A 55,290-nucleotide genomic window follows, 5' to 3' on the forward strand; every position below is an offset into this window, starting at 1 on the left:
TCAACTTCAAAGCCTGCCATTGTCAGAGTTTCGGCTAATTCTTCCGGCGATATTGCCACATCCACCAATTCCTGCAGCCACTTTAGAGAAATACGCATAATTTAGTCAGTAGTTAGTTGTCAGTGCTCTGTAGTTATTAGTCATTAGTCGGCGCCGACGGGCTACGACTTTTGAGTCCCAGAATTTATTCGGGAAAGCTTTTCATAGCATACTAATTTAATTTTGTCAATACTTTTATGGTACACATCAGCAAAAACGAGGGATCTGCCCAAAGGTAGATGTTTACTGGGGGATGAGTAGAATTCTCATTCAGAGAATGAGGTATGCTAGATACATCTAACAACGCAAAAAGCACTTAAGTTTAGAAAGACTTTACACAAAAAAGCACAACTTTAGCAAGTCTTTAAACTATCTTCAAGGATAATCAACCGAAAAAACTCAAACCAGCGAGATAATCAAAATAGGGAAAAGATATCGGCTTAAAAGACTTAGGTGCAATTCCAATTCGCGATCGAACGCACGGCTTGCCGAAAACTGATAGATTAGTATGTCTACCAGAAGCAGGAACAGGCTATTTGTGCAGTCGAGCGACGCTGACAAGATCAGAACAACATAGGCAAACTCAATCAATATGAGCTACTGCGTAAATCCGGGCTGTCCCCATCCTCAAAACCCTGCTGACTCTATTCTTCAGTGTCAGACTTGCGGTGCGCGGTTATTGCTGCGCGCTCGCTACCGAGTCATTGAACCGTTAGGACAAGGAGGTTTTGGAGCTACATTTCTGGCAAAAGACATCTCATTGCCCGGTCAACCGAGTTGTGTAGTCAAGCAACTGCGACCCAGTAGTTCGTCGCCGCGAGTTTTAGAAATGGCGCGGGAATTATTCAAGCGAGAGGCGAAAACCCTCGGCCAACTGGGCGACCACCCGCAAGTACCGAGGCTGCTAGACTATTTTGAAACGGAACAGCAATTCTACTTAGTTCAAGAGTATGTTAAAGGCTCGACTTTGAAACAAGAAGTCAAGCACTCAGGCCGTTTCAACGAATCGGATGTTAAAAATTTTCTATTAGAAATTCTGCCAGTAGTGCAATATATCCACAGCCAAGGAGTAATTCACCGAGACATCAAACCCGCAAATATTATTCGCCGAATTCAAGACGGTCACTTAGTTCTGATTGACTTCGGAGCGGTAAAAGACCAAGTTAGCCAAACAATATTATTAGACCCCGCCGACCAAAGCGCCAACACGAAATTTTCAGTGGGCACATTTAGTTTTGCCCCCCCGGAACAAATGGCGCTGCGGCCTATATTTGCCAGCGACATCTACGCAGTGGGTATGACTTGCTTGTACTTGCTGACAGGAAAATCGCCCAAGGATTTAGATTTTGATGGAGTAACCGGCGAAATTGTTTGGCAGCCACACGTTCAGGTAAGCCCAAATTTTGCGCGGATTCTCGACAAAATGCTCAAGCCGATGGTTGGGCATCGCTTCCAATCGGCAGCAGATGTCCTCAGAGCTCTCTCGGGCCAATTTGAAGACCCAAGTCTTGTGGATGGCTTGGCAACTCAATTCAACGCCTCTTCTCGTACAGTTGAAGAACCGACAATATTTAATGACGAGGGTTCTTCGTGGTCACCCCCTCAGAGCAAAATTAATCAAGATTTACGATCGAACCACACCCGCACTGGTAGAACTTCCTTCAGCCAATCCGGGAACACGGGAATGCAGCCGAGAGTTTCCCGGACTCTGGCTGAGTCCGGCAGAACTTTCGGAACCGTTGGACCTTCTAGTGGCAATTTAGCAGGGTCAAAGCTATCGAAAGTTGCTCCTAAGTGGGACACCAACAGCGTGCGAGCGGCATATTTTAAAGGCAAGCGCGATTTTGCTGACTGCGAACTGTCTGGCCTGCAACTGCAAAAAGCGCAGTTAGCGGGGGGGAATTTTTATCAGGCTAGGTTGGTGAAGGCAAATTTGCAAGCAGCGGATTTGTCGGGCGCGAATTTGGGTCACGCGAGGTTAATTCAGGCGAATTTGCGAGATGCTAATTTGACTGAGGCTTATTGCAGCACTGCCAATTTTGAAGGCGCGGATTTCCGAGGTGCTGACTTGACGGGGGCTTATTTGACTAAGGCGAATTTGCGGGGAGCAAATTTGTGCGGGGCGAATCTTACGAACGCTACAGTTTCTGAGGAACAACTGGCAATGGCAAAGACCAATTGGCTTACTGTTAAGCCTGATGGTAAGCGGAGTTTTGGATTTTAAGCAGTCAGTAGTCAGTAGGCAGTTGTCATAAGTTAACAGTCAACAGTCAACACTCAACACTCAACACTCAACACTCAACAGTCAACACCCCACTCCCCCAGTCAGGTGAGTCGTCAGGAGGAAGCTCGATCGCCCCAAAGCCGCCTAAATTAAGAACTAGGAATGGAGGATTCGATCGCACCTAAACATGAAACTGCTCAACCGCCGCACTCGAACGCTTTTGTACACCGGCATCCTGGCGCTGGCCTACTTTGTTACCGGAAAACTCGCAGCGTCGATGCTGGGACTGGTGAAAGCCGAACCCTCCCCCGTGTGGCCGCCCGCCGGTATTGCTCTAGCAGCACTGCTACTGCAAGGGCGACGGATGTGGCCGGGAATTGTCCTCGGTTCAGTGCTGTTAAACTCTACCGGCGGTATACCGTCGTCTGTCATTGCCACATCGGCCTTTAGCGTCACCCTGCAAGCGCTGGCTGGAGAGGCTGTGCTGACTTGGAGCGGATTTTCTACCAAACTCGATCGATTGCGAGATGTTCTGGCTTTAGTGGCGGGCGCTGTCATCGGGTCTACTTTGGTCGGTTCTATCCTCGGCAACTTGGGTACGTGCATTTTTGGTTGGGCCCAGTGGAGTAATTTCTCTCGGAACTGGTGGACTACGTGGCTCGGAGACGGCATGGGAATTTTGATTGTGACGCCTGTGCTGTTGACTTTGAACCACGCCGTTAACAGTTTTAAATTTCCACTAAAACTTAGATGTTTCACTATTCTCAATTACTTGTTTAGGAACAGGCAAGATGCCTGTTCCACAAGAGATGAATTTGATTGTGTAACAGGCATCTTGCCTGTTATTGAAAATCGTGTAACAGGTGAGAAAAAATCTCGAATCATTTCAAGTTTAAAAGCATTTTTTAACGGGAACAATAACCAATCAGAAGTTACAAATTATTCTAGCAAATTGTCTGCAAGTGAAAACCGATATAATCTTCTATTTTTAATTATTAATTATTCAGAAATAGCGCTCTGGCTGACTCTATTGCTGAGCGTGAGCTGGCTGTTTTTTTGCTCAAAAACACAAGCGGCGATCGCTCAGTATCCGCTGGAGTATCTGCCTTTTCCTCTGATAGTTTGGGCTGCCCTGCGGTTTCAATCGGCGGGAGCGATTTTTGCTTATTCGATCGTCTCTTACATCGCGATTTGGGGAGCAGTGCAGGGAGGCGGCCCGTTTTTGGCCAAAAGCGATAATCTCAAACAGGCGGTTTTATTTTTACAAGCTTTTACGGGTACGATCGCCCTTGTGGCTCTGATGTTGGCCGCCGCCGTAGCAGAACGCCAGCAAGCACTGGTGGAGGTGCGCCGCACGGCCGCCATGCTGCGAGATCGCGAAGCTAGTTTAGCCAACGCTCAGCGCATCGCTCAGTTGGGAAATTGGGATTTAAATTGCGCCACCCTCACAGCAACTGACAACTCCGAAGAATCCGCAGAACATCATATATCCAATATCGAATTGCGGTGGTCAAACGAACTTTACCGCCTCTTGGGTTTTGCTCCTGGAACTGTCAAACCGACACCAGAAGTTTTTTTGCAGGCTGTACATCCAGAAGACCGAGAATTGGTGGCGAGATCGCAGCGCCAAGCTATGTTTGAGCGCACACCCTATTGCATTAACTACCGAATTGTGCTAGCAGACGGCTCCGAACGCACTGTCTGCGAACAGTCGGCAATTCAGTCAGGGGCGATCGCTGCCACAGTCCAAGACGTTACCGAACGCCACCGCGCGGAAACCGCTTTGCGGGCGTCCTCCGATCGCGATCGCTTGCTTTCAGAAATCGCCCTGCGAATTCGCAACTCCCTCGACCTCGAAGAAATTCTCAACACTACTGTTGCCGAAGTCCGGCAATTTTTCAAGGCAGACCGCGCTTTCATCGGTATTGTGGACGCGGACGGGATAAATCTTCCTACCCCGGTGTACGGTAAGGTTGTGGCCGAGTCTGTGGGTGTCCAATGCCGTTCTCTTTTGGGGTGGGTACTCGCTGACGGGAATCACCTCGAAAGCCAGAAAACTTTTTATGCTAACAACCGTGTCCGAACTATCTCCGATACTGCTAGCATTCAACTGAGCGTTCCAGTTGCCCAATTGTACAGCGACTATCAAATTCGCGCGACGTTAAATGTGCCGATCTTCCTGGGCGATGAATTGTTCGGGATCTTGGCCGTCAACCAGTGTTCGGGGCCCCGCCAGTGGCAGGAATTTGAAATAGATTTGTTGGAAAAACTCGCTACTCAAGTGGCGATCGCTCTACAGCAAGCCCAACTTTTGCAGCAGGTAAAAGCTCTCAATGCCAACTTGGAATCTCAAGTCGAGGAACGCACCCACCAACTACAGCAAAAAATGCACGAGTTGCAAGAAAGCAATCGGTTGAAAGACCTATTTTTACACGCAGTTTCTCACAATCTCCGCACTCCTGTTATGGGAATGTTAATATTGTTGAAAAATTTGCTCAACAAATCGGCATCTGATTCTCTACAAGATGTTCCGGTTTCTCGATCGATTTTGCAGCGGATCGTTCAAGCCAGCGAACACCAGTTGACTATGGTGAATTCCCTGCTCGACGCTCACGCTAGCGAGGTGAAAGGTATTGTTCTCAATACTGTACCGCTAGATTTGCCGTCTTTAGCTTCAGCTATTGTTGCCGATTTAGAACCGACGCTGGCCAAAAATCAAGCAACTTTGACTCAGGAAATCCCGGCGGATTTGCCACAAGTCAATGCCGATCGCCAACACTTGCAGCGGGTGCTAGAAAATCTGTTGACTAATGCTATTAAACACAATCCTCCGGGAGTCAATATAACTTTTAAAGCGGAGGTAATTGCAGTTGAAACACCGCTAAGTTATGAAGAAAATTCACAGGCTTTAAGAGCGCCCAATAATTCGCTTGCCCGCTGTGTCGCTAACGGGATATCTGCTGTGGGCGATCGTCCTAGGATCGGCGAGACCACCCAGAAAAATCAGGAAACCGTGGCCAAATTCAACCTCGACGGCAGTTGCAAAATGCCCCGCTATCAGGGTCAAATTGGCAACAGCGGCAGCAAATTGCCCGGAGTCACCGTAAAAATGGTTCGCTGTAGTGTAACAGATAATGGAGTGGGAATCAGCGCCAAACAGCGGGAATCTTTGTTTGAACTTTACGTTCAAGACCCTAATAGCCGACAATTAACAGGGCTGGGTTTGGGCTTGTACCTCTCCAAGCAAATTATCAAAGCTCACGGTGGCTTCATCGGCGTCGAAACCACTCTCGGAGGTGGATCGACTTTCTGGTTTTCGCTACCTGCTGTCAACTCGGACGATCTTTGTCAATCTAAAATCTAAAATCTAAAATCTAAAATGGTATGAACTATTTGGGCAATGCAAAATCAGTTCAGGCGTTAACGGTTTACGAGGTGTGGCGCGATCGCTTCCTCCGAGATCGACTGCGCCCTGCTGTCGGAATTGCCATCTTTTTTGCCTTCACAATAACGGTCTATTTTCTGGGCGAAAGATTCTTCGCTCGCCAGGAGTTTAAAAGTGTTTATTTGTACACGAGCGCTGCTGTAGAATTGGGTTTGTTGACCTGTTTTGTGTTGCAAAAAACCTCCTTCGGACAGCGCTATCCTGGTTTGCTATTTTTGGGTTTTTCGTGGTCGCTAACGCTGGTTGTGCAGGTTGGGCTAGCTGTCGCACAAGCCGGGGAATTACCAATTTTTACCTGGATTTTAGCGTTTCTGATCCAAGCTACGCTGATGCCCGTCCGCTGGCGTCTGCACCTGATTTCTCAACTCGGCGTTTTGTGTTGCCACGTCGGGATAAATTTGGTTTTAAATCTAAGTTTTGCTAAGTATACTCCTTTTAAGTTGACCGGGTTGTACTTATATTTGTTTTGGATTTGTTTGATTTGCGATTTGTCGGTTTATTGGTACGAATGTCTGCAACGGAAAGAGTTTAGTACCAGGCGTGAGTTGGAATCTGCTTACCAGCAGTTGGAGGTGGCGGAGGCGAAGTACCGCAGCATTTTTGAGAATGCGGGCGAGGGGATTTTTCAAAGCACTCCCGATGGTCGTTATATTACTGCAAATCCAGCTTTGGCGCGGATTTACGGCTGCGATTCCCCGGAAGAAGTGACGGCAAAGTTTACTGATATTGAGCGGCAGTTGTATGTCGATCCGTCTCGCAGAAATGAGTTTTTGCGATCGATCGAGGAAAGCGGCACAGTATCGGATTTTGAATCTAAAATTTACCGCTCAGACGGCAGTATTGTCTGGATTTCCGAGAAGGCGCGGGCGGTACGGGACAGCAGCGGTGCTGTGCTTTATTATGAGGGTTTAATTGAGGATATCACGCAGCGCAAACAGGCACAAGAATCGCTGCGGCTGTTTATCCACGCTCTTTCTCACGACTTGCGAAACCCGGTAGCGGGAATGTTAATGGTGCTGAAAAATTGGCAGACGAAACCTGGGGATTCGATCACAATTCCCCGTTCTATTTTGGAGCGGATGATTCAAGGTAGCGAGCAGCAATTGCGCTTGATAAATTCGCTGTTGGAAGTTCACGCCGGGGAATTGCGTGGTTTGGTTTTGCACTGCGAATCGGTTAATTTGAGAGCGATAGTTGAAGCTGCTGCGACAGATTTAGAGCCTTTAATGAAGGAGGGTAAAGCTACTTTTAAAAATTTGGTGTCGGGTGATTTGCCAGCCGTGAATGCCGACAAAACTCAGTTGTGGCGTGTGTTTTCTAATTTAATAGCTAATGCTTTGAAACACAATTTTCCGGGACTGAATTTAACAGTTTCGGCTCAAGTAATTAATGCGGAAAAATTAACTATAAATCAAAGCACAGCAAAAGAAAAAATCGACAAATTACCGATTACCAATCCACAATCCCCCATTACCCATCCCCAATCACCAATCCCCAATCCCGGAAGTAGGATGATTTACTGTACCGTGGAAGATGACGGGGCGGGAATATTGCCGGAACAGTGCGAACATCTTTTTGACCTTTACGTTAGGGGTGATCAATCTCGACACTCCGTCGGTTTGGGTTTGGGACTATATCTTTGTCGGCAAATTATTGGTGCTCACGGCGGCCAAATAGGGGTAATTAGCACTCCCGGTGCTGGGGCAAGTTTTTGGTTTACTTTGCCGCTAGCTGAGAATTTTAGGTAATTTTTTGGTATTTTTAATTACATTTTATCTAGCAATTGTGCCAGATATTTAGAACGTTATTAATTGCTGAAACCCTTGCGAAATATGCTTTTTCCTTCTTGCTGCGGCTATACTTTTGTTGTGCCGTCGCAGGTGCTTTGTGAGTGGTTCAAGCCAAATCAGTCGATCGGACTATTTCGATCGGACTATTGATATTAATTTAAAACCGTGGTATACTTACCCAAATGTTTTTAAGGGAGAAATAAATTTCAGATCTTCACATTTTCTTTAGAAAGATCATTTAATCTAGAAAATCTCTAAAACTAGATAAAAAATATGCAATTTATGTTTGTCGAGCAAAGCTCAGAAAATACAGCTAAAGACGACTCCGCTAAGTACGACTCCGCTAAGTACGACTCCGCTAAATATAACGAGCGGTCGTTATCAACTTTAATTCGGACGCTGCGTCTTTCCCAAGGTTACTTTTCTTTCGTTTTAGTCAACTGCAACTCGCTGGCTTTGCGGCAGCAAATAGTCGATCGACTGCAAGTAAATTGTCCCGTGAAACCGCGACAACTGTTTTTGCCCCAATCAGCGACAACTCTCTACACGACAATCGCAGCAGAAATAGACGGGGAACAGCCTCCAGCTTTAATGCTCCTCGGTTTGGAATCAGTGGAGGCGATCGATCGATTGCTCGTTTCTACCAACCTATTATGCAGCGAATTCAGCAAAAAATTTTCCTTTCCCCTCGTCTTTTGGGTGACGGATGAACTTCTGAGAAAAATCATTCGCACCGCCCCAGATTTATACAATCGGATGACGACAATTAGATTTATCAGTAATTAGTAATCAGTCGATCGATTTTAGATTTTAGATTTTAGATTTTAGATTTTAGATTTTAGATTTTAGATTTTTAACAGTCAACAGTCAATCGATTTTAGATTTTAGATTTTAGATTTTAGATCTAAGATTTTTAATCCTCAACAGTCAATCGATTTTAGATTTTAGATTTTTAACAGTCAACCGTTAACACTCAACCGTCAACCGTCAACCGTCAACCGTCAACTGTTAAATTCCGCTTCCCAAATCAGGACTAATTCTCGCGCCGCCGCAGTTCCCTCAGCAGGAAAACCTGCCAAAAAGTCTTTATCAGCCCCCACGTCGTAAGGCCCTTCCTTAAACTCCAAAATCACAGTATCCTGTGTCAAGGCTACTAACGTGTGAATAGTCCCCTCTGGCAGTTCGACAGCGCGAGTCGGGCCGGCCGCGCTGACTCGCAAGGATTGCAGGATTTGACCGTTTTCGTTCAAAATAACAATACCAACTTCTCCTTGAATCACCACAAAAAACTCAAAACCGTTAACTGTAGGCGGGCGCAGGTGTTGGTGAGGGCGGACGTAAGTGCCTGGTTGCAGCACGTTGACAAACCGCTGCACTTTTTCAGATAAATCATGGAAATTGTAGTTTTGTCGCTGGCGGGGACTGCGCCGGGAGGAAGTGGCAACTTCGTCTAGCAATTCTTGCGTCAGCAATTTGATAGGAGGGGACTGCACAACAGATATCCTGTATTTAAGAGTTTGTGAACAAATGGGCTAGTCTGGGATCATCGTTATCAGCATCTCTTGACACATGGAAATCGCAACTCAGGTGCGTATCACTAAGGCAATGCGTTTGTCAAGTATCTTTAGAAAAAGTATTAGCCCGATCGCCCTTTTGACTATTCTAGTCTGCGCCAGTAGCGTTTTTGCATCTGAACCGACGGCGGCAATGTTACTTCAGCAGGAATTCCCACAGCAGCAACTTAAAGATGAAATTCGCGATCGAGTTCAAGAAGAAGTTGACATTGCTTTCGGGCGCACGGCGGTACTGCTTAACGGACTGGTAATTGCCCTAACTTTGTTTCCGACAGCAGCCGGAGTCGGGGTTTGGTTTCTATTGAGAAAATTGTCCCAGCAGACAACAATTGCTCGCCAAGAAATTGAAAGTCTCCATTACGATACAATCTCTCAATTAAAACTATTAATTTCCGACGCTGAAACTATCTTAGGTGAAATTCAACACCAAAATCACTCGGCAGAGGCAGAAACAGACCTTTTATTCCCCGATGCCCAAATTCAAGAATTTGCTCCGGTTAACTATGGCAATTACCAACAGCTATTGACGGCAGCCGACTATGCGAAACAGGGAGATGCTTGTTTCTTTGAAAACCGTTATCAAGATGCGATCGCAGCTTACGATCAGGCCCTGCAAATTCAGCCTGATTTAGCCGATACTTGGAATAACCGAGGAGTAGTGCTCACAAGAATGCAGCGGTATCCAGAGGCGATCGCATCTTACGAACAAGCTACTACAATTCGCCCGAATTATCCCGACGCTTGGAACAATCGAGGTGTGGTATTGTTGGAGTTGCAGAAGTACCAGGAGGCGATCGGCTGTTACGAACAAGCAATTCAAGCCAAACCCGATTATGCCGATGCTTGGAACAACCGAGGCGTTGCTTTTTCCAAAATGCAGGAGTACGAACAAGCAGTAATTTCTTACAATCAAGCCCTACAAATAAAAAATGATTATACTGACGCTTGGAACAATCGAGGCGTTGCACTCTCCAAATTGCAAAAATACGAAGCGGCGATCGCTTCCTACGACAATGCTGCTAAAATCCGACCTGACTTTTACAGAATTTGGTACAACAAAGCCCGATGTTATGCCCTACAAGGTAAAATTGAATTAGCAATTGAAAATTTAAAGCGCGCCCTCAATCTCAATCCGAATGTGTGTAAAGAGTTGGCAAAAAGTGAAGCTGATTTAGAAAAAATTCGCGGGCACGACGCATTTAAGCAGTTGATTAATTGAGCGGAACTAAGTAGATGAGTGGGAAAATACATACAGCCTATTCCAGGTTTATGGAATGTAGGGACAAAGGTTTTCGCCGTTTCCCTACGGAGATATGACGCTAGACGGGGGTACTTCATAAACGTGGAATCTGCTTTAAGTAGTCAAAAACGAGTGAAACGAAGCTATTGGCTTTCGGTTCGGGCAGTTGTACATTCGGTTATACAGCAAGGTTTATTAGTGCCTACCTACTTATATCAAATCCGTTAGCATCGGAATAGTAAATTCGAGTTCACTGTTCACGGCGTTGACGGTTGACGGTTGACTGTGAACAGTCAACCGTCAACCGTCAACATCATAAGGAGTGTAACCGGAAATGATATTACTTCTGTTTGATTACTACCAAAGTAATGTCATCAAATACTTTTTGCTCCCCGATGTATCGCCGCACGTCGTCAATAACAGCTTGCTTGATTTCTGCTGCGGACCTTTCCCTGTTAAGGACAACAACTTCAATCAATGGCTCGATCCCGTATTGATTTTTCTTCATATCAAAAGCTTCGGTAATTCCATCGGTGTAGAGTATGACAACATCCCCCGAATTCAACTTTATTTCAGTAGAAGCAATGAAATCGGCAATATCTGCTTCCAAGGCGATGGGAAAGCCTAACTCCATAGTATCAATCCGCTCTACTTCGCCGCAGTCACGCACGACAATCACCTCTTCGTGCTGTCCGCTCAAATGCAGGGTGTTGTCCCGATATTCCAGCAAAGAAAGGCTCATATTTTTACCGGAATCCATGCGCTCTACGTTGTCAAAAAGCGTTTGGTTGACTGTCTGCAATAATTTAACTGGGTCGGTTTCCTTGTGAACCAGCAAAGTGCGAATTGCTGTTTGCGCCATAATCATTAACACGCCGCTTTCTAAACCGTGCCCTGTCACGTCGCCGATGCCAATTGTGGCTTTACCGCCGTGATTTAGTACGTCGTAGTAGTCACCGCCAACTTCATCAGCAGGTTCCATGAATCCAGCTATTTCTAGCCCTTCTATTGACTCTAATTCCTGCTGTTTAGGCAAAATCATTTGTTGCAGGCGGCGGGTTACGTCTAGTTCGGCAATCATGCGAAGGTTTTCTACTTTTAGCCGTTCGTTCAAAACCAATATTTCTCTATTAGCTTGGGCTAATTGTGCGGTGCGTTCTTCTACTTTTTGTTCTAGGGTTTGATAAAGTTGGGCATTTTCTAGGGAAATAGCAGCTTGGGCAGAAATTATGCTCAATACTGCTAATCTGTCTGCTGTAAAAGCGCCAGTTGCGAGATTGTTTTCTAGATACAAAATGCCGATGAGTTTGCCTTGATTGATGATGGGGGCGCACAAGACAGATTTGGGTTGATTAATTGCAATATAAGGCTCGGCGGTAAAGGTTCCTTCGCGGACGGCATCGTTTAAAACTACATCTGACTGAGTTCTTGCGACATAATTGATAATAGATGTCGGGAGATTCAGACTGTTATTAACAGCAAGAGATTGCAGGACTTGGACGGAACCCTCAACGTCTCCTGCAGCTTCTATTCTGAGTTCGCCCCTGCTGTTTAACAAGAGGAGAAAACCTTTTTGAGCTCCGGCATTTTCAATTGTAAGTTTAATTAAGTTTGACAGTAAGGATGCTAATACTACTTCGCCGGATATTGCTTGCGATGCTTTGATTACTGTGGTAAAGTCAAGCATTGATGAGCTGCTGCTGCCTGTCGAGGTTGGCGGAAGGGATTTGGTTATGGCAGAAAGGTTTGTACCTGTTGATGTTTGTCTCAGCAATAGCTGCGGATAGCGGGTATCTAAGTCTTTAACTTTGGCGGATGCACCCCAGCGGAGATAGGAATAGCGGGCATTTTGCAAGTAGGTTTTGGCAATCAGAGTTTTATGTTTAGATAGGTAAAACTTTGCAGCTAGTTCGTAGGAGAGGGCTTCTTCTTGGATATATTCGTTTTCTTGAGCAGTGGCGATCGCGCGATCGTACCAGTCCATTGCTTCAAAGTTTTCCCCTTTAATACGGCACAATTCTGCTTCTATTAGTTCTACTTTCTGCAAGTAATTCATCGGTGCGTGAGTGGCCAATACTTTCAGTTTATCCAGATTGACGGCTACTTGTTCTAAAATTTGTTCGCGATCGCTCTGGCTGACATCAAAGTAAACAGCAAGTCGCACTAGAGAATCGTAGAAATAAAAGAGGGGCGCGACAAGCGAACCAACCACTCCAGCTAAATATTGCACTGCTAAGTCAGCATATTTTACAGCTTCAGCAAATTCTCCAAAGAGATAACAGAGAAGCGTTTTTTGCAAGTAAATAATAAAAACAGCACTGCGATTGTTTTTTTGCAGCATCATAGGCAACTGGGTGTCTTCATTATATGCTTCCCCGATTAGCTTGCAAGGATTCTCCGAGCGATCGATTAAATTGAGAACTACCTGCCGGATTACTTCGTTGCCGGTCAAATCAAATTCTTGCTTGAGTTGGCGTATCATGCCATGGTAGGCAGCTATTTCTCTTTCCAATTCTGTGAGTTCTTTGCCAACAAAATAGCTATGCCAGCAGTACACACTGGCATTGTGGCAGGCATTTCCTATGTCTCCGGTTTCCAAACCGATTGCCCAACCATCATGCGACAGCTTTAAAGTTTTCCTAACCGATACTTTGTAATGTTTGACAAAAGCATTAACGCAGTGAAGCGTGTGTGCTTTAACTGTGCCGGCGTTAATTCGCTCCAGCAAATTTAAAGCCAGTTCGCCAAATCGATAGCCAGATTCTATGTCGTTGAACATCGCGCTAAAAAGCATTCCACAACGGGCATAAGCGGGCAAAGAATCAGGATTATTGCCATATTCCAGGGATAAATTTACCAGTTTAAAAATTAATAAAGGCTGGAGTTTTGGGAAGGAAAAATATGCCACATCAAGAGTGCTGGATATCACCTGCATGGCTGCTATTTTGTCCGGGGCTGTCATCAGTGGTAAATCGATTAAATCTTCGATTTTTCTGCCTGTTAGCGCTGCCTGAGTTGCTTGCAGCGCCGCCTCAATATCTGTCGTATTGGGCTGTTTGGGAAAATGTATATCTAACAGTTCTAGCACTGATAAAGCTGTGTCTAATGCTTGCTGGAACTGGCTTTGTGCTAAATGAGAGCGAAGTTTTACTTGATAGACTTTTACTTTATCGAGCACTGTTTTCGCTTGTTGCAGCACGGAAGTTGCTAATTCCTCCATCTGCTCGAAATCGGTACTGATGTAAGCGGCTTCTGCTGCTTCTTCGTAGAGATTCAGCGTTAAGTCGTATTGGGTTTGCCAACTGTCTGCACTTAATAATTGCCTGCCCGCCGCGAAGTAATCTAGTGCTGATTTATAAGCAGCGGAAACTTTGGCTTTTTTGCCTGCTAAAAGGTTGAGCGCTGCCAGTTCATTGCGCTGTGGCTGCGTGGCAATTAATTCGCTGCCAAAGTTGAGGTGATTGACGATATCAAATATTTTCTGTTGTCGCTGTTCCGGCGCAGTATTTTCCAACAAAAGTTGTCCGACTCGATAGTGGACAACTTGCTTTTCTGGTTCGGGAATTAGAGAATAGGCGGCTTGCTGGACGCGATCGTGCAAAAATTTGTAATAAACAGTTAAATCTTCTGAACTTTGCTCTAATTCTAGAAATCTGTAATCATTCCCCACGGGAATAATTAAAGTTTGCCTAACTGCTTCCAAAAGTTTCTCGTTAGTTGCTTTTACTGAATTTTCACTAACAATCGCCAAGATTTTAAAATCAAATTGATTGCCAATGCAAGCAGCAAATTTTAATACTTGCTGTGTTTCCTGGGACAGCTTTTGAATTTTTCCTGCCATCAGTTCGACTACATTGTCAGTAATTCCCTTGGCTTGAATTTGCTCTAAATCCCACTGCCAGTCTCCGTTTGCCCCCTCAATCTTCGGAGAGGTTGCTCCAAATTTCAACAGTTTCTCAGCATAAAGTGATTTAAGAAACTCGTTAATAAAAAATGGATTGCCTTGAGTTTTTTGCAGGACTAACTCTGCTAAAGACCGGGCTTTTTCTAGGTCGCACTTAAGAGTATCTGCAATTAAATGATTGACATAATTTAACTTTAAAGGTAAGAGGCAAATTGAATTAATTACGCATCCAGTTTTCTGAATCTCATTAATTGTTAACATCAGCGGATGGGCGGCAGTGACTTCGTTATCCCGATAAGCACCAATCAGAAACAGATATTGCATATCTGGGTCGGTGATTATCAATTGAAGCATCTGCAAACTTGGGGAGTCTGCCCACTGCAAATCGTCGAGAAACATGACTAAGGGATGTTCAGGCTTGCAAAATACGCGGATGAAGTTATGCAATACTAAATTAAACCGATTTTGGGATGCAGCGGAAGGAAGTTCGGATAATTCTGGCTGCTTGCCCACTATCAATTCTAATTCGGGAATTACATCAATAACGACTTGAGCGTTAACTCCAACTGCTGTTAATATTTTTTCGCGCCACTGTTGGAGTTTGACTTCTGTTTCTGCGAGCAATTGCTGCACTAATTCTTGAAAAGCTTTAATGACGGCGCTGTAAGGAATATTTCGCTGAAACTGGTCAAATTTCCCGGCGATGAAATAACCTTTTTTTCGGGTAATGGGTTTGTAAATTTCTTGTACTAATGCTGATTTGCCAATGCCGGAATATCCGAATACTAACATCATTTCGGAATGTGGTCGGCTGTTGGGGGATGGCTGAGTTTCTGAGGTTAGACTTTCTGCTTCTTCCTGCAAGCTACCTGCAACTCGCTCAAATGCCGCCAGCAGGCTTTCTATTTCTGTTTCTCGGCCGTAAAGTTTTTGAGAAATTTGAAACTTATCTGAAATATCGTGCTGACCAATAGGAAAGTCTTCTATCTTGCCTTGAGTTTGCAGTTGAGTGAGACATAACTCTAAATCTGCTTGAATTCCCCAAGCGCTTTGATATCGCTCTTCTGCTATTTTTGCTAACAGCTTCATTACGATATCTGAAACAGGTTTAGGAATCTCTGGATTGACTTCTTGGGGCGGAAGGGGTTGTTTAGCGATGTGACAATGTACTAATTCGATCGCGTCATTACCTTCAAAAGGCAGTTGATTGGTTAGCAGTTCGTAAAAAGTTGCACCTAGGGAATAAAAATCAGCGCGGTAATCGATGCCGCGATTCATTCTTCCGGTTTGTTCGGGTGCGATATAAGCTAAAGTTCCCTCTAAAACGTTGGGACTTATTAGGGTAGGATTTTCTATAGACAAGACTGTCGAAATGCCGAAGTCAATAATTTTGACTTCCCCGGTTTTGGGGTTGATAATTATATTAGAGGGGTTAATGTCTTTGTGGATAATATTAGCGCTGTGAATCTCACCCAACATCTCGACAGTTTTGATAGCGATGGGGAGAAATTCCGCTAAGGTTATCTGACGTTGCTGCCGCCATAAACTTAAAGATTCAGCGCCCTCATCCTCGAAGACGATGGCAAGAGAATTATGATATTTTTCTAAGCTGTAAGCTTTAACAAAGCCTGAGAAATTCAGAGTTTGACTGATTTGGTATTCCTGCTGGTATCTCAGCAGTTGTGCTGGCGTTGGCAATTCTTCTTTCAGCAGCTTGAGGATGATCGGTAGGGGTTCGGCGTAGCCGTCACGTAGCGAATCGCGATCGCGAATTCCGCGATAAACGAAGGAATTTTCGCTTTCATAGATTTGGGCGAAAATCTGATATCCAGGAATGCTAAGCATAGTTTAAACTGTCCGTTTTGAGCTTTTGCGCTTTGTGTGCAGCAGTTGCGACCCTATCTTGCCATTATTGCTCATATATCACTGCAGTGGGAGCTCGATCGCTGCCACTGCATAGAAAACGACTGTTTGCAAAATCGGGATGCTTCCGATTTTGACTAACTTAATTAGCAGTCAGCTTCCCCCTTTGGTTCCTTTTTGGTATACACCCATTTATTAAATAAATCCTGAATTTCAGGCGACTGCTGCTGCACGATCTTATTGTAATCTTCCCGCGGGTCAATGCAGTAGCTAGCTGTGCGCTTCTCCACTTTTTGTAGCCAGGTTGCATGGATTGTAAAACCTACATTAAATTTAGGGTGCCAGAGCTTGCAAATAGGCCCGCTTTTCAAGTCAGCAGCATCAAAAATCCAGAATTCATGGCCGTTAGTTTCGTCGCTACCATCCCCGTAGCTAACGACGCAAACTATGTAACCGTCTGTTGAAATTCCACTGTCACTGCGCGGTACAAATTGCGGTGAAGCTACCCAGTAACCGTCTGGAAATTGATAAACATCTGGGATACTCAAACGATTTTCGCCTTCCTTAACGCTTTCTTGGGGGGCGATATGCAGCCGCAATAAATTAGATGGTCTTCCCTTTTTGGTAATGTCATCTATTAATTCTAAACTTAATTCTCGGTACTTGTAGTCTTCGTACAAGCGGGCCATGTGTTGTGTTTTGAGGTCTTCCCAGCATCCCAAACAAATCCAGTAGATGTCTTGCAGGCGATCGGGCAGCGGGTGATTCTGATATGTGTAGATAGCCGGCCCCCAAGTATAATTTTCATCCATGATGACATCTTGATGTTTTCTAATTAACTCTCCCGTTTTGCCGTTGACGACATAACATCCGAGTTTGCTGATGTCCATTGGTCCTGCGATCGCTCCGTAAAGACGCCGCAAATTGTTGGCTTCTAAATTAGGGGTTTTATCATCGTCAAAGTCGAACTCGGACAGCCATTCCGCTGCATCCCATCCACAAACATGAGACAAGTGCAGGGTAATTAAATCGTTAGGGTTTTTATAGTCAGCAAGAAAGTGTGCTGCTTCACCGGGAATAGTCACTTTCTTGGCATTGACATAACTTTTTTCTGGCTTGAGATCGCTGCGGCGGATGATATAGAAAGAGTTGTCGCTTAATTGCGGTTGCACAAGTGAATTCCTCAATAATTGTTCGATCGATTTATAGATTTTTTTATTAACCGAAGGTAGGAGTTCACCCACAGAAACTTTGAAAGCGGTATCCAACAGTACGATATAATTTTCTGTCATTCCCATTTGATGAATACTTTGCTTGATTTTAATGGAAGAGTCATTGTGCAGCACTTTCCATTTTTGCAGACTTCCTGAACCCTCCCAACGCACGATGTCAACAAAGTCATCTGTAAATCTTTCTCTCCGCTTCAGAAACTTTCGCCAAACAATCAATAGTTTGCGATATTTTACAGTTTTTTTTTTAGGAAGAGATTTTTTATGTAAAATCAAAATGACACTTAGCTGTTTTTTATAACTTGTCAAGTTTTGTTTTAAGACTGTTACAAAATCTTTGAATACATAGTCTAGGGGAATAAATTGAGATAAAATATTGGAGAGCGATCGCCCGATATTGACCGTGAACATTTCTTTGGTATAAGGGTCAAAGCATGGATGAGCTGAAGTCTGAATAACTTTAAATGGAGTCGGCGGTTTCCCTGGCATATTGCCAATTTTACTGACTTCTTTCCACTCATCATTGCGACCGACTGGGGTAACAGTTTCCAGGGTTTTCGGATCGATTTCGTAAGGGCGGCCTACATCCCAAGTAGCCAGCAACCGTTCGCTCTCATCTTGAGAAAATTTCAAGGGCACAAATGCTGTATTGAGCTGATTCCTGACACCCAGTGACCCGGATATGCGGGTAATGCCGTAATTTTTAAATTTCAAATCCTGATATTTCTCACACTTGTCGGTGGCTGCATCTGCATAGTAACAAGGGGGTTTTACCTGTCTTACCGCAAGAAATGCTCCCGCTTGCAAGTTGTCAAAATCGAGACGGTAAATCATGCCGTCGCCGTTATAAAGCGGGGTTGTACCGTCTGAAGACGGGTAAACTGTGGAGTTAGTCGGATGACCTTGAGCGTCGGGCGAATCTATCGAGCCGACTGGTGCAACAATGAATACGTGACCTTGCAAATCTAGCGGTAGCTTTCCCTCTTTAACGTTCATCTTTAGCGGTATATCTTTGGCATCTGGGTTGTCTTCTTTGTTGCCAAATTCGTCGCGACTGACTGATAATACTGAACGCGGAAAAGTTGAATATAGTGCTTCTTTCGTGGCGTCTTGCATCTGTTTCTCACTTCTAAATATTTTCATTTTGAGATGACTGCGGGATGACAATCAGTTGCACTCACCCGTCTGTAGGGAAAGTATTGTGCACCTGAACTGACTGCCATTAGTCGCTGCTGAACGACGACCGCAAAAATCATCACAATTCAAAGGATAAATGCTACTTTGTTTTACGATATATTTTCGAGGGTGTCAATATTTTTATTGATATCGACCGCGGCGGAGTTTGGAGGCGATCGCGGAGATATTTAAGATTGTTTAGACAGAGTTGTTTGATATCTTATCATTGATAAATCAACAGCAAACACCGCTTGCAATGCCAGTAATAAAGTAAGATGCACCTTCTCAAATTCACAACTAAAGTAGGTGTTGACGGGATAGTGCAGGTAGGTGCCAATGCCAGCATAATTTAAAAATATGGATATGGAAGTAATAGTGGTGTTTCAGATAGTACAAAAAGGGGTACTCCGATAGAAAAATTAATAACTTAGAAAATAAAAATTATTAACCAGCTAAAATAAACTGAATAAATAAAAGATGATTCAAGGTTTTTTTATAAAAAATAGAAATGAGTAATCTGCGAGAGTCCCTGAAAAAAAAAACAGCACACAAAAAGGGTATTAGGAATGGAATATGAACAATTAATAGAGTTGATTCGAGCGCCTGAGTTATTAGTTTTCCAAAATGCAGGAGTACGAACAAGCAGTAATTTCTTACAATCAAGCCCTACAAATAAAAAATGATTATACTGACGCTTGGAACAATGGAGGCGTTGCACTATCCAAATTGCAAAAATACGAAGCGGCGATCGCCTCCTACGACAATGCTGCTAAAATCCGGCCTGACTTTTACAGAATTTGGTACAACAAAGCCAGATGTTATGCGCTACAAGGTAAAATTGAATTAGCAATTGAAAATTTAAAGCGCACCCTCAATCTCAATCCGAATGTGTGTAAAAAGTTGGCAAAAAGTGAAGCTGATTTGGAGAATATTCGCGAACATGAGGCATTCAAGCAGTTGATAAATTAATGGTTCAGAAATAATCGCCAACTAGAGGATAACAAATAGATCGTAAGATTAAATGAACCGCGAAGACGCTAAGGACGCGAAGGAAGAGAAAGAAGGGATGCAGTTTTTCCTTCGCGCTTTTTGCGTTTTCACGGTTCGTTTTACAAATATTTCTGCAATAGCAAGCCCATTTTCTCCTTAGTTGCCGTCGGCACCTGATCCAGCCGAGTCAGAATTGCATATTTCAACGCAGAATGTGCATCAGATACTGGGGGATTTTCTGTTAGTCTACGGACTGTTTCTTGAATGACTTTTTGAGCATTCTCTGCATTGCGGTGCAAATTTGCTATTACCATTTCTACAGTTACGCTGTCGTGTTCGGTATGCCAGCAGTCGTAGTCTGTGACTAATGCTAAAGTTGCGTAGGCAATTTCAGCTTCTCTGGCTAATTTTGCTTCCGGCAAATTTGTCATCCCAATGACTGTGGCATCCCAACTGCGGTAAAGGTTTGATTCTGCTTTTGTGGAAAATGCGGGACCTTCCATGCAGACGTAAGTGCCGCCCCGGTGGAGGTTAACGTCGGGGAGGTTCAAGGATTCGATCGCACTTGCTAACACTTTAGCCAATTCGCCGCAAACCGGATCGCCGAATGTGATGTGACCGACTATTCCTTCTCCAAAAAAGGTAGAAACTCGATTTTTTGTGCGATCGATAAACTGATCCGGCACTACCATATCTAAAGGTTTCGCCTCTGTTTTTAGGGAACCAACCGCCGACGCTGAGATTAAATACTCAACTCCCAAACTCTTCATTGCATAAATATTTGCGCGATACGGCACTTCTGAGGGCAAAAAAGTGTGGTTGCGGCCGTGTCTAGCCAGAAATGCTACCGGCGTACCGTCCAATGTTCCCACAATTGCGGCATCGGATGGTGATCCAAAAGGTGTATCAATTTTCACCTCTTCAATATCCTTGAGGGCCTCCATTTTATACAAACCGCTGCCGCCGATAATTCCGATTTTTGCTTGTGCCATTTTTACCCTCTGCTTGAGTTTTACCACAGTGATTCTATCGGGCCATCGTTAAGTTGGTGTAAAGATAATTAAAGATTTGGTGATAACAGTCACCCCACATACACTATTTTGTCACTAAAATTATGTGATCTTAATCACAAAGTAGCTTCACAAAATCTTTAAAAATAAAGGTACATAGTTCTGTTACTTATTTTTAGCGTGTTAAGACCATGACAGTCAGCTCTGCTAACCTCCCCAAAATCTCGATCGAGGCGATCGTCGAGCGCATCTTTGCTTTTCGCCAGATTACCCCCCTTGACAGACGGCTGCTGAAATCAGCAATGCTAGCCCAGAAAGGTCTGAACGAAAAAGATCAGTGTCACATCAACCGAGTTTGTCAGGGCATTCAAAACGGCTTGATTTTAGTTGTAGAATAAATTTGCAGCACTATCTCTTGCGAGCTCAACAAGCTGTTTGAAAATTTGTGTCTGAGTTTGTATTTGCTGGAACTGCGTTCGAGCACTGTTTTACTTTTTTTCAGCCAGCGATTTATCAACATCACAAATAATATTATTTACATCTTATCGATCAAAATTTAACAGCCAAAAGCCTGTATAAGTCATGCCACTATCATCGGGCTGGACTAACAAAAAATGTAATCCTTTACTTAATTGCTTACGCTGTTGGTAAACTTGGGCCGCGGCTTTCACCTCGCTATCTTCAAAAGTAGCCACAACCCACCTATCTACTAACCCAGCTTCCAATATCAATCCGTCTGGTTCTCCAGCAATATAATTCAAAGCAAAAGGTTTGGCATCCTGAAGCCATCTAGCCAACCGCATAGACTGGCGTCCACCGTCAATAACAACTCCCGGTACGGGTAATGTTGAGGCCAAGCCTAAATTCAGCGGTAACAGCAATTCTGGCATTTCCAAAATTGGCAGGGGACCCCCTTGGAAAGCCTCTTCAATGTCGCCGGCGGGTAGGGAAGCAAAACGCCAGCCATCGCCCCAGAGGTTTTCGGGTAAGGGTACGGGCGGCGGCGAGTCGAGGGCGATCGTGCTGTAAGTTTCACCTGTATAATTAGGCATACTCAAATATTCTTTTGCGCGTTGTTGCAGCAGCAATTTCAGAGTCGCAGTGCGGCGAGTCGCTTCCACCTTGACGCCCAAAACTTTGCCCGCAGCTTCGATTAAGCCCAGAGACTGAGGCCTAAATACTTGAATTAAATCTGGCAAATTCTGAGTTTGAGCTTGCTGCTGCAACTGCGAGGCTAGCCAATTAGAATTTGCGTCCCCCTGGCTGCAAACAGCGCTAAATTGAAAACTGCCTTCCGATTCGCAAATTAAGAGTTCCCACAGTGGTTTACCAGTTTCGTCTTGGAGAGGGCGGCGGTAAAAATCGGCTTGCCAAATACGCATAAATAATTAAAAAATAAAATCTACAACTCGATAATTTTAATATAGCTTGGTGACAATCCGATACAATACCTAACTTTGAAAAAAAAGTTCGAGCGATATAGCCATCCTCGCATCAGTTGTGAATTTCTTACTCCCTCCCCTTTATAAGGGGAGGGTTGGGGTGGGGTAAAAAAATTACGACTCCTGCAAGCATTGCAATATCTAACAGCCATTAAAAAACTGCAACTATAGGCCAGCGATCCAAACCGTGCTAATAATCAGTAATTCCCCCTTCTAAAATCTAAAATCTAAAATAGAATAACGGCTCGCTTAGCCATCCTCCCTTAGCAATTAGCCATTCCCAAATTTATTTAAGATGGCGAACCAAATACATATCCAATTCGCCCTTGTTTTTAGCATAAATTTTTCCTCTGTATTCGCATTCAAAAAAATCTTTAACTAATTCAAACGTGTCGTGAGAAATATTGATATTTCCAGCTACGCCGGAAGATTCCATCCGAGATGCAGTATTAACTGTATCTCCCCAGACATCATAGGAAAACTTTTTATTGCCAATTACCCCAGCAAGTATTGGGCCTGAATGAATGCCAATGCGGATATCCCAATAAGGGATATTTTGTTGAGATTTCTGTATTTTTCGCAAATCCATGAACTGTCGAATTTCTATCGCAGCAAGTACAGCGTCAAAGGCGTGTGTTGCGCGAGGCGTAGGAATTCCTGCAGCGCACATATAGCTGTCGCCAATAGTCTTCAGTTTCTCCATAGAGTATTTATCCATCACGCGATCGAAATAAGAAAAACAATAGTCTAGTTCGTCAACTAACTCTCGCGGCGTCATTTTTTCAGATAACTGAGTAAAGCCTTTAAAGTCAGTAAATAAAACCGATACGCTATCATAATAAAGTGGTTCCACTTTGCCGTTATTTTTGAGTTCCTCGGCAATTTCAACCGGGAGCACATTCAACAGTAGCTGATCGGATTTGTGCTTTTCGGCATCGAGTTCGGAATACAGCCTATTTATTTCTTTAAAACGTTCAGCATTGCGGATAGCTGAAGATAGTTGCAAAGCCAAAAGATAACCAATTCGTAAATCTTCTTGAGTGTAAGCTCGTGGCTTGGTTGTGGCAAAATTAATTGTGCCTAAAATCTTACCCTCGCTTTCCAAAGGAAGGATAATTTGCGAAGCGTAAGGGGATAAAATAGCAGTAGCACCCGCTTCTTGAATTAATTGAGGTTGACGTGTGTTGAAGGCCTTGTGAATAGGGCCGCCCTCTGGGAGGGCTGCAATATCTACAGGAATATGTGGGCCAAATAAAGTCATGCAAGCATTAGTACTGTGCAGGCAAACGCTACAGTGTTCAAAGTCTAGCAACCATTTGGCTTGCTTGCCTAGTACCCGCAAAATCTGGTTGAGATCGAGGGTGCGGTTAATGGCAGTGGCAACTTCGTTGACAGCGGAAATGCGGATGGAAAGCGCTTGAGCTTCTGCTAACAAACGGCGGGCTGTTAACAGAAGTTCTTCTCGATCTTGATCTTCTAGCCGATCGCCCATAATATGGGTATAAAATATAGATTACAAAGCATCTATTTCGAGGGCTATTGAATCCGTATATCGGTTGACAAAGCTAAACAAGTCTGCTGTCGCAATAATCTCAAATATTTCAGAATCATCAAGTCCTAAATCCCGCAGGTGTTGGTAATCATTTTCTGTCATTTCCAGGGGTTTTGTAGCAGCCAGCAAGCCAAAGGTAATTACGGCTTTATCACGTTTTGGCAAAGGGCAATTGGCAAAGTCAGAAACTAGGGTTCGCAGTAGTTCTTCGCTCATCCCCAAGGCTGACAATCCGTGCAGGTGAACTTGAAGAGCGTACTCGCTATTATTTGATTGGGAAATAGCGACGCCGACCATTTCTTTAAGCGTGCGGGGTAAGTCTCGTTGCAGGATTGTTCCGCGGAATTTTTTCCAATTTGCTTCTAATATGTCAGGGTTGATTGCCATTGACTTGAACAGGTTGGGGACGATGCCAAACCCCAAGTCTGTCAAGATTTCTTCGTACACTGCTTTGGCTTTAGGATCTGTAAGTTGCTCGTATTCTATAAGTGGAAAGTGTGTCATTTTTTTGTTGAAGTTTACGGCAATTAATTGGGTGATAATTTACGTTTTTGTTATGTAATGCCACTCAAAGGTCGATCTTACGACAGATATTGGCTTGAGTCGGATTGATAATAAAATGCACCGCTGTCAGCAAACCGCGAATCATGAAAATGAGCTAGCAACAAATCGGATTTTTGAGGCTGGATTAAACCTGTAATTATAGCAGTAACAGGCTCCCATAAAATTCTGTTGTGATCGGGTTTTACGACTAATTTTAGATGTTTCCAATGGTTGTTGTCAAGGATCGGCAATTCATCGGGCGCGACGGCGTGAAATCTTACCACAACTCTTGAATTAGAGATGGCTGTTCGGTTCGCTAATTTTTAGGTAAAAAACACTGTTAGCTCGAACTCCACAAATGGCCACAATCTTATACTCCGGCGCGCGCACAGGGGAAGAAACAAAACGCTGTGCGATCGAGTTTATTGAATTAATCAGATGCTCGATCGACAACCCATGCCCCAGATCAGCTAGGCTAACGCCTGCGACTGGAGTTATCATGGGTAAACTGTAAACTTCTATCATTGTCGCTGCATTTGCTATGAACCCTGCCCTGACTCAATTTGGCGCTCAGATGTCCCACCTCACGGGAGTTCGGGCAATTATGAAAGATATTATTGAAACTCTTAGAGCCGGCAGCGGGCAGGAGTTTATCAATTTGAGCGCCGGAAATCCGGTGATTTTACCGGAAGTCGAGCAGTTGTGGCGCGACTGCACTGCGGAACTTTTGGCGAGCCCGGAATACGGCGAGGTGGTTTGTCGCTACGGTTCCAGTCAAGGTTATCAGCCGTTAATCAATGCGGTTTTGGCGGATTTTAATCAGCGTTACGGACTGAATTTGACCGATCGCAATATCCTAATTACTCCCGGAAGTCAATCGATTTACTTCTACGCAGCCAACGCTTTCGGCGGCTACACTACCAGCAAACAGCTTAAAAATATTGTTTTACCGCTGAGCCCAGACTACACCGGTTACGGCGGCGTTAGCTTGATTCCCGAAGCGGTAGTCGCCTGCAAACCCACCCTCGATATTGATGCGGTTGCTCACAGGTTCAAATACCGCCCGGATTTCAGCCAATTGTCGATCGACCAAACCACCGGCTGCGTCATTTTTTCCCGTCCCTGCAACCCCACCGGCAACGTTCTCAGCGACGAGGAAGTGAAGAAAATTGCCGATTTAGCGGCCGCTTTCGACGCGCCGGTGTTCGTAGATTCCGCCTACGGCCCTCCCTTCCCGTCCTTGAATTTTACCGAAATGACGCCGATTTTTGGCGGCAATATCGTGCACTGTATGAGTTTGTCGAAAGCCGGATTGCCGGGTGAAAGAATCGGAATTGCGATCGGCGATGAAAAACTCATTCAAGTATTAGAATGTTTTCAGACCAATATGTGCATTCATTCGCCGAGATACGGACAGGCGATCGCAACTCGTGCGATTACGTCCGGCGCTCTTGCCGACATCTCCATCAACGTAATTCGGCCGTACTATCAAGGCAAATTTGCGATCGTAGAAAGCACTCTAGAACAAGCAATGCCGAAAGATTTGCCGTGGTTTTTGCACCGGGGTGAAGGAGCAATTTTCGCATGGTTATGGCTGAAAGATTTGCCAATGACTGATTGGGAACTGTATCAAGAGTTGAAAAAAGTCGGCGTAATTGTGGTGCCAGGAAGTTCCTTCTTCCCCGGTTTGCGGGAAGATTGGCAGCACAAACATGAGTGTTTACGCATTAGTTTGACTGCAACAAATGATGAGATTGAAACTGCTATGAAACGGTTGGCTCAAATGGTAGAAAAGCTTTATCAGTCATGAGTAACGGGTGATTGGTTATTGGTTATTGGTTATTTGTTAGTTGCCACTAATTACCAATAACCCAATTATCAGTTCCCGATGATAATGACCGAAAGCATCCAGGATACAAGCCCCCGGATTCATTCCGAAAGCAGACTCAGGACCCAGAAATAAACAACCTGTATCCGATGAAACTTGCCCCCCGAATTTATCTGTGGAGTCAATTCTAAAATCTAAAATCTAAAATCTAAAATCTAAAATCTAAAATCGATTGACTTCTTCCTTGGCAGAGCGACTACAATTGAAATAATAATTAGCAGCGCGGTGGGTTATGGCAGTGCAATTACTCAAAAGGTTGTTGACCGTAGAAGAATATCATTTAATGGGCAAAGCTGGTATTCTTTCCGAGGGCGATCGGGTAGAACTGATAGAAGGAGAACTGATCCAAATGGCAGCAATTGGAACTCGTCATGCTTCCTGTGTGAGACGATTCATCGGACTATTCAGCGAAATTCCCAGTAACCGGGCTTTTCTGGATGTGCAAAACCCCATCCAGTTGAGCGAGCGCACCGAACCTCAACCTGATGTAGTATTGCTGCAACCCCGGGCTGATTACTATTCAACAGCACATCCACTACCGTCAGAAGTTTTGCTGTTGGTAGAAGTATCCGATAGCACGGTTGATTACGATCGAGATGTGAAAGTTCTTATTTACGCTCGATCGCTCATTCCAGAAGTCTGGCTAGTAGATATAGAGGCACAATGTTTAGAAGTTTACCGCCAGCCAACTCCTAATGGTTACAGTTTAATCCAAAAATTTTGGCGGGGTCAACAAGTTGCGTCGCTCGCCTTTCCTGATTTGGAAGTGAATATCGATTTCGTACTGGGATAGATTCAGATTATAGGTTATAGAAAACATTCCCCAGTCCCCATTTTTCACTTAAACTACCCGATAAACAAAACTCAGAGTTGCCCAAACATTCACATCCAAAGCCCAATCATCCGTCGATATCCCCACTTTCTGCACCCCCGGAATGCTAGCCGCGTGCAAATCTTCGAGCACAGCCCGCGCCACATTTAAAGGATTCAACAACACTCGAATTGGGAGGGCATCCCTCGTTTGCTGGATTTCGGCTTCTATTGCAGCCAGAGTTTGAGCGAAAGGCTTCTCACTAAATATAATTATAATTTCCGCAAGTCCGATCGGCGCAGATACCGGCCACCCGCTCGTCCCAGCCACCGGCACGGTCAAATTCTCTCCCGGAGCGATCACCCGCGACATTCCACCCACAGCCTCTTTGCCCTCAGCGCCGAGCACAGACAGCCGTCCCGCGCTGTCCGAGCCAAACACCGCAAAGTAAACCGGGCGATCGCTGTCGTTATACAATCTGTACCGAACTCGACTGCCTTCTGTTAAACTTAGTATATGAGCGCTGGCGGATTTCTCACTTTCCCCGCTCAGCGGTTCCAGCCGATAATCACCGCCTGCCCGCACCGGCTCTCGCTGCGCCACGGCCCGCGCTTGGGGTGCAGTAGTTGCCAGCACTGCTCGCACCTTTAGGCGTGAAGAGCCCTCATTGGCTGTCAGCCGCAGCAACTTCCCAGCCAGCAGCGCTTTCAACTGCGGAGTCAAGCGCTGCACCGCCACCTTGACTGCTTCTCCCCCATCACCCTCAGTATCGGGAATCAGCATTTGAGCCAAAGAAAACAAACCGTAACGGCTTTGAGACAAAGCAGGCTCGTGAGGCGAGACTGTTTCGGCTAAAGTTGTTTCCGGGACTCTGCCGAACCGACAGTCAGCCAATTGCTCGCTGCTTACCGCCGAAACTTGCGGCACAGTCGCAAAGGCACTGGTAGCGTCCACCCGCTCGATGCGTTCCAAACCTGAGTCCAAAGCTACTGTCAAACCGATGTTTCGCGGCAATACCCGAATTTCTTCCCTCACGAGTTCGCCGACAGTTAATTCGCCGTTTGTTCGATCGAACCCGTCTAAAACTTGGGCTTTAGCAGAGAGGCCCGTGCGTCCCCGCAGCAAAAGCCTCGCGCCCTCGGAGGAATCCACAGCAAACACAGAACCCCCGGAACACTCCAAAACCGAGGGCGACAAACCGCCCAGCCACAACTGCACAGTTTTGCCCCCCTCTTCCACCGCCGTCACAGCGCCGTCAGATGCAGGGGAATTGAAGATTAAATTTGAAAAATTTACCGCCGGCGCGGTTGTTAAATCGTGATTGAGAATTTGCGGTTGCTGCGATAACCCCGCGATTTGCTCGACAGTACCTGCAGCGCGACTGAAATTGACGCTGAAGCTGCTAGCGGGAGTTGCCCACCACAAAGTTTGGGTGAGGGCGTAGGTAAACAAACCTGCGGTAAATCCGCCCCACTCTTGTTCGGCGACGAGTTGGGAATCCGCACCGGCGGCAAGTACGGTGGCTGCAGGACGAAGATTTTTGCGGGTTCGGAGGTCTTGGGCAAACGTTAATTCTGCGAGGCCCGGCTCGCCGATGGTGGGGCGGGGGCGGGAGCGAATGCGAAAGTTGCCGTTTGTGGGGAAACCCCGATAGTGGTAGCTGGTGTCGAGGATGGCGATCGCATTTTCTGTCGCGAGCGATCGCATCAACAGCAACAGCGTTTCCTCTAAAATATCGTTCACCGCCCGGTTTGCTAACAACGGCAAAACATCATCCGCCGGCACCAAACTGTTTTGGATTTTTCCGGGAGACTCGCCCAAACTGACTCGGCTACCGCAGCCACTAAAGTGAAAAACTACCACGTCACCGGGTTTTGCTTGTTGAGTCAAGTGAGTGATAAAAGCCGTCTCGATATTCTCCCTCGTAGCTTGAGCGTCAGTCAAAGTCAAAATGTCCGACGGCACAAACCCAAACCGATGTATCAGTAGTTCCCGCTGCAATTGCACATCCGTGACGCAGCCGTGCAGGGGCGAGTCTGGATATTTGTCAACGCCCACCAACAAAGCCAATTTCCGGGCTGTCGGCTGCGCTAAGGCTTGGAGGTAACGATCGCCCAACGGCAGCCACAGGGCCTCGCTGATGCCGATGGCGGCCAGCACCCGGCCAGCTTGCTGCAAAAATTCCCGCCGCTTGAGTCCCATTTTTAAATAGCTTTGAATTTTAAGTTTTGAATTTTCAGTTAAATTCCCCTCAATAATTTTAGGGAATTTAATTAAGTTGTGAGTGTTTAGTATTAAGATAAGTTTTAAGTTTTAAGTTTTGAGCTTTAAGTTTAAACTTTCCCATTTAAAACTCAAAACTCAAAATTCAAAACTTTTCAGAATGTCGCCGACACCCAAGTTCAAGATTTAAATCTCGTAATTGAAAATATTCATTGCCTTGGCTAATTCTGCGGCGACTTCCGGCCGGGAAAACTGCGGCGGCGGCAATTTTCCAGCGCGCAGCATTTCCCGAACTTTGGTTCCCGACAAATGCACCCGTTGTTCGGGAGTGCTTGGGCTTGTTTTAGTTGTAGCCATTTGTTCCGTCAGTGTGCAATAGAAAGCGTGCTCGAATTTCATCGGCACAATTCCCAATTCTCCCGGCTCAAATTCGTCAAAAATATATTGGGCATCGTAAGTGCCGTAATAATCGCCAACTCCAGCGTGATCGCGCCCCACGATAAAGTGAGTGCAACCGTAGTTTTTGCGGATTAAAGCATGAAAAATTGCTTCTCGCGGCCCGGCGTAGCGCATCGCCGCCGGATTAATTGCCAAAATTACGCGATCTTTTGGATAGTATTTTTCTAGCAGAATTTCGTAGCACCGCATCCGCACGTCAGCGGCGATGTCGTCATCCTTAGTTGTCCCGACTAGCGGGTGCAGGAACAAGCCGTCTACAGTTTCTAAGGCGCATTTTTGAATGTATTCGTGTGCCCGGTGGATGGGGTTTCGGGTTTGGAAACCTACTATGCTTTTCCATCCTTTTTCTGTGAACAGCATTCTCGATTTCGCCGGGTCAATTTGGTATTGGGGAAACCGGGGGTCTAGTCCGCGTTCCAGCAGCCAAATGTCGCCTGCAAGGTTAACGGGGCCTGATTTGTCTACTACCTGGACGCCCGGGTGTTTGAGGTCGTCGGTGCGGTAGACGTTGAGGGCTTCTTCTTCTTTACTGTAGTGATATTTTTCTGCAAGTTCCAAGAGCCCGACAAATTTGCCCGACGGCGAGTCGAGGCGCACTAAAGTTCCTGTTTTCAGGGGGGCGGCGACTTCTTCTGTTACCGAGAGGGTGATGGGAACCGACCACGGAAGGCCGTTGGAGAGGCGCATTTGTTTAACGACCGATCGATAATCAGCTTCGTTCATGAACCCTTTGAGGGGACTCAGGGCGCCGATGGCGATCATTTGCAGGTCGGAGATCGATCGATCCGAAAGCTGGACTCGCGGCAAGACTTCTGCTTTATCGAAAAATTCTTGTCTTTGGTCTAGTGTGGCAATGCGGTTGACCAGGATGCCGCCGTGAGGGGCAATGCGGTCTGAATGCTGGCTCATGTCGATTTGAAGTTGTGGGTTTTAGCTGCCAGAGTACATAGTATCAAGCGGTGGCTGCAATTCTACATTTTTTAATTGTTCTGGACTTGTGCAGAACGCTACTTTTGTGGCGCTGTAATTCTTTAACTGTAAACTCGCCCACTCAAAACTCTAAAGTTTCCCTCAAGTCTGGACTTGAAATTCTTCGGGATCTATTCCCCAATTTACCCAGCTAATCGCTTCTTTCGCCGAGCCCACTTTTGGCGGCACTCGCAAAACATGAAGATGTCCCGTACTCGGACAAGTCATCTTTAACAAATAAATTGGCTCTATGTCAATATTATTCTCAATTTTCAACAAAGTATATTCTTGCCAAGTATCCAATTTAGTTGCTTGCAATTCTTGACAAATTCTCGGATAGCCGATCGCCTGAATCAAAACTCGCCGCACTTCGGCATTATGTTCTGTTAACAGCCATGAAGCTTGCCAAGATTGGGGCGGAACTTGACCGATTATTTCCGGCAGTCGCACGCCACGATAAGAGTATACACTGAACTTGTCAGCAAATTCAACCGCTGGTTGACATAAAGCGTGGAGCAAATATTCACTATCAAAATGAAGTTGGATCGGGCGATCGCACACAAAGCACATTTTCTCAAACGGGTAAATCCAGCCGCAGTTTTCCACTAAAGATTTAAAGGCTGAGTATAAAGGGCGATCGTACTCCAAATTTAACACGCCAATACAAAAATCCACCCAACTTCCGTGACAGGCTGACAGTTCGGAAACTATGCTGTTATTATGATAAGTCTGATCAATCAGGAATCTCTGAAATCTTTCGCCCAACTTACGTGCTAATTTGACGTAAACTTCGTCTTTAACATGAAGGTGGAGTTGATTCATCAGTTGAGCGTACAGCGGATTATAGAGTTGGCTGTAAATCTTATTTTCCAGTTCCCTGCCGAGTTGACTTCTTAATATATCGTACAATTCATTATGAATTTTGTTTCTGATTTCGCTGGCAGTTCCCATGCCCGAATCGCGTATCCTTAGCGGTTCAATTGCTTCCAAAGCTATGTAAGGGCTGTCACAGAAAATAATTTCCGGTTCAGGACAGCCGATAATGTTGTAGGCGGTGTTGATGGCCGCTGTAGCTTGCGGGCGATCGACTGGTTCTATCGAAAGTCCAATTTGTCGCCACTTATCGCAATAGAGCGGAATTAGCGCTCTTTGTTCGGGAGTAATTGCGATCATTTGTAGAGCTAGATTATTGGATTTCCGGTCAAAAATTTTCGCTCTCGCATCTGGTTAAAACTCTAATTAAGGTTCTAGTGAACACTGAAATTCCCCATAGCAAACTATTTTATTATATTCGTTAAATTATTGATATAAATTAATTATTGTTTGCAAAACACCTAAAATCATAGGAACATTATCAAGACAATAAACATCAACATCAATAATCAAATTATTTTCTTCCAATTTAAGAAACCGCCAGACAACGCCAGTAGTTACGCAGCCATATATTGCAGGTATGGAATTGTGTTCGCGTTCGTTAAATAGCTGAGCAGCTACCATTTGTGCTGCACACTGTGGCAAACAAGACTCTATTTCTCCGCCTTTAGTTTCTCTCAAGGCAAAAACCGGAACTTTTATTTCAAAATCAAAGGGCACGGAAGACAATAGAAAGTCGCATTCCCCATTCAAGCCCAGCTCAGCATCTACATCAAATGACCAACCAGAAAAAATAGAAAATTGTCTGTTGTTCCTTTCTCTAAATTCTAACAGAATAGGAGAAACAATCCGTTCCGAACGTTCTTTTACAGTTGTAACAGCAGTGTTAGAACTAATTTCGATTGCCCTCCAAAGCCATTCGGATGGTTCTACAGGAACCACCTTGGCACTCAAGATAGGACTGAGTGATAGCTCCAATCCAAATCGCTCTTCTAATTGTTGGAAAGTAAAGGATTTGTAAGACATATTTCTCTAATCAGTCGGTGAAAATAAAGATTACTTCGAGATAGAAAGCGAGTGGATAAATTCTAAACTCGCTTGTATAGCAACCCTTGCAGGATTTTGTCAACCTCTCTTTTCTTTCTTCCTCTCTATTCCCTCGAACTTCGACATCGATCCGTTAGTTAAATCCGTTACAGAATCCGTTGCCGAACTTCCCTCTTCCTGCTAAACATTTAACCACTCAAGGAGTACCCTGGGCGCGGGCAACAAAATCATTAACAAAAGCCCGATCGCCATTAGCCCCAAAAAATCCCGCCGATTATCCAATTCACTGACATCATTCAACGCCGGTTCGTCGTTTAGCGGTGTGAAAAACAAAATAATCGCCCACAGCAGCAAACCCTGTTCCAAAAAAGAAAGCAGCAGCATACAAAGTCTAGCAACTTGCCCGATCGCCATACTCGCTCGCTGGCCGAACATCGCGTGTACAATGTGTCCGCCGTCGAGTTGTCCCACCGGCATCAAATTAAACGCCGTCACGATCAAACCCAAATAACCCGCCACCGCTACCGGATGCAAATCGATCGCAGTTTCCGCATTCAAAGCGCCACCCAAGGTTAACTTGCTCAACAAAGTCATCAGCACCGAAAAACTGGGTTTGAAAGAGTCAAAATTTAACATTCCCGACTTGTCAGACAGCGGTACAATAGTCGAATGATTCAAACCCCAAATTAATAATGGCACTGTCGCCACTAAACCCGCCAGGGGGCCGGCAATGCTAACATCAAATAAAGCACGGCGGTTGGGAATTGGACTCCGTATTTGAATGAAAGCTCCAAAAGTTCCTAAGAAAAAAGGAATCGGGATAAAATAAGGCAAAGTCGTGCGAATTTTGTAGAATTGGGCAGCTAAATAGTGGCCGGATTCGTGAATTGCTAAAATTGTAATTAGAGCCAGCGAGTAAGCCAAACCCTGCAGCAACATTGATGGGTTAGACTGCAAAGCTTGTTCAGTAACTCCGGCAAGTCGCGTCCCGACAAGGGTAGTCGTAAACACCGTGATCAGCAGCAAAGCTAATGCAAAAAATGGCCTGGTTACAGATTCGGTTTTGACAGGAGTTTCCCCTGATTGGTGGCTGGGATTGGGAACTATAGCAAAAAAAGGTTGACCGCTCAAGCTGTTTTGAAATACTACTAAAAAGCGATCGCCAAAAAGCCTCTCCACATTCTCCCGAATTGCCTGATAAGCCGCTTCCGGGTTCGTCCGCAACTGTCCGCGACAAATTACAGCCTGCGGCCGAAATTCCAAATCTCGCAAAAAGTAAATTGACCAAGGAAAACAATCGCGCAAACTCGCTTCTTCTTCTTGATTGATCGGGCGCACGGGCGGTTTTGGCTTTACAGGTTCAGTCGCAGAGTCTGCTATCTGCTCAGCAGTTTCGGCGGTAATTTTCTTGCGCCCCAACTGTACCAAAAACCAATACAAAAAAGGGCAAACCAGAAAAGGTATAATTACCAACTCCGGCGGTACAGTTTTGCTCGTGCCGTAAACTAAAATCCAACCACCCCAAATCAGCGCGGGCGCCATCATTACCAGCCACAGCAGCCATATCGGAGTCCTAGTGATGCGGCTGGTGCCGTTTTGCAACAAGTAGTACGAGATCAGCCCCAATACGAACAACCATAGTAAAAAGAACATAATATTTATCCCATTCCCTTCTGAAATACTTCCTTGAAACAACAGAGTTCAGTCTCCAAACAACCCAGGCCCGTGCTCGACAATATTCTGGCTTTCCCCCCTAACCGGGATACCCTGGGTGCAACAGCCTATTTCATTGTAGAAAACCAAACTAACATCCTGGTGGATTGTCCCGCTTGGGATGAGATTAACCAAACATTTTTGCGGGAACACGGCGGCGTGCGACTGCTGTTTCTCAGCCACCGTGGCGCTATCGCCAAGGCGCGGGAGATTCAGGAAGCCACGGGGTGCGAGATCCTGATTCAAGAACAGGAAGCTTATTTACTGCCGGGTTTGAAGGTGACGGTTTTTGAGCGAGAATTTGTTGTGAGCGATCGAATCAAAGCATTTTGGACTCCTGGCCATTCTCCTGGTTCCTCTTGCCTTTATCATAGTGGCAGCGGTGGAGTGCTGTTTTCGGGTAGGCACTTGCTCCCCAACCGAGAAGCCGCCCCAGTACCGCTGTGGACGCCAAAAACTTTTCACTGGCCCCGGCAAATTAACAGCGTGAAGTCAATTATCGATCGATTTTCGCCGGAAACTTTACAGTATATTTGTCCCGGTGCAAATACTGGTTTTTTGCGGGGAAAAGGATCGATCGATCGAGCTTTTGAGCAATTAGCCAATCTGGATTTAGCTGTTTGTTTGCAGTCAAAAGCTGAACCCTAAATGTCTGCTGCAACGTCAAAAAATGATCGGACGCGCTAATTATAGCGGTAAGGTGCGCCCTGACGCACCCTACATTATTCTTCCGTCTGTTAAAGAGCGAGGAAAGTTTGTATAGTGGCGGTTACAACCGCCTATTCTTATGGAAAAAACCGAAAAAAAAAAAATGCTCGCCGGCGAATTGTATTTAGCTGCTGATGAGCAATTAATTTTAGATCGCCAGCGAGCCCGCCGCCTCGCCAGAACCTACAATTCTACCCGCGAAGACGAACCAGACAAACGGTTAGAAATTCTCGCCGAATGGTTCGGTGCAGTTGGCCCAAAAGTTGAAATCGAGCCACCTTTCTACTGCGACTACGGCAGCAATATTTATGCGGGAAACGGATTGTACATGAATTTTGGTTGCGTGATTCTCGACTGCAATCGAGTTAACATTGGCGAAAATTTACTGTGCGGGCCCAACGTACAAATTTACACCGCTCTTCACCCCACAGACCCGGAAATAAGGCTTTCTGGCCAAGAACTCGCGGCTGAAATTAATATTGGCAATAATGTTTGGATTGGCGGCGGCAGTATTATTTGTCCAGGAGTCACTATTGGCGACAATAGCACGATCGGCGCAGGCAGTGTTGTTGTCAAAGATATTCCCGCAAACGTCGTGGCGGCGGGGAATCCTTGCCGAACCATCCGGCATCTACCTTGATGTGGTACGATCGACACACTCGTGCGATCGGCTCCTTGGAGCTTAACCAAAAAATTTTAGGTTTAGAACAGGCGGTTTGAGATTTTTCACGTAAAATCCCCGAAAAAAACCGTGCGATAAATCTAAAATCTCAAATCTAACATCGCTTAATATCAAATCCGTTAGCATCGGAATAGTAAATTCGAGTTGACTGTTGATGCCGTGAACAGTCAACAGTCAACAGTCAACATCATTCCGGTGTAACCGCAAATGATATAATTTCTCGTTCCCGGTTTCCACACTACCAAGCTTTTCTTATGACGACTGCAACAGCTTATCCCAACGCTCCTGATCTCTGCACCGACGACTACATAGCAGTCGGTGTCGCTACCTGCTTCATCAAAGAAGAAGGCGAAGTTTTTGAAGTGCAAGTAATCGAAGCTATTCCCTCAGCAGCTTTGGAAGCAATTTTGAAGGGAATTCCCACATCTTATTTAATGATTTGCGGGACGACTTTGGGAGCAGTGCTCGACGGCGAAACACCCAAAATGTTGCCAGAATTCCCGACATCATCTCAGTTTAGTGAAGAATTTGGCTTTCGGGCGATCGCCGCTGCCCGCACTTACAAAATCCGCCCCCAAGCTCAACTTCACATTCCCTCGGGAACAGTTCGCAACGACTTTACTTATTCCTTAGAACGCAAAAGAGTGCTCAACTCCGAGCGCATCATTCGCACTGAAGACAATGTGAAACAGCACGAACACACTCACAAGGTTCTTTAAACAAATCCCGCAACTGGGGCAATTTAACAGTGCCTCAGCCAGCGGATGCACCGAAAATACTTTTGAGTGTTGAGATATAAATTAAAGATTTAAAAAGTTTTTGTTTCATTAACAATAAACGAAAAAGTTTTAATATTTCGTTATTAAGCAATACAGCGGACAGTTTTTGATCACAACCGCAGAATAAGGGTTCCAACGCGATCGTGTACTCGAAATACCAACCGAAAATCACAGGTTTCAGACTACAAACTAAAAACAGTCTGGACTATTAATTAAGACACACACCCAACATCTACACCTAAAAAGTCTACTGCTCACATCACCTCAATAACATAAATTATTAACGATTGTAAAAATAATTAAGTAGTTGATAAACATTTTTAATTGGTCAAAAATGTGGTATAATATTATTCCTGTTTAACAAAGTGATATCCAATCGGGTAGCATCGGGATTAATATTACCCACCGCCAGGAAACGGTACTCCCGTGTCCCTACAATTAATCTGGGTAGGGAAACGGCACTGCCGTGTCCTTTATATCATTCCCGTGCAACCGGAAACGATAGGAGCTGCTCGGTGGGAAAAAATTAAAAAATCCCCGCAATTATTAAATGCTCGTAGTTTAAGACTAGTAGCGGGCGGGCGAGTAGATCGTAGGTGAGCTAAAGATTTCAATCTCACAAATTGGTCAAACCATGCGAAGCTTTGCGAGAGTAAAGTGGTGGAAATTAACTCGACTATTGCCAGCGGGATTAAAGGGCGAATACCATCTTGGGTACCAAACTGCGCTCTTAATTTTGGGGGTAACAATTCTGGCAGCTAGCATCACGGGTTGTATCAGCTATCAAAGCGTTCGCCGCTTGATTATCACCAAAAGCGAGCGAAATGCTTTGTTAGAAGTTAGGGCTCGCGCCAACAAGATCGATCGCTGGCTCGGCACTAGAAAGGCTGAGATCGAAATCCTCGCCCACACTCCTCCCGTTCGTTCGATGAATTGGTCAGTGGCAGAGCCTTATTTAAAATCGGAAGTAAATCGGCTGCAAGAATTCCAGCACTTGGCATTAATTGATCCCCACGGTTCTTATTTCACCACAAAAGTCGGCAGAGCGTTGATTAATGTGAGGGATCGCCAACACTTCAAAAAGGCAATGGCTGGGGAAGTCTATGTTTCCGAGCCTACCATTTCTCGCACGCTCAAAGGACAAAGTATTGTTCCCATTTCGGCTCCGGTGTGGTCAAGTTCGGCAAATTCTATTGATAAAAAAGCACAAAAGCCGATCGGAGTAATGAACGGCGTCATTAGCATCGACCGAATTGCCGAAGTAGTAGGAAAGCTGGAATATGGCCCCGGAACTTATGCTTTTGTTCTCAATTCTCAAGGAGTGCCGATTGTGCATCCCGACGCTCGATTAATTGGAAATATCGACAATTCGGCTCCCAGTCTTTTAGAATCTGCAGATGCTAATTTGGCCAATGTAGCGCGGGAGATGGTTCATCAAAAAACTGGCATTGTGCTGACTCAAATCAACGACGCCAGAGTTTATGTTGCCTATCTTCCTTTAGAACAAGCTGAATGGTCGATCGCCCTCGTAATTCCCCGTGACAATCTCGAAAAAGAACTTTTTCCTTTCAAGATACTAGCATTAGCCGCCGGCCTACTTGCCACCGCAGCTATTTTCGCAGCAACTGTGGCCCTCAAGCTGTTTGCCCTAAATTGCATTCGCAGACGCACAGAAGCCCTTCTCCACCGCTTGACCGGCCGCATTCGCGCTTGTTTGCACCTCGATCGCATCCTCCAAACTACAGTAGACGAACTCGGTACTTTACTAAAGCTCGATCGAGCAATTTTTGCATGGTACGATCCCCGACAAGATACTTTAGAATTTGGCTGGGAATATTGTCGGGAACGTTTGCCGGGGCGCTTGGGAATTTTTGGTGTTCCAGGAGGGCCCTCTGGAGATTTAGCTGCACGGCTTCACCGCTGCGAAACGATACTGCTACATAAAACGGCCGCCCCTGATGCCACAGCATCTGAGGAACACGCCTATATCGAATTCACAAATAGTCACTACGCAGCAGTACCCGTACTAACTCAGAATCATCGGCTGGGATATCTCTTCGCCTGTGCAAACCGCCGATTTGCGACTCCCGACGAGGTGCAAGTTTTGGAAGCAATTGCAGACTCGCTGGCGATCGCAATTTCCCAATCCCAACTCCACGGGCAAATTCAAGAAGAACTCAAACTTCTGGAAGAAGTATTAGCCAAACTAAGAATCACCGAAGAGCAGTTATTACAAAGTGAAAAAATTACAATGGTGGGTCAACTAGCCGCCGAAGTTGCCCAAGAACTTAATAACCCGATTAACTTTATTTACGGTCGCCTGATTCACCTCAACGATTATATTAAAGATTTGCTTAGTATAATTCGCCTCTATCGAGAACAATATCCCGAACCTGTGCCACGAATTGCCAAAAAAATAGAGACTTGCGACCTAGATTTTATCAGCCAAGAGTTGCCGCAAATCCTCAACTTTTTGAAAATAGGAGCCGATGGCATTCGCCAGATAATCCTGGCTTTGAGGAAATTTTCACTTCCTGACGAAGCCAACAAAGAACACGCCAACCTTAATGAGAGCATCGACAATATTTTGCTGTTGCTGGCTCACAGGCTGGAGCCAAAAATATTAATAGTCAAAGAGTACAACAACCTGCCGCCAATTTTTTGTTATCCCGGTCAACTGAGCCAGGTATTCGCGAGTCTGATCAGCCATGCTATAGATGCAGTTAAAAGTATTGAAAATTCCGCTCAAATTATTACAATCAAAACTGATATTGTCGAGGATTATACAGGCAGGTTTATTGTTGTATCGATCGCCCACAATGGCTCTATAATTCCGCCGGAAATTCAACCCCGAATATTTGACCAGTTTGGCCATACTAAATCCTTTAAAAATTTTACAGGGTTGGAGCTGTCGGTGTGCTATAAAATTATTGTAGAATTGCACGGCGGCAGGCTGACAGTTGAATCTCCGGTTAAACCTCAAATTAAATCTCAAACTGGGGGCGGTGCTGAGTTTAGGGTAAAATTGCCCATCTTTTGATATGTATCGCATTTTGTCGCCAGGGAAACCCGTCGCAAATCTTGCCCACAAGTTCCGCGAAAAGCTTAATGTCGGTTTGTAGCGAGGACTTTAGTCCTCATAAAACGGAGGACTGAAGTCCTCACTACAAACCTGATTATCATTTTTTAACCAAACTTGATATGATAGGATTAGGGAAATAATAAAGGTGCAACCACTGCAAACAACAAACCTCCCATTACCAAGACTTCCACAACAATTAATAAAATATTTCTGTTCATTTTCACTTTAAGCATTTTCACTTTAAGAGCGATCGCCCAAAGAGCGAATTTTCTTCCACCAAGCCGCCGGCGAATCTTCCGGGCGATATGCGGCATCAAACATCGACAAAATTAGTGGCACACCCCCCACCTTCGCACTCATCAACAAGTGCATTGCCAGACAAAACACCAATACCGCCCAACCAGAAACGTGTAAATAATACCAAACCTGCGTCAATTCCCCAGCCGGCAGCCATTCTTCTTTAACCATACTGCCAGAAGCGATCGCCCAAGTCAGTGCCAGCAACATCAACGTATTCACAATCCGGTGCAAACTGTACCACCAAATCGGTTTTCCCAACTGCGTTAGTTTCCCAAAAGAATCCGGCTGCACCAAGCGTTTTTGACCTGCGTGGAAACTGTACAATGCAAAAGCCGGCATTATTCCTAACAGCAACATCTTGCCAAAAGTGCCGTGAATCCCGATAATATCTGCAATCTGAGGCACGGGGACTTTGCCAAACCGTCCATCGTAGGTGTTGTAAACCAGAAATGCGCTCAAAATTGCTAAAAGGGCGATCGCAGCGTTAACCCCATGCAGTAATCTGAGCAGCAATGGCTGGTAGGGTCTAGATGGCGCCATAGTCGATTCTGCTACTTCATAAATAATCTTTTACACAATACAGCTAAGCTCAGATTTTTTCAACCCTCGCCAATTGTGAAATAAATGTGAGTCAAAAATGAATAGATTATGATAATAACGCAATTATATCAAAATTTAGTGTAAACTAAAACGGTCAAGAAAAACACTTTATTTATAACAGATAACACTTTACAAAAATGGATGCAGCCACTACCATATTACTTTCCTTGGGACTAGCAGCAGATGCTTTTGCGGTTGCTGTTTCTAGCGGCTTAGCAATCAAACACATGAAAGTCAATAAAGCTTTAAAAATTGCTTTATTTTTCGGAGGTTTTCAAGCTTTAATGCCCGTCATAGGATGGCTCATCGGTCTTAGTTTTAGTTTTTTGATAACACCGATCGACCATTGGATAGCTTTTGGGCTTTTGAGTTTCATTGGCGGAAGAATGATTTATGAATCGCTGCAAAGCGAAGAATGCGAGAAAAAGTTCAATCCCTTAGATACGGGAACTTTGATAACGCTGTCGGTGGCGACGAGTATTGATGCTCTCGCAGTTGGCCTCGGATTTGCTGTTCTGAAAGATTCTATTGCTCCTGCGGTTACTGCGATCGGATTTATTACTTTCTTTTTAGCCTTTGCAGGGGTGTTTATCGGACACAAGTGCGGCAACTTGTTTGCTAATAAAATTGAGATATGGGGTGGAGCAATTTTGATTTTCATTGGCAGCAGAATCTTGTTTATGCACTTGACAGAAGTGCCATTAGTTATCGGCAATTAGTCAGTAGTCATTAGTCAGTAGTTATTAGTGGAACAGTGACATCAAAGTCTCTGGTGGTTGCAATTACCAATTACCAATTCCCAAAAAATGCTATAACAGCAATATTGCGTTAAAGGATAAAAATTTTGTGCTGAAACTTTACGGCGGAGCCCGCAGCAGGGCCTCAATTATCAAGTGGTATCTAGAAGAAATAGGAGTTCCCTACGAATTCGTCTTGCTGGATATGCAAGCAGGGGCACACTTGCAGCCAGAGTATCTCGAAATTAACCCGATCGGCAAAGTACCCGCGATCGCCGACGGAGATTTTAAACTTTGGGAATCGGGCGCAATTCTGCTGTATTTAGCTCAAAAATATGGTAAGATGCCACACACTTTGGAGCAGCAAGCTCAAATCGTGCAGTGGGTCACGTTTGCTAACGCCACCCTGGGGCCGGGAATATTTACAGAAGCAACTCGCGATCGCGAAACTCCCAAGTTGTTAAAACCGTTAAATGAAATTTTCGAGAAACAGCCGTTTTTAATGGGTGATGAATTTGGCGTAGCTGACGCAGCAGTCGGGTCAATGTTGGCCTACATTCCGATGATGCTAAAACTAGACCTCAGTGCTTATCCGGCTGTTGTAGATTACATCAAGCGGATCTCAGAAAGACCGGCATTCAAAAGTGCGATCGGCGGTAGCTGAAGCTAGAAAGAAGAACGAAACAAAACTTAATACCTAAAAGCAGGGGCAATTCAAAAATTGCCCCTGCTTTTGATGAAATCAAACTTATCTAAATCCGACAGCCGCCTGCCAAACAAAAGCCAGCAGCAAGAAAAATACGGGAATGACCGGCAAAACATTAACCAAAGGCTCAAAAATCGAATAAGCTTCGGGCAGTTTTGCTAAGAGTAATGCAGCTTCCATGAATCAACCTACCTATCCAACAGAATTTTCATAATTGTCGCATATCTTTACCCACGGCAATCATGATTGATCGACTCTCGGTGCAAGCCAGTAGGCAAACTCTTCAGTAAATCGATCAGCCAAAATCGCCTCCCGCATCCTCCCCGTAAAGCGAATCAACTCTGTCACATTGTGAAGCGCCAGCAAAGTATACCCCAGCACTTCGTTAGCCCGCGCCAAATGGGCCAAATAAGCCCGACTGAATTTTTGGCAGGTATAACAAGGGCAAGACTCATCCAGCGGAGCAAAATCCTCCCGGAACCGAGCATTTTTCAAACTCCAGCGTTCCCCACCCACAAAAGCCGTCCCGTGGCGGGCCAGCCGAGTCGGAATCACGCAGTCAAACATATCTACCCCACTCGCCACCGCCAGCGCCATTTCCCGATAAGTCCCAATCCCCATCAAATAACGCGGTTTATTTGCCGGCAACAGAGGCGCAGTCACCTTTACAATCTCTGCGATCAAATCCCCCGATTCCCCGACACTAACGCCGCCGATGGCGTAGCCTGGTAAATCCAAATCTACCAACTGGTTCGCCGCGCGCGATCGCAAATCGGGGAAAACGCCCCCCTGGACGATCCCAAACAAAGCTTGATCCGGGCGCGAGTGAGCTTGCATGCAGCGTTGCAGCCAGCGGTAAGTGCGATTTGTGGCAGCCTCCACCTCCTCCCGCGTAGCGGGGTAAGGGGGACACTCGTCAAATGCCATAATCACATCAGCACCCAACTCATTCTGAATTTCGATCGATCGTTCCGGTGTCAAATTAATCATGCGGCCATCGCGGGGAGAGCGAAAAGTCACCCCATTCTCAGAAATAGTCCGCATTTGGCTCAAGCTAAACACCTGAAAGCCGCCCGAATCCGTCAGCATCGGGCCAGGCCAAGCCATAAATTTGTGCAATCCGCCCGCGCCTGCGACAATCGCTTCCCCCGGCTGCAAGTGCAAGTGATAAGTATTTGCCAAAACCATTTGAGAACCAGCAGCCTCAAGATGTGCAGGTGTCAAAGTTTTGACATTAGCTAGCGTCCCCACTGGCATAAATTTAGGCGTTTCCACCACACCGTGGGGAGTGGCAAAAACCCCTGCACGGGCTTGGGTATGGCTGCAATTAGCCTGACATTTAAAAGAAAATTTCGCCTTGTCCTCAGTCATTAGTCCCCGATGCTCGTTAACCGCTACTCGGCCGTCCGTGTTATTTAATCTATTGTTGATGACATCGCGACAAAAAAAACCATGACCCCGCCCAAAAACGGAGACAAGTTTCCGACAATCGTCGTGGAGGGCAAAAAATTTTAGACCTTAGTTCTAACTCCCAGATTCACGGCGCTGCAAGTAAATCTAAAATCTAAAATCTAAAATCTAAAATTGACTGACTGACGATTAAAACGGGGAATCATCGTCGTCTAATTGTAGATCCCAGTTGCCTGAGAGTACCTGATCGACCACCGCATCCAATGCCGCAGCATTTAAATTCCGGGCGAATTGCTCTTGCAAAGGATTGGAGAGGGGAATTAACCGCAACTGCCGTCCATCTTGAATCAGGTCAAAATAAGCACCATCTTCAGGCGACTGTTTCAGTTCCAGGTAATCAAAACTATAGACGTTCAAATAAAGCGCATGGTTGGCAATCAGGGTAGAACGGTGGGGGTTGGCGAAGACTTCGAGCACATAACCTTCCCCTTCGCTATAAATCTGGCCATCTTGTATGTGAAGGTAGCGGACACGTCCTAAATCAAACAGCAATCTTTTGATATCGCGTTTGTTGACGACAATCCCTGTATCGATGATGCAAGGAGCAACTACCCTGTTATTCAATTGATCGTGACTCATGGAGTAAAAGCCTCTGTTGTAGTATTTTCCCGTCTTGAACATCAGGGAGTTAGCTAGAATTCTTGGGAAGGGAAACGCGGATCTTGAGTTTAGTCATTTTAGATAGGGAGCTTGGGGATCGCTGCCGACAGAGGTTTTCCGGGGAAAAGAGCGGGCGACAGGAGGAATGCTCGATCCAAAAAACTAGGGTGTTACAGTCCAATTCTGGCACACGCTAATCGATTGACAACTGCATACCAGATGAAAAATTTTCTATCTTATGGTGCATGATAAATGGGTTCGCTCTACGATCGACTTTTTCCGGAATCAAGGCGCTGCCATCGCAGCCGCAGTCGCTTTTTATACTTGTTTGCCGGTACCGGTGTCTTGGACTTTGGAGTTTCGGGGCATTGCCCGCTTGGCACCGGCGATCGGGCTTTTGATTGGGGGGATGCTGGGACTGGGGGATGTTGGGTTGCAGTTGTTGGGAATGCCTGCTCTGACTCGATCGGCCTTGGTGGTAGTCTTGGGCATCGCCGTGACTGGCGGGCTGCACCTAGACGGGGCAATGGACGCGGCGGACGGGCTGGCTGTACCAGACCCGGTACGCAGGCTGGAAGTCATGCGGGACAGCGTTACAGGAGCCTTTGGGGCGATGGCTGCGATCGCGATCGTGCTGCTGAAAACTGCCGCTCTGTCGGACTTGAATAACTATCGGTGGCTGGCTTTGATGGGTGTGGCGGGTTGGGGGAGATGGGCCCAACTGGTGGCGATCGCCCGCTATCCCTATCTCCGGGCAGAGGGTAAGGGAGCTTTTCACAAGGAATCGATTTATTCTCCTTTTGATTTTATCCCCGGAGTGCTGTTGCTGCTGAGTTTGAGCGTGGTGCAAGTTGTCTTGGAGGGCGATCGGTGGCTGTTGGCGGTGGGGATGGCTTTGGGGGGAAGTGCGATCGGAATTTTTGCCGGAGCCTGGTTTAACCACCGTTTGGGCGGCCACACGGGCGATACTTACGGTGCTGTAGTCGAGTGGACGGAGGCTTTATTGCTGTGTCTTTTGGCGGCTTTGGAAGGGTAAGTTATGCCATGTTGCCATTGTTTGAGTGAAAACTCTAGTACAGCTCGGCGTAAATACACAGACTATTAAACAGCCAAGACTTTACCCTTATATGTCCACTTAAAAGGTTTGGCTATTGTTTGATTAAAGTAGTTAATAAAATTGAGGATGCGATTTTTCAGATCGTACTGACTGGTGAAACTTGCTCTTTTGATTAATTTCCGCACCAAAATGCTGAACCAAATCTCTATTTGATTAAGCCACGAAGAATGTTTGGGTGTGTAATGGAAAACAATTTGATGTGTTGGGTCACTTAAAAAAACAGTGCGAGATTTCATAGATTGAAGTATGCCGCTTTTTCCCTTAATACCGAGGTCGATATCTAAGCCTTCTTTCTCGGCGACCAAACGCACCAGTGATTCAGATTGGTGAGTATTCAGACAATCCATAATTAGATGCCATTTTTTGGCATCAGGGTCTGTTTCAATGATGTGACGAATATTCAGTAAAAAATCCGATTCTGTTCTCGAATCTCCGCAAGTTGGCTCAATTATTTTACCATTCGCAATATTGAAATTAGCGATCAAGGTTTGCGTACCATGACGAATATATTCAAACTCTCTTCTTGCAACTTTCCCGGGTCGCATTGGTAAGTCTTTTTCGAGACGCTCAATAGCTTGAATCCCTGTCATTTCATCAACTGATATAGTGTATTCTCCATTTTGACTGCGTTCAATTGCAGTCAGATATAACCCTGTAATATCTTTAACTTTTGCATCAAATTCTTCATCCACAGGGGGGGGTTAACCAGTAGCGCGAGGCGTGTGGTTTAATTTCTGCTTCTTCTAATAATCTGCCAACATGGCGGACTGATATACTTTCAATAATGCCTTGTTTCATGATTTCCTCCGCCAGCTCTCTAGCTGTCCAGTGACTTATTGGTCGTCCATAATCGGACGGTGAGGAACAGGCGAGTGCAAATAACTCGGTTACTTGTTCCATGCTGAATTTTACTGGTGCGCCAACACGCTCTCGATCTTGTAATCTTTGCAAAATCGATAAGTCTTTTCCCTCGCTCTCCAACCATCGGTTTCGCCATAAACGAGCCATCTGCCGATTAATCTCTAGGCTTCGGGCTATTTCACGATGGTTTTGACCATCAGATGCCATGAGAATAATTTTGGCTCGTAGCACGATCTGTTGCGGCGTGTTGTGTCTCTTGCTCAACTGGTGAAGTTGATGACGCTCGCCATCGCTTAATTTTCATGTTTTAGGCATTAATAATGCCATATACGACTCCCTTATTACCTACCGAAACTGGTCTAAACTAACTATGTTATTCTACCACAAATATAGTCTGTCTACTTACGCTGAGCTTTACTAGTCCTCAATTTAGCAAATAACGACGGTTCTAGCAGGTGGAAATCCGCACTCAATAGCAATGGTTTTCATCCTGTCTGCCTTCAAATGCCACCCTAGATTAGATACAGCAAACCTCAAACTATAAAGAAAGCTATGGGATACTTTATTGCTGCGATCGTCCTCGGAATGTTAATTGGGGCTGGCTTCGAGATTGTCTAAACAATCCGCCCCTAAGAGAGCGCACCTTATACAAAAACGAACCAACCGGACATCATATAACAACACAAAATGAATGGAAAATGCCACTGCAAATTTTCCATTCATTCTCAATTTTTACGCTTTCGGCTCAACCCAAACCGTCATCCCTTCAACCCTCAAACCTTTGCCGCGAGTGCCACAGTATTGACCGTTAGCAGTAACAGGAGTATCGCCCACATTTTGGATGTGAGCCGTATAAAATACGTCGTATTTATCAGCTTGCGGCCCTGTCAGGCGGGCGGCAAATCCCTCAATGCGCTTGGCTTTGCCCCGGAATCCAGCTAACTCTCCTTCCGAGATCCAAGCAGTGTCGCCCACTCCTTCAACGTGAGCCATGTACTGCAAATTTAAACCGGCAAGGGGAGGCTCTATTTTAATTTGAAATCCTTCGACGCGGCGGCCTTGAGCTTTAGTACCCGCATATTCTCGATCGCTAAAAGTTCGATCGCCAATTCCTTGAATGTGCGCCAACACTTTTAAACCCACAGGCGCCGCAGCTTGGGAACTCGCAGACGGCGCGATCCAAACTTTGATACCTTCTATTCTCAAAGCTTTGCCGCGAGTACCACAATATTCGCCATTGGAGGACACCTCGGTGTCGCCGATATTCTGAATGTGAGCGGTATAAAATACGTCGTACTTATCAGCTTGTGGCCCGCTCAATCGCACTGCAAATCCTTCAATTCGTTTCGCTTGACCCCGAAAACCTGCCAATTCTCCTTCGCTAAGCCAAGGAGTGTCGCCAACACCTTCGACGTGAGCCATGTACTCGACATTTAAGCCGGGAATTAGCGGGTCGATCTTAATCGCAAATCCTTCGACACGCCGCCCTTGAGCTTTTGTACCCGCGTATTCTTGAGCGCCGAAAGTTCGATCGCCAATTCCTTGAATGTGCACCAAAACTTTGATGCCCAAACCGCCTTCTACTGCCACCGCTGGTTGAAGGTTCCGGGGTGCGCCAAAAACAATGTTCCCCGAATCGGTTGTCTGAAGAGACTTAGGTACTTCCACGCTGGGAACAATAATTACTTCGTGCATGGGGACAGAAGGTGCGGGGGATTCCAAAATCTGGATCTGTGGCGCAACTGTAACTTGTTTCGGTGCCACATTTCCTGACGGGATGACAATCACTTCTGGCAAAGGTTCGGCGCTGATTTTTTGTTCTGGCGCTGTTTTAAATGCGGGTTCGACTTGTGCAGGTGCTGCTTTTACCATCTCAGCAATGGTTAATTTGCCTCTGGAAATGGCTACGGCTATTTGTTTGCCAAAAGCGGCGCTGACTGTTTCTTCGAGAATTACCCACTGTTCGTCATCTAATTTGTCTTGCTGTTCCACCAGGGCGAGCACTGCTGAAACTGGGTGTTTGCCGCTGACTAAGGATTCTGCGTCGGAATGCAGTTGAGTTGGGGTTGATTCGGAAATCGCGCGTTGCAGTTCGCGGGCTTTGGCATGAACTGATTGTAAGGGTGCGAAGTCGCTTTGTTCGCGGTGGGCGATCGCCAATACTCGATCGATCACTTTCAATGCTGCATCGCGAATTTCTGCTTTACCTTCAGAAGCTGCGGCAGTCTCGACTAAGTTTTGAATGTCTTTGAGGGAAGTAATTTCCCCTGGTGCAATCGCGGATTTGTTGAGTTCGAGAGCTTGTTTTTGGACTGCAGCAAAGTTGCGGCTGTAGGCGGCTACTTCTTGCAGCAAGCTGTCAGAAGGAGGAAGACCTGAGTCTTGCAGTTGTTTTGCTGCTTTGGATAGGCGATCGGCCAAATTAGCATAAGTTTCCGATAGTCGGGCTATTTGTTGTAGCAAATCTTTATGTGGTGCTTCCATATGTCTTGCCGTAAATATTTAACTTGCTGATTATAGACGTTGAGCGTCTTCTGAAGGTAGAAGGCAGTAGTCATCAGTCATTAGTCCCTGGGAAAAATAAAAATGCTCCTCCTCTCCGACTCCTCCACTCGGACACTCTCCGACTCCCCCACCCAGACACCCGGACACTCTGCGACTCCCCACTCTCCGACTCATCCTCTGGCATCCCCCGCGTGATCGCCGTCACAACCGTGCAAATACTTAGTCACACTCTGCGACTCCGGCTGTCACGAGTGGCCCGTAACAATGTCACACCTATCGAGCCATAGCCGTCACTGCTGATTCTGTGAAAACAGTTAATACTGATGCTTGAACCAATAAAATCCCGAAGTGTTATGGTACTAATTCGCGACCTCGCCCAGCAAGCTCTGGCTCTAGGCTATCTAACCCTTGAAGCCGAAAATCAACTGCGGCGGATGTTAACTACCACCCAGTATGACTTGGAAGACTTAAATGCTTTTATGGCTTTGCAACTAGCAGCTATGTCCGGAGGAGTGAAACAAGAGTCTCGCGAGCTAAAAAAGTTTGAAATCTTTGGCGAGACGGCTTCCGAAACTTCTTGTTAGTAATTAGTTGGCTTTTGATTCGTTAAAATTTAGTAAGGGACATTTCTACCGTGCAGGTTCGTGAAGTTGTAAAACAAGCTATTGCCGCTGGATATTTGAGTTTGGAAGCGGAAAATGAAATGCAGAAGATTTTTTCCTCAGCCAAGTGTGATTTGGAAGATTTGAACGCTTTTATGAGCTTGCAATTAGCTGCGATGGCGGGTCGGGTGAGGCAAGAGTCTTTGGAATTAATAAGGATGCCAAATTTTGCGGATAGAAATTAATTTTTTATACAATTATTTGGCAATACAAGTATTAATTTTTCTCCTCAATAAACACGGAAAAGCTATAATTATTTGGATGACTTCTCTACTAATTAAATAAAAAAATATTGGTATTTTGGTTCAATGGGTGTTGAGCAAATTAAATAAAATCGAAATAAATATTAAAATGAATATTTAAGTAGAGAGTGAGGACTTGACTCCTCAAAGGTCAGGCTTGGATGACTAGACCTGTCAAGGTGTAGTCAAAGTTTTTGCTTCGTAACAGTTGAGCATTCTGCTTGAAAAGTTATCTAAGCTGTTGCGGCATTTAAATTATGTGTCAAAAAACAATCAAACTCTTGTGGGATGGGCTTCTAGCCCGCCCCGAATATATAATTTAAATGCGCGACAGCTTATGATCAATGATTAACTGGAGTTGGCCTGAAATAGCTAATATTATTTCCCCTCCATCGACCGCAATAAAATTAGTGAGTAGTGAGGACTTTAACCCTCATAAAGCTCGCTCGTGCTTCCGCCGTTACTACAAAAGTAATAAGGGTTATAATACCCGCTTTTATATCATCACTGAGACTATTTCCTACGACTCCGACGCTCTAACTCTTTAATTACTCTCAGAACAAACAGCGACATTAAAGCGCCAATTAATGCTAGTTGCCACAACCCGCATCCGGCAGCAGTTCCTAAAGCTGCTGACACCCAAATAGCGGCGGCAGATGTGAGTCCGTGAACTTCAACTTTACCTCTTTCCTGGTGATTTTGCCGCAGGATTTCTCCGCCTCCCAAAAACCCAATCCCGGCAGCAATGCCTTGAATTACCCGCGCTACAGCATCTCCTCCGTTTTCATTTTTCCCCATTGCTAGCGGCATTAAAACAAACAGTGCACAACCCATGCTAACTAGCATATGAGTTCTCAATCCCGCTGGTTTGTTTCTGAGTTGGCGCTCCCATCCAATAATTCCACCAACAAACATGGCTAGGCACAACCTTAACAGTATGCCTAGCCAATGATCGGGAGACCACAAGTTAGCGATCGACAATGTTTTACTGCAAATAATTAATCCGAAGATTCCAATATTAGCGGAGTACGATGTCCGATCGCAATGTCACTGCCAAATCTTGTTCCGGGCGAATCACGAGCACGTCAACGCTGCGCCGCCCCAACAATACTCCAGCTAAAGCGCCGATTCCAACGCCTCCCAATACTTCTTCAGTCGCGATCGCTTTGTCGCCGGTAATGCCTGCGAGTGCGGCTGCGGCTGCTGCACCCAAGGCTGCACCTTGGGCTACTGAACCTGTGCCAGCACCTTTTTGGACTCTTTCGGTTCGGGTAATAATTCCCGAATAGCCATCAATCCGATAGCGTTGGCGGCGGCTGATAATTAACTCTCTGGCAACAAATTGAGTACCCATTTGATTGCCTCTTCTGACAGGTTGCAGTGCCCCGACTATCTGGCTGCCTCCGGGGATTAATACTCTGCCTTGAGGTGTGCGGATGTCTTGCGCTACTGTTAAAGTTAAAGGTGAAGTTTCTTCGCGGGTGACAACTATTTTGTCTTTTTCATACCTAACTGGAATTACACTGCCCGACGGAATTCGGATGCTATCAAATTGGGAAATTCTTTGTTGGGCTTCTGCGGGAGTAGCTACCACCAGCGGCGCGCTGGTTCCAACTGTAATGCCAAGTGCGAGGACTGCTGCTGTTGCTGAACGCCATTTTTGAGAAGTAATCATATAAATTGTCTCCTTGCTTCGGTTTTTGTTTACTTAGGAACGCACTACTGCTAAATTTGTTTCTTGTTTCGCATTCATCTGATGTTTTGATTATGGCAGGCTGGAATTCTACCAGTTGGGAAGATAAGGTTGATAACCCAGAAGTTGAAAATTTGGAAAAATCGAGAAAATCCGCAAGACAGGGGCGATCGGGAAGATAAGGAAGATAGTCAACAGTCAACATTCAACATTCAACATTCAACAATTAATTGTTGAGAGCGTTTAAGGCTAATAATCCAGCACCGAAAGCTGGTTCGTATCGGGGCGAAATAACCTGAGCTTTTGGGGCGATCGCACTTATGGCTGCTTCAAACCGACCTCGGCAATTTGCCTCTCCACCCCACACACCTCCTACTATCACAATTTCAAATTCTTCTGTTTGGTTAAATAGCGCTGAAAAGGCTATTTTGGTTGAATAGGTTAATTCTGCTACAGCATTATTGATAATGCAGTCAGCGACGCGATCGCCCTCTGCTGCGGCTCGATCGACAATCGGCGCTAAAGCTGCAATTTCTTTGACTCCCCAACCGCGCCCGTAAACAACTTCTACTAATTCTTCTAGGTTATTGAGGCCTAAATGCGTTTGAAGTTTTTCCGCAAGCGTGGTAAAATCTTCGCGTCCGTCATAGAACTTCAAAGCAGCTTGCAAACCCTGAAGGGCGATGTTATATCCGCTGCCTTCATCGCCTAAAATATATCCCCAACCGCCGACTCGTTTAGTTTTCCCTTGACGGTTTTGCCCGAAAACAATGGAACCGGTTCCTGAAATAACGGCGATACCCACTGGATGACCTGTACCGCCAGCAAGTGCGATCGCGCAGTCGCTGCAAATTACGATATTCCTGGGCAGGAACGATCGGGTTACTGGTAAAGTATTCGTCAACTGCAAGTTCTGCACTACAAATTGCACTATTTCACGATCTTTGGGACGCCCAACTCCTGCTAGTCCCAGACCAATTGCTTCTATGTTGAGATTGCTATTCGTCTCGATTTTAGCGGACAGAACTGCTCGTTCGATCGCCAATTGGATGGATTGTTTTGCTGTCTCAATTCCCAGGGTTTGATAATTTGACGGCCCTGCTTCACCCCGTCCTAAAACAAGGTGGTTGTCATCCATTAAAAGGCAGATAGTTTTAGTGCCGCCACCGTCGATGCCGAATACGTAGCTCATGAATAATTTAAAGAATAATAGAGCAACCCAGATTAACAGAGATATCTCTATTCTACGCTTTGTACAATCCGATTAAATCGACAGAGCAATGCTAATAATAATTAAACCTAATAATCCTAACCAAACCAGATGGCGCTGACACCAATTTTTGATTGATTGCATCCAGCCGCCACTGATGTAACGGCTCGTCTGTGGCACCAGCGGCTCAGCTTGATTGTGATAAAGCGTGCATTCTTTGGCAAAGGGACGCTGCGGGTAGTTGCAAGTGTCGTCTGCGTGATAAATACAGGTAGTGCACAGAAATTCTTCGGGTTTTGATCTATAAAGAGGGATACCCGGATGACCGAAAGCTTTGAGGGGGATTTTGCAGTGTGGACAGGCGAGCGCTTGGGCCTCTACAGGTTGGTGACAGCGGGGGCAATCAGGCATAGACAGCAGGGTTATGGGGTAATGTGGTGGGTAGGCTCATTAGGGGGTTTTCCGAACGCCGATTAGCGCGATCGGCTCGCCATCAGGCGGCTGGGTGCTCCAAAATAGAAAGGTAGGTGTGCGCTGACGTAACTTTAAGTTTACAGATGGTTTCGCAGCGACAGCAGGCGACCTGAGCCGATCGGGTATGAAAGGGCAAACATTAGGAAAAATCTATGGATAACAATAGCAACTTACTCAAACAACTGGTAATGCTGGGCATTGGTACTACCTCTCTGGTAGCCGAGAAATTGCAGGAAGCTAGCGAGCAATGGGTCAAAGATGGCAAAATTAATCCCGAGCAAGCCAAAACCTTTGTCGATGACATGACGGAGCATCTCAAGTCTGAGCAGGGCAATTGGGATACGCAGTTGCAGCGGCAACTACGGAATATTCTCCAAGATATGGGAGTTCCCCGACAGTCGGAAATGGATGAGTTGCGGGGAAGACTTGATCGTTTGGAACGTCAGATGCGGGATTTAGAAAACCGTAACTGGCGCTGAGTTCGATCCTCTTCTGCAAGCTTCGCTAACGCCCGCGAGAAGTTCGCTGCTATCTTGTGATAAGATTGTCACCCGAAGGCAGAAGGCTAAAAAAAGGCACTTATGTAGAAGCCATTTATGTAGAATAACAAACATTTTGACTTCATACTTTGGCCTGAAAAATTATCTGGTACCTGCCGTTCTTTGGTGGAAAAGTTCAGATAAAATTTGGTAGTTCTTGTTGTACTAGATGTCTTAGATATCTGAGATATCGCGGTTAAAAGTATTAGGAGGATTAATTTTGCGAGGAGTTCTAGTCAGCTTGGGAGTAATGCTGGTTTGCTTTTTGTTTTTGATAGTCGCTCAAATGGGCGGTTCTGGGTCCCAAGCAGTTGCAGCCGAATTGAACAATCTTTTACCCGAGACTGCTATTGAGAAGTTGTCAGCGCAGTCTTTGAATGAAAATAGCTTGCTAGTAGCTGATGCTACTTTACCAGAGGTACCAGCTACTATCGCTGGCAATGACATGACTGATAATACTGAGAAAACTGTCACCACAGATTCCGGTCTGAAATATGTTGAATTGAAAGAGGGTAATGGGGCGACTCCAAAAACCGGGCAGAAGGTGGTCGTGCACTACACTGGAACTTTGGAGGATGGCACGAAGTTTGACAGTTCGCGCGATCGCAATTCTCCTTTTGAGTTCCAAATTGGCGTGGGTCAAGTAATTAAGGGTTGGGATGAAGGTGTCGGTACGATGAAAGTTGGAGACCGCCGCCAATTGATTATTCCCCCTGAACTCGGTTACGGTGCTCGCGGTGCGGGCGGGGTGATTCCTCCTAATGCTACGCTGATTTTTGATGTGGAATTGTTGAGAATCGGTGGCTAGGTAGCTCAATCTAATTCAACGTAAAACTTTTACGGTGTTTAGAAACCCGGTTTTTTTTAAGAAACCGGGTTTCTGTGTATGTTCTGGTTTATTTACGATCGCTTCGGAGATGCGAGATTGCGGAAGCAGGTAAATTGGGCGTCAAATAATAGTTTGATGATTCCTGTGGGCCCGTTTCTGTGTTTGGTAATAATTACTTCTGCAATTCCGCGATCGGGCGAATCAGGGTTGTAATATTCATCGCGGTAGAGCATAATTACTAAATCTGCGTCTTGCTCGATCGATCCGCTTTCTCTCAAATCAGACATCATCGGCCGCTTGTTTGTCCTCGCTTCCACACCCCGACTCAACTGAGATAAGGCAATAATCGGCACGTTGAGCTCGCGGGCTAAACCTTTAAGACTTCTGGTAATTCGAGATAGTTCTTGCACGCGGTTGTCGCTGGTACCTTCCATTAATTGCAGGTAATCTAGCAAGACTAATCCTAGGGTTCCACCTTGTTCTGCTTGGAGGCGGCGGACTTTCGATCGTATTTCTGTGACGGTAATATTGGGAGTATCGTCAATAAACAGCGGTAGTTCTGATAAGTTACCAATGGCTGTACTGATGGGTTCCCATTCGTTTTGACTGATTCTACCCGATCGCAATCGGTTACTTTCTATTTTGGCTTCGCTGGACAGGATACGCTGCACTAGCTGTTCTTTCGACATTTCTAAGCTGAAAACGGCAACCGGCAATTTCTGCTGTCCGGCGGCGATGTGGTGGGCGATGTTGGTACAGAAGGCGGTTTTACCCATCGCCGGCCTAGCCGCAACGATGATTAAATCCGATCGCTGAAAGCCTCCTGTCATGGCATCTAAGTCATAGAAACCGCACGGAATACCGGGAAGTGTGAGGCCTTCATTGCGATTTTCTAGGTCTTGAAATGTTTGGTTTAGTGTTTCGCCGATTGACACTAAATCTTGTTGCGGACGTTCTTGAGTTATACTGAAAATTTCTTGTTCGGCGCGGTCTAAGACTGTTTCTAGTGGTGTTGCCGTCTCGTAACCTAATTGTACTATGTTGTTGCCAGCTTCGATTAATTTGCGGCGCTGATATTTGTCTTCAACTAAAACTGCATATTGGTCGATGTTGACTGCGGAAACTGTGCGATCGACTAATTGTGCTAATTTACTTAGTCCTCCTACTTGCTCTAACTGGTTGCGGTCCGTCAGCGAAGTTGTTACCGTCATTAAATCGGTAGGTTGACCCTGTAAAAATAGCGCTAATGCCGATCGATAAATGACTTGATGAGCGGTGATGGCAAAAAACTCCGGTCGCAGCAGTTCGGCAATTCGGGAAATAGCTTCGGGGTCAATTAAGATTCCCCCCAAAATTGCTTCTTCTGCCTCTATATTTGTCGGCATCAAATCGCTCATTGGTCAATAGTCCTCAGTCAGTCGATTTTAGATTTTAGATTTTAGATTTTAGATTTTAGATTTTAGATTTTAGATTTTAGATTTTAGATTTTA

General features: G+C 45.4%; 45 protein-coding genes (1 of these 45 cut by a window edge). 20 read left to right on the plus strand and 25 right to left on the minus strand.

Translation table 11 applies throughout. The annotated features are described in order from the left end of the window. Window positions 1–98 carry the start of a phenylalanine--tRNA ligase subunit beta gene (gene pheT, locus QUA24_RS09090; RefSeq protein WP_333228970.1) on the minus strand. 2,347 nt of this gene lie to the left of the window's left edge, so the window shows 98 of its 2,445 coding nt (coding positions 1–98); it begins with the start codon at window positions 96–98; its stop codon lies off the left edge, out of view. Between the two features lie 533 nt (window positions 99–631). Here pheT and QUA24_RS09095 point away from each other — a divergent pair. The 4 genes from QUA24_RS09095 (at window position 632) to QUA24_RS09110 (ending at window position 8,284) form a co-directional block, all read left to right on the plus strand. Then, window positions 632–2,263 (plus strand): serine/threonine-protein kinase, encoded by a 1,632-nt coding sequence (locus QUA24_RS09095; protein ID WP_333228972.1) that lies wholly within the window; start codon window positions 632–634, stop codon window positions 2,261–2,263. A gap of 187 nt (window positions 2,264–2,450) precedes the next feature. After that, window positions 2,451–5,627, plus strand: coding sequence for an MASE1 domain-containing protein (locus QUA24_RS09100; protein WP_333228974.1), 3,177 nt, complete (start codon window positions 2,451–2,453; stop codon window positions 5,625–5,627). Between the two features lie 20 nt (window positions 5,628–5,647). Beyond that, complete coding sequence (locus QUA24_RS09105) at window positions 5,648–7,456, plus strand: PAS domain-containing sensor histidine kinase (RefSeq protein ID WP_333228976.1); 1,809 nt, start codon at window positions 5,648–5,650, stop codon at window positions 7,454–7,456. 315 nt (window positions 7,457–7,771) lie between these two features. Next, window positions 7,772–8,284 carry a hypothetical protein gene (locus QUA24_RS09110; RefSeq protein WP_333228978.1) on the plus strand — a complete coding sequence of 171 codons (513 nt, stop codon included), beginning with the start codon at window positions 7,772–7,774 and terminating at the stop codon, window positions 8,282–8,284. A 215-nt stretch (window positions 8,285–8,499) separates the two neighbouring features. Here the strand turns inward: QUA24_RS09110 and QUA24_RS09115 are convergent, their stop codons facing one another. Beyond that, window positions 8,500–8,991 (minus strand): WbuC family cupin fold metalloprotein, encoded by a 492-nt coding sequence (locus tag QUA24_RS09115; RefSeq protein ID WP_333228980.1) that lies wholly within the window; start codon window positions 8,989–8,991, stop codon window positions 8,500–8,502. 94 nt (window positions 8,992–9,085) lie between these two features. Here QUA24_RS09115 and QUA24_RS09120 point away from each other — a divergent pair, with 94 nt between their 5' ends. After that, window positions 9,086–10,291 carry a tetratricopeptide repeat protein gene (locus QUA24_RS09120; protein ID WP_333228982.1) on the plus strand — a complete coding sequence of 402 codons (1,206 nt, stop codon included), beginning with the start codon at window positions 9,086–9,088 and terminating at the stop codon, window positions 10,289–10,291. A 361-nt stretch (window positions 10,292–10,652) separates the two neighbouring features. Here the strand turns inward: QUA24_RS09120 and QUA24_RS09125 are convergent, their stop codons facing one another. Both QUA24_RS09125 and QUA24_RS09130 read right to left on the minus strand, forming a co-directional pair. Next, window positions 10,653–16,061, minus strand: coding sequence for an AAA family ATPase (locus tag QUA24_RS09125; protein WP_333228984.1), 5,409 nt, complete (start codon window positions 16,059–16,061; stop codon window positions 10,653–10,655). A gap of 164 nt (window positions 16,062–16,225) precedes the next feature. Further along, window positions 16,226–18,451, minus strand: a complete 2,226-nt coding sequence (locus QUA24_RS09130) for a carotenoid oxygenase family protein (protein ID WP_333228986.1) — start codon at window positions 18,449–18,451, stop codon at window positions 16,226–16,228. Window positions 18,452–19,108: 657 nt separating this feature from the next. On the opposite strand from QUA24_RS09130, the gene QUA24_RS09135 reads away from it, so the two are divergent. After that, the gene (locus QUA24_RS09135; RefSeq protein ID WP_333228988.1) at window positions 19,109–19,453 is read left to right on the plus strand and encodes a TPR end-of-group domain-containing protein; all 345 of its coding nucleotides are present in this window, start codon (window positions 19,109–19,111) and stop codon (window positions 19,451–19,453) included. Window positions 19,454–19,593: 140 nt separating this feature from the next. Here QUA24_RS09135 and QUA24_RS09140 read toward each other — a convergent pair whose 3' ends face one another. Then, window positions 19,594–20,466 carry an S-methyl-5'-thioadenosine phosphorylase gene (locus QUA24_RS09140; RefSeq protein ID WP_333228990.1) on the minus strand — a complete coding sequence of 291 codons (873 nt, stop codon included), beginning with the start codon at window positions 20,464–20,466 and terminating at the stop codon, window positions 19,594–19,596. Window positions 20,467–20,675: 209 nt separating this feature from the next. Here QUA24_RS09140 and QUA24_RS09145 point away from each other — a divergent pair, with 209 nt between their 5' ends. Beyond that, window positions 20,676–20,882: a hypothetical protein gene (locus tag QUA24_RS09145; protein WP_015177188.1), complete on the plus strand. Its 207-nt coding sequence runs from the start codon at window positions 20,676–20,678 to the stop codon at window positions 20,880–20,882. A gap of 144 nt (window positions 20,883–21,026) precedes the next feature. Here the strand turns inward: QUA24_RS09145 and QUA24_RS09150 are convergent, their stop codons facing one another. The 3 genes from QUA24_RS09150 to QUA24_RS09160 form a co-directional block, all read right to left on the minus strand. Next, entirely contained in the window at window positions 21,027–21,866 is an 840-nt protein-coding gene (locus tag QUA24_RS09150) for a Tab2/Atab2 family RNA-binding protein (RefSeq protein ID WP_333228992.1), read from the minus strand. A gap of 346 nt (window positions 21,867–22,212) precedes the next feature. Continuing rightward, window positions 22,213–23,418: an adenylate/guanylate cyclase domain-containing protein gene (locus tag QUA24_RS09155; RefSeq protein ID WP_333228994.1), complete on the minus strand. Its 1,206-nt coding sequence runs from the start codon at window positions 23,416–23,418 to the stop codon at window positions 22,213–22,215. A gap of 21 nt (window positions 23,419–23,439) precedes the next feature. Beyond that, window positions 23,440–23,982, minus strand: coding sequence for a peroxidase-related enzyme (locus QUA24_RS09160; protein WP_333228996.1), 543 nt, complete (start codon window positions 23,980–23,982; stop codon window positions 23,440–23,442). Between the two features lie 580 nt (window positions 23,983–24,562). Between QUA24_RS09160 and QUA24_RS09165 the strand changes: the two genes are divergently transcribed. Then, window positions 24,563–25,831: a valine--pyruvate transaminase gene (locus QUA24_RS09165; protein WP_333228998.1), complete on the plus strand. Its 1,269-nt coding sequence runs from the start codon at window positions 24,563–24,565 to the stop codon at window positions 25,829–25,831. A 310-nt stretch (window positions 25,832–26,141) separates the two neighbouring features. After that, entirely contained in the window at window positions 26,142–26,702 is a 561-nt protein-coding gene (locus QUA24_RS09170) for a Uma2 family endonuclease (RefSeq protein ID WP_333229000.1), read from the plus strand. 48 nt (window positions 26,703–26,750) lie between these two features. Here the strand turns inward: QUA24_RS09170 and QUA24_RS09175 are convergent, their stop codons facing one another. From QUA24_RS09175 to QUA24_RS09195, 5 genes are all read right to left on the minus strand, one after another. After that, entirely contained in the window at window positions 26,751–28,922 is a 2,172-nt protein-coding gene (locus QUA24_RS09175) for a caspase family protein (RefSeq protein WP_333229002.1), read from the minus strand. A gap of 207 nt (window positions 28,923–29,129) precedes the next feature. After that, window positions 29,130–30,311: a sulfate adenylyltransferase gene (sat, locus tag QUA24_RS09180; protein ID WP_333229004.1), complete on the minus strand. Its 1,182-nt coding sequence runs from the start codon at window positions 30,309–30,311 to the stop codon at window positions 29,130–29,132. A 162-nt stretch (window positions 30,312–30,473) separates the two neighbouring features. Next, on the minus strand, window positions 30,474–31,544 hold the full coding sequence (locus QUA24_RS09185; protein ID WP_333229006.1) for a DUF6745 domain-containing protein: 1,071 nt from the start codon (window positions 31,542–31,544) through the stop codon (window positions 30,474–30,476). 126 nt (window positions 31,545–31,670) lie between these two features. Next, window positions 31,671–32,270: a hypothetical protein gene (locus QUA24_RS09190; RefSeq protein WP_333229008.1), complete on the minus strand. Its 600-nt coding sequence runs from the start codon at window positions 32,268–32,270 to the stop codon at window positions 31,671–31,673. 201 nt (window positions 32,271–32,471) lie between these two features. After that, window positions 32,472–33,944, minus strand: coding sequence for a site-2 protease family protein (locus QUA24_RS09195; RefSeq protein ID WP_333229010.1), 1,473 nt, complete (start codon window positions 33,942–33,944; stop codon window positions 32,472–32,474). Between the two features lie 33 nt (window positions 33,945–33,977). Between QUA24_RS09195 and QUA24_RS09200 the strand changes: the two genes are divergently transcribed. From QUA24_RS09200 to QUA24_RS09215, 4 genes are all read left to right on the plus strand, one after another. Further along, entirely contained in the window at window positions 33,978–34,652 is a 675-nt protein-coding gene (locus QUA24_RS09200; protein WP_333229012.1) for an MBL fold metallo-hydrolase, read from the plus strand. Window positions 34,653–34,791: 139 nt separating this feature from the next. Further along, window positions 34,792–35,352: a sugar O-acetyltransferase gene (locus QUA24_RS09205; RefSeq protein ID WP_333229014.1), complete on the plus strand. Its 561-nt coding sequence runs from the start codon at window positions 34,792–34,794 to the stop codon at window positions 35,350–35,352. 296 nt (window positions 35,353–35,648) lie between these two features. Further along, window positions 35,649–36,113, plus strand: a complete 465-nt coding sequence (locus QUA24_RS09210; RefSeq protein WP_333229016.1) for a hypothetical protein — start codon at window positions 35,649–35,651, stop codon at window positions 36,111–36,113. Window positions 36,114–36,807: 694 nt separating this feature from the next. Beyond that, a complete protein-coding gene (locus tag QUA24_RS09215; RefSeq protein ID WP_333229018.1) occupies window positions 36,808–39,213 on the plus strand; it encodes a cache domain-containing protein in 2,406 nt (801 codons plus the stop codon). Window positions 39,214–39,495: 282 nt separating this feature from the next. On the opposite strand, the gene QUA24_RS09220 is transcribed toward QUA24_RS09215, so the two are convergent. Continuing rightward, window positions 39,496–40,095 carry a cytochrome b/b6 domain-containing protein gene (locus QUA24_RS09220; RefSeq protein ID WP_333229019.1) on the minus strand — a complete coding sequence of 200 codons (600 nt, stop codon included), beginning with the start codon at window positions 40,093–40,095 and terminating at the stop codon, window positions 39,496–39,498. A gap of 197 nt (window positions 40,096–40,292) precedes the next feature. Here QUA24_RS09220 and QUA24_RS09225 point away from each other — a divergent pair, with 197 nt between their 5' ends. Together QUA24_RS09225 and QUA24_RS09230 are read left to right on the plus strand one after the other, a co-directional pair. Next, on the plus strand, window positions 40,293–40,874 hold the full coding sequence (locus tag QUA24_RS09225; protein ID WP_333229021.1) for a manganese efflux pump MntP family protein: 582 nt from the start codon (window positions 40,293–40,295) through the stop codon (window positions 40,872–40,874). A gap of 127 nt (window positions 40,875–41,001) precedes the next feature. Then, on the plus strand, window positions 41,002–41,556 hold the full coding sequence (locus QUA24_RS09230) for a glutathione S-transferase family protein (protein ID WP_333229023.1): 555 nt from the start codon (window positions 41,002–41,004) through the stop codon (window positions 41,554–41,556). Between the two features lie 84 nt (window positions 41,557–41,640). Here QUA24_RS09230 and QUA24_RS09235 read toward each other — a convergent pair whose 3' ends face one another. From QUA24_RS09235 to QUA24_RS09245, 3 genes are all read right to left on the minus strand, one after another. After that, window positions 41,641–41,778 carry a photosystem II reaction center protein K gene (locus QUA24_RS09235; protein ID WP_006634808.1) on the minus strand — a complete coding sequence of 46 codons (138 nt, stop codon included), beginning with the start codon at window positions 41,776–41,778 and terminating at the stop codon, window positions 41,641–41,643. 60 nt (window positions 41,779–41,838) lie between these two features. Beyond that, window positions 41,839–42,969 (minus strand): tRNA guanosine(34) transglycosylase Tgt, encoded by a 1,131-nt coding sequence (gene tgt, locus QUA24_RS09240; RefSeq protein ID WP_333162452.1) that lies wholly within the window; start codon window positions 42,967–42,969, stop codon window positions 41,839–41,841. A 228-nt stretch (window positions 42,970–43,197) separates the two neighbouring features. Next, window positions 43,198–43,647, minus strand: a complete 450-nt coding sequence (locus QUA24_RS09245) for a hypothetical protein (protein WP_333085519.1) — start codon at window positions 43,645–43,647, stop codon at window positions 43,198–43,200. A 259-nt stretch (window positions 43,648–43,906) separates the two neighbouring features. Here QUA24_RS09245 and cobS point away from each other — a divergent pair, with 259 nt between their 5' ends. Further along, the gene (cobS, locus tag QUA24_RS09250; RefSeq protein ID WP_190732248.1) at window positions 43,907–44,704 is read left to right on the plus strand and encodes an adenosylcobinamide-GDP ribazoletransferase; all 798 of its coding nucleotides are present in this window, start codon (window positions 43,907–43,909) and stop codon (window positions 44,702–44,704) included. Between the two features lie 65 nt (window positions 44,705–44,769). Here cobS and QUA24_RS09255 read toward each other — a convergent pair whose 3' ends face one another. The 3 genes from QUA24_RS09255 to QUA24_RS09265 form a co-directional block, all read right to left on the minus strand. Continuing rightward, complete coding sequence (locus tag QUA24_RS09255) at window positions 44,770–45,477, minus strand: transposase (protein ID WP_333229025.1); 708 nt, start codon at window positions 45,475–45,477, stop codon at window positions 44,770–44,772. Then, entirely contained in the window at window positions 45,470–45,877 is a 408-nt protein-coding gene (locus QUA24_RS09260) for a helix-turn-helix domain-containing protein (protein WP_333229027.1), read from the minus strand. Before QUA24_RS09260 ends, QUA24_RS09255 begins: the two co-directional genes overlap by 8 nt. Window positions 45,878–46,378: 501 nt before the next feature. Continuing rightward, window positions 46,379–48,130 (minus strand): hypothetical protein, encoded by a 1,752-nt coding sequence (locus QUA24_RS09265; RefSeq protein WP_333229029.1) that lies wholly within the window; start codon window positions 48,128–48,130, stop codon window positions 46,379–46,381. A 374-nt stretch (window positions 48,131–48,504) separates the two neighbouring features. Here QUA24_RS09265 and QUA24_RS09270 point away from each other — a divergent pair, with 374 nt between their 5' ends. After that, the gene (locus tag QUA24_RS09270) at window positions 48,505–48,735 is read left to right on the plus strand and encodes a hypothetical protein (protein ID WP_242723336.1); all 231 of its coding nucleotides are present in this window, start codon (window positions 48,505–48,507) and stop codon (window positions 48,733–48,735) included. Between the two features lie 50 nt (window positions 48,736–48,785). After that, complete coding sequence (locus tag QUA24_RS09275) at window positions 48,786–48,998, plus strand: hypothetical protein (RefSeq protein ID WP_333229031.1); 213 nt, start codon at window positions 48,786–48,788, stop codon at window positions 48,996–48,998. A gap of 570 nt (window positions 48,999–49,568) precedes the next feature. Here the strand turns inward: QUA24_RS09275 and QUA24_RS09280 are convergent. From QUA24_RS09280 to QUA24_RS09295, 4 genes are all read right to left on the minus strand, one after another. Further along, window positions 49,569–49,970, minus strand: a complete 402-nt coding sequence (locus QUA24_RS09280; protein WP_333085418.1) for an MgtC/SapB family protein — start codon at window positions 49,968–49,970, stop codon at window positions 49,569–49,571. A 103-nt stretch (window positions 49,971–50,073) separates the two neighbouring features. Continuing rightward, the gene (locus QUA24_RS09285; RefSeq protein ID WP_333229033.1) at window positions 50,074–50,730 is read right to left on the minus strand and encodes a hypothetical protein; all 657 of its coding nucleotides are present in this window, start codon (window positions 50,728–50,730) and stop codon (window positions 50,074–50,076) included. Between the two features lie 244 nt (window positions 50,731–50,974). Beyond that, window positions 50,975–51,940, minus strand: coding sequence for a BadF/BadG/BcrA/BcrD ATPase family protein (locus QUA24_RS09290; RefSeq protein WP_333229035.1), 966 nt, complete (start codon window positions 51,938–51,940; stop codon window positions 50,975–50,977). A 72-nt stretch (window positions 51,941–52,012) separates the two neighbouring features. Continuing rightward, entirely contained in the window at window positions 52,013–52,369 is a 357-nt protein-coding gene (locus QUA24_RS09295; RefSeq protein WP_333229038.1) for a zinc ribbon domain-containing protein, read from the minus strand. Window positions 52,370–52,584: 215 nt separating this feature from the next. On the opposite strand from QUA24_RS09295, the gene QUA24_RS09300 reads away from it, so the two are divergent. Continuing rightward, entirely contained in the window at window positions 52,585–52,911 is a 327-nt protein-coding gene (locus tag QUA24_RS09300; RefSeq protein WP_006634797.1) for a phasin family protein, read from the plus strand. Between the two features lie 280 nt (window positions 52,912–53,191). Further along, on the plus strand, window positions 53,192–53,779 hold the full coding sequence (locus QUA24_RS09305) for an FKBP-type peptidyl-prolyl cis-trans isomerase (RefSeq protein WP_333229040.1): 588 nt from the start codon (window positions 53,192–53,194) through the stop codon (window positions 53,777–53,779). 92 nt (window positions 53,780–53,871) lie between these two features. Here QUA24_RS09305 and dnaB read toward each other — a convergent pair whose 3' ends face one another. Beyond that, entirely contained in the window at window positions 53,872–55,197 is a 1,326-nt protein-coding gene (gene dnaB, locus QUA24_RS09310; protein WP_333229042.1) for a replicative DNA helicase, read from the minus strand. Between the last annotated feature and the right edge of the window lie 93 nt (window positions 55,198–55,290).

Origin of the sequence: Microcoleus sp. Pol12B5, from assembly GCF_036701335.1 — a bacterium.
Taxonomy (GTDB): Bacteria; Cyanobacteriota; Cyanobacteriia; order Cyanobacteriales; family Microcoleaceae; genus Microcoleus.

What these genes read in the sequence shown, in the direction of transcription:
- dnaB (WP_333229042.1), bottom strand. Translation starts at nt 55,197, where the DNA reads ATGAGCGATTTGATGCCGACAAATATAGAGGCAGAAGAAGCAATTTTG.
- QUA24_RS09170 (WP_333229000.1), top strand. Translation starts at nt 26,142, where the DNA reads ATGGCAGTGCAATTACTCAAAAGGTTGTTGACCGTAGAAGAATATCAT.
- QUA24_RS09205 (WP_333229014.1), top strand. Translation starts at nt 34,792, where the DNA reads ATGGAAAAAACCGAAAAAAAAAAAATGCTCGCCGGCGAATTGTATTTA.
- QUA24_RS09225 (WP_333229021.1), top strand. Translation starts at nt 40,293, where the DNA reads ATGGATGCAGCCACTACCATATTACTTTCCTTGGGACTAGCAGCAGAT.
- sat (WP_333229004.1), bottom strand. Translation starts at nt 30,311, where the DNA reads ATGAGCCAGCATTCAGACCGCATTGCCCCTCACGGCGGCATCCTGGTC.
- QUA24_RS09175 (WP_333229002.1), bottom strand. Translation starts at nt 28,922, where the DNA reads ATGGGACTCAAGCGGCGGGAATTTTTGCAGCAAGCTGGCCGGGTGCTG.
- QUA24_RS09235 (WP_006634808.1), bottom strand. Translation starts at nt 41,778, where the DNA reads ATGGAAGCTGCATTACTCTTAGCAAAACTGCCCGAAGCTTATTCGATT.
- QUA24_RS09150 (WP_333228992.1), bottom strand. Translation starts at nt 21,866, where the DNA reads ATGCGTATTTGGCAAGCCGATTTTTACCGCCGCCCTCTCCAAGACGAA.
- QUA24_RS09210 (WP_333229016.1), top strand. Translation starts at nt 35,649, where the DNA reads ATGACGACTGCAACAGCTTATCCCAACGCTCCTGATCTCTGCACCGAC.
- QUA24_RS09095 (WP_333228972.1), top strand. Translation starts at nt 632, where the DNA reads ATGAGCTACTGCGTAAATCCGGGCTGTCCCCATCCTCAAAACCCTGCT.
- QUA24_RS09165 (WP_333228998.1), top strand. Translation starts at nt 24,563, where the DNA reads ATGAACCCTGCCCTGACTCAATTTGGCGCTCAGATGTCCCACCTCACG.
- QUA24_RS09135 (WP_333228988.1), top strand. Translation starts at nt 19,109, where the DNA reads ATGCAGGAGTACGAACAAGCAGTAATTTCTTACAATCAAGCCCTACAA.
- QUA24_RS09160 (WP_333228996.1), bottom strand. Translation starts at nt 23,982, where the DNA reads ATGACACACTTTCCACTTATAGAATACGAGCAACTTACAGATCCTAAA.
- QUA24_RS09195 (WP_333229010.1), bottom strand. Translation starts at nt 33,944, where the DNA reads ATGTTCTTTTTACTATGGTTGTTCGTATTGGGGCTGATCTCGTACTAC.
- QUA24_RS09300 (WP_006634797.1), top strand. Translation starts at nt 52,585, where the DNA reads ATGGATAACAATAGCAACTTACTCAAACAACTGGTAATGCTGGGCATT.
- QUA24_RS09140 (WP_333228990.1), bottom strand. Translation starts at nt 20,466, where the DNA reads ATGGCACAAGCAAAAATCGGAATTATCGGCGGCAGCGGTTTGTATAAA.
- QUA24_RS09285 (WP_333229033.1), bottom strand. Translation starts at nt 50,730, where the DNA reads ATGATTACTTCTCAAAAATGGCGTTCAGCAACAGCAGCAGTCCTCGCA.
- QUA24_RS09125 (WP_333228984.1), bottom strand. Translation starts at nt 16,061, where the DNA reads ATGCTTAGCATTCCTGGATATCAGATTTTCGCCCAAATCTATGAAAGC.
- QUA24_RS09270 (WP_242723336.1), top strand. Translation starts at nt 48,505, where the DNA reads ATGGTACTAATTCGCGACCTCGCCCAGCAAGCTCTGGCTCTAGGCTAT.
- QUA24_RS09130 (WP_333228986.1), bottom strand. Translation starts at nt 18,451, where the DNA reads ATGAAAATATTTAGAAGTGAGAAACAGATGCAAGACGCCACGAAAGAA.
- QUA24_RS09295 (WP_333229038.1), bottom strand. Translation starts at nt 52,369, where the DNA reads ATGCCTGATTGCCCCCGCTGTCACCAACCTGTAGAGGCCCAAGCGCTC.
- QUA24_RS09190 (WP_333229008.1), bottom strand. Translation starts at nt 32,270, where the DNA reads ATGTCTTACAAATCCTTTACTTTCCAACAATTAGAAGAGCGATTTGGA.
- QUA24_RS09290 (WP_333229035.1), bottom strand. Translation starts at nt 51,940, where the DNA reads ATGAGCTACGTATTCGGCATCGACGGTGGCGGCACTAAAACTATCTGC.
- QUA24_RS09185 (WP_333229006.1), bottom strand. Translation starts at nt 31,544, where the DNA reads ATGATCGCAATTACTCCCGAACAAAGAGCGCTAATTCCGCTCTATTGC.
- QUA24_RS09265 (WP_333229029.1), bottom strand. Translation starts at nt 48,130, where the DNA reads ATGGAAGCACCACATAAAGATTTGCTACAACAAATAGCCCGACTATCG.
- QUA24_RS09220 (WP_333229019.1), bottom strand. Translation starts at nt 40,095, where the DNA reads ATGGCGCCATCTAGACCCTACCAGCCATTGCTGCTCAGATTACTGCAT.
- tgt (WP_333162452.1), bottom strand. Translation starts at nt 42,969, where the DNA reads ATGACTGAGGACAAGGCGAAATTTTCTTTTAAATGTCAGGCTAATTGC.
- QUA24_RS09105 (WP_333228976.1), top strand. Translation starts at nt 5,648, where the DNA reads ATGAACTATTTGGGCAATGCAAAATCAGTTCAGGCGTTAACGGTTTAC.
- QUA24_RS09215 (WP_333229018.1), top strand. Translation starts at nt 36,808, where the DNA reads ATGCGAAGCTTTGCGAGAGTAAAGTGGTGGAAATTAACTCGACTATTG.
- QUA24_RS09145 (WP_015177188.1), top strand. Translation starts at nt 20,676, where the DNA reads ATGACAGTCAGCTCTGCTAACCTCCCCAAAATCTCGATCGAGGCGATC.
- cobS (WP_190732248.1), top strand. Translation starts at nt 43,907, where the DNA reads ATGGTGCATGATAAATGGGTTCGCTCTACGATCGACTTTTTCCGGAAT.
- QUA24_RS09100 (WP_333228974.1), top strand. Translation starts at nt 2,451, where the DNA reads ATGAAACTGCTCAACCGCCGCACTCGAACGCTTTTGTACACCGGCATC.
- QUA24_RS09280 (WP_333085418.1), bottom strand. Translation starts at nt 49,970, where the DNA reads ATGTTTGTTGGTGGAATTATTGGATGGGAGCGCCAACTCAGAAACAAA.
- QUA24_RS09245 (WP_333085519.1), bottom strand. Translation starts at nt 43,647, where the DNA reads ATGAGTCACGATCAATTGAATAACAGGGTAGTTGCTCCTTGCATCATC.
- QUA24_RS09110 (WP_333228978.1), top strand. Translation starts at nt 7,772, where the DNA reads ATGCAATTTATGTTTGTCGAGCAAAGCTCAGAAAATACAGCTAAAGAC.
- QUA24_RS09155 (WP_333228994.1), bottom strand. Translation starts at nt 23,418, where the DNA reads ATGGGCGATCGGCTAGAAGATCAAGATCGAGAAGAACTTCTGTTAACA.